Genomic DNA, 56,978 nt, shown 5'->3' with positions numbered 1-56,978 from the left:
TGGAAAACCGCCTGCCCGGTGCTGACGCCAACCCCTATCTGGCGGTGGCGGCATCGCTGGCGGCCGGCTTGTACGGGATTGACCATGCCTGTGAACCCAGCGCCCCGGCGCAGGGCGAATTCAACGCGCCGGATGAGCTGATACTGCCAGGCACTCTGCACGAGGCCATCCACCGGCTCGACCGCAGCGCAGTTGCCCGCGAACTCTTTGGCGCCGAGTTCATCAACGGTTACCTGGCCAGCAAACGCATGGAGCTGGAAAGCTTTATGGACGAGATTACGCCCTGGGAACGGCGCTATCTGGGTAGTCAGGTATAAGCTGTTGTTGATCGCCTGCGACGAGTTCTGTCGCAGGTCTGTGCCAGACTGACCCGCTTTCCCCGCAGACAGGAGCTTTGATGCAGGACGCCGACAGCCTTTCCCCCGGCCTGATGATCATTCACGGCAACCGCCTGGAAACCCTGCGGCAACTGGTGGTGGACTGGACGGGTACGCACCCGCTCGGCCCGCTGGAGAACGAGGTGATACTGGTGCAGAGCAACGGTATCGCCCAGTGGCTGCAGATGGCCCTGGCGGCGGACCCGGAGCAGGGCGGCAGTGGCATCGCCGCCGCGCTGGACGTGCAGTTGCCGGCGCGCTTTCTGTGGGACAGCTACCGCGGCGTGCTGGGCCGTGACGCCGTACCGGAGCAGTCGCCACTCGACAAGCAACCCCTGCTCTGGCGACTGATGCGCCTGCTGCCGGCGCTGCTTGAGCAGCCAGCGTTTGCGCCCTTGAAACGCTTTCTCGCCGACGACAGCGACTGCCGCAAGCGTTATCAACTGGCCGAACGCCTGGCCGATCTGTTTGACCAGTATCAGGTATACCGGGCCGACTGGCTGAATGATTGGGCGGCGGGGCAGGATCGCATCGGGCTGGCCCGTGAAGGCTACCGCCCACTGGCGGAGGAAGAATTATGGCAGCCGGCGCTATGGCGCGCGGTGCTGGCCGATGTGGGCATCGAGCGTTTAAGCGACAGCCGTGCCGGTATTCACCCGCGCTTTGTCGAGCACCTGCTGAACGCCGAGCAGCGCCCCGCGGCGCTGCCACGCCGAGTCATTGTTTTCGGCATATCCTCGTTGCCGGCACAGACGCTGGAGGCGCTAGCGGTGATCGGGCGCTTCAGTCAGGTATTGCTCGGCGTGCTCAACCCATGCCAGTTTCACTGGGGCGACATCGTGGCCGACCAAGACTTGCTGCGGCACCAGTATCGCCGCCAGCAGCGCAAGCCCGGTGCGCCCGTTGAACTCGACGACAGCAGCCTGCATCAGCACGCCCATCCCTTGCTTGCCGCCTGGGGTAAGCAGGGGCGTGACTACATCAATCTGCTGGATCAGCACGATGAGCGGGCGGCCTATGAGGCGCGCTTTGCCGACCTCAACGGCGGCCGCGTTGACCTGTTTGAGGCGCCAACAGAACACAGCCTGCTGGCGCAGTTGCAAAGCGATATTCTGGAACTGCGGCCGTTGGCGGAAACCCGCGCGCACTGGCCGCCCCTGCAGACCGCAGAGGATCATTCGCTGCGCTTTCACATCGCGCACAGCCCGCAGCGTGAAGTCGAGATCCTGCATGATCAGTTGCTGGCTGCCTTTGCCAGCGATGCCACGCTGAAACCGCGCGACATTATTGTCATGGTGCCAGACGTGAACACCTACGCCCCGCACATTCAGGCGGTATTCGGTCAATACAGCGCGGAGGACCCGCGTGCCATCCCCTATACCCTGGCCGATCAGGGCCAGCGCGGCCAAGAGCCGCTGCTGATTGCCCTGGAGCACCTGCTGCGTCTGCCCGATAGTCGCCTGCCGGTGAGCGAGGTATTTGACCTGCTCGACGTGCCGGCACTGCGCAACCGCTTTGCGTTGAACGAAGCGGAGCTGCCCACCTTGCATCGCTGGATCGAGGGTGCCGGCGTACGCTGGGGGCTGGATCAGCAGCGGCGCGAGGCTTTGGGCCTGCCCGCCGGTCTGGAGGCCAACAGCTGGCGCTTCGGCCTGCGCCGCATGTTGCTCGGCTACGCCGGCGGCAGCGCTGGCGCCTGGCAGGAGATAGAACCCTTTGATGAAATCGGTGGCCTGGATGCCGCGCTGATCGGTCCGCTCAGCCAATTGCTGCAGCAACTCGATCGTCACGAGCAGCAACTGCGCGAACCGGCCGCGCCGGTGATCTGGGGTGAGCGCCTACGCCAGTTGCTGGCAGATTTTTTCAGCGCCGACACCGAGCGCGATCAGCTGCTGCTGGCGCAGCTGCAGGAGAGTCTGGCCAACTGGCTGGAGCTGTGTGACCGGGTGGCGCTGGACAGCCCCTTGCCACTCAATGTGGTGGCCGAGGCCTGGCTGGATGGCGCCGGCCAGTCGCAGCTCAGCCAACGTTTTCTCGCCGGCGCGGTGAACGTCTGCACGCTGATGCCGATGCGCGCCATTCCGTTCCGGCATATCTGTCTGCTGGGTATGAACGACGGCGACTACCCGCGTGCGCAGCCACCGCTGGATTTTGATCTGATGGGGCGCGACTACCGGCCGGGCGACCGCTCGCGCCGCGAAGACGACCGCTACCTGCTGCTTGAGGCGCTGCTGTCGGCCCGTGACAGCCTGTATATCAGTTGGGTAGGGCGCAGCATTCGCGACAATAGCGAACGCCCACCCTCGGTATTGATCGGCCAGCTGCGTGACCATCTGGCGGCGGGCTGGCAACTGGCCGATGGCGGTGGTCTGCTCACAGCGCTGACTACCGAACACCCGCTGCAGCCGTTTAGCCGCAGCTACTTCGATGCCGACTCCGAGCTGTTCAGTTATGCCAGCGAATGGCGCGCCCTGCACGACGTTGCGCAGCTAGCGCAGCAGAACGCAGCGCTGCCGGCACAGGCGCTGGAGGCCCCTATCGAGTTGGCTGCGTTGCAGCGCTTTCTGCGGCACCCGGTCGAGCATTTTTTCACTACTCGGCTCAAGGTCTGGCTGCAGGAGCAGCACAGTAGCGCCGAGGATGATGAGCCCTTTGCGCTCGACGGCCTGCAGCGGCACCAGCTCAGTCAGTGGTTGCTCGAGCAGGTGCAGCAGGCCCCGCTCGACGCCGACTGGGACGCGCTGCTGGTGCAGGAGGCTGCGCGGCTGCAACAGCGCGGTGAACTGCCCCTGGCCGGATTTGGTGATTTGCTGCGCGAGCAGTTGCTCACCCCCTTGCAGGATCAGCTGCAGCGGTATCGCCAGCAGGCGTTGCTCTGGGATCAGGTGATGCCCCATCCGCTGGCGTTGGAAGCCAGCGCGCCCGGTATCGCCGTGGTCAGCTGGCTGGCAGCTGTGCGCAGCTCACGCGAGCTGGGTGGGCTGTTGCGGCTGCAACTGATGACCGGCAACGCGCTGGATGGCAAGGGCAAAGCCCCGCGTTGGCGCAAATTGCTCAATGAACTCAGCCTGCATTTGCTGGCGGCTGCCAGCGGCTATCAATTAACCACCTGCCTGGTCAGTGCCGATGCCAATATTCAACTGTTGCCGCTCGAGCAGTCGCGGGCGGTAGCCATTCTGCGTGACTGGCTGCTGGGCTGGCAGCAAGGCCTCTGCCGGCCGTTGCCGGTCGCGGTGGAGACCGCGTTCAGCTTTCTGCTGGAAACCGATGAAGACAAGGCCCTCGACAAAGCGCGCATCACCTACGAAGGCTCAGGCTACGTGCTGGGCGAGCGCGACAAGAGCGTGGCGCTGCAGCGCAGCTATCCCGATTTTGCCAGCCTGCTGGCAACCGAAGAGTTCGCCGGCTGGGCCGAGGCACTGTACCGGCCGCTGCTCAGTGCGCGTGATGATGGCTGGCTGGAGTTCAGTCTGGCTGGGGAGGGCGCGTCATGAGTACGCTTGAGAGCCGTTTGCCGCTGGCCCTGCGCTGCCCCCTGCGTGGCAGCCGGCTGATTGAAGCGAGCGCCGGCACCGGCAAGACCTTTACCATCTCGGCGCTGTATTTACGCCTGGTACTCGGGCATGGCAATGAACACAGCGCCTTCGGCCGTGAACTGCTGCCGCCGGAGATTCTGGTGGTGACCTTTACCGATGCCGCGACCCAGGAGCTGCGCGACCGCATCCGGGCGCGGCTGGTCGAGGCTGCGCAGGCGTTTCGCGGTGAGCTGGCCGACCCGGACCCGCTGCTGGCGCACCTGCTGGCCGATACTGACACGGCGCACTGGCCGAGCTGCGCGCGCAAGCTGGATATCGCCGCGCAGTGGATGGATCAGGCGGCGGTCTCCACGATTCACAGCTGGTGTCAGCGCATGCTGCATGAGCATGCCTTCGACAGTGGCAGTCTGTTTACCCAGACGCTGGAAACCGATCAGCGCGAGCTGTTGGCTGAGGTCGCACGGGATTACTGGCGGTTGCAGTGCTATCGCCTGCACGGCGCGGCACTGAACTGGGTCGATAGTCACTGGCAGCAGCCGGAACTTTTGCTGGGCCGCGCGCGGGTACTACTTGATCACCCGCCGGCTGCAGCAGAGCAGGATTTGCAGGTCTTGATCGATAGCGGTCTGCAGCAGGCGGCGCAGCAACTGGCCGAACTCAAGGCGCCCTGGCGGGGCTGGGTGGATGAGCTGGAAGCGCTGTTGGAGCAGGCGCGCGAAGCCAAGGCGTTCAACGGCACAAAAATGAATCGTGGCCATCTGGCGGGCTGGCTGGACAAGCTGCGCAGTTGGGCGACCGATGCCGATCAGCTCAAGCTGGATATTGGCAAGGGCTTTGAGCGGCTGACGCCAGACGGCTTGGCGGAAATCTGGAAGACCGGCTCACCGCCAACGCATCCGGCGCTGGATGCCATGGTTGGGTTGCCGGCCGAACTGGCGGCCATTCGCGGCCCGGAGCAGGCGGCGCTGCGCCACGCTGCCGCCTGGATAAAACAGCGCTTCGAGTCTGAAAAGCGTCGCCGTGCGCAGATGGGGTTTGACGACATGCTCACCCGTCTGGACGCCGCTCTGCAGGGTGACAACGGCGAGCGGCTGGCGCAGGTGATTCGCCAGCAGTTTCCGGTCGCGTTGATCGACGAGTTCCAGGATACCGATCCGCTGCAGTACCGGATTTTTGATCGTATCTACCGAGTCGAGGAGAACGACCAAGGTACGGCGCTGCTGCTGATCGGCGACCCCAAACAGGCCATCTATGCCTTTCGCGGTGCCGATATTTTCACCTACTTGCGTGCGCGTGCCGCCACCGCCGGGCGACATGAAAACCTGGATACCAACTTTCGCTCCAGCGAGCCCATGGTGGCGGCAGTGAATCGCGTGTTTGCGCACGCCGAGGCGCAGTTCCTCCGGGGCGCCTTTTTGTTCCGCCAGGGAAATGACAACCCGCTGCCGTTTTTGCCGGTCAAGGCGCGTGGGCGCAGCGAGGTGTGGAGTATCGCCGGCCAACCTGCGCCTGCGCTAACGGCTTGGTATCTGCCCAGTGAGGCGCCGTTGAGCGGCGAGGCCTATCGTCAGCAGATGGCCGAACGTTGTGCCAGTGCCATGGCGGACATGCTGCTGGCCGGCCAGCGCGGCGATGCCGGTTTTGCGCATCCCGAGCGCGGTCTGCAACCCGTGCGGCCAGCGGATATGGCGGTGCTGGTGCGTACCGGGCGTGAAGCGCAGGCGATTCGCCAGGCACTGGCTGCCCGCGGCGTGCGCAGCGTCTACTTATCCGACAAGGATTCGGTGCTCAACACCCAGCAGGCGCAAGACTTGCTGCGCTGGTTGTGCGCCTGCGCTGAACCGGGCAACGACCGTCTGCTGCGCGCTGCCCTGGCCAGTACCACCCTGGGCCTAAGCTGGGCTGAGCTGGAGTTGCTCAATCAGGACGAGCGGCTGTGGGAGCAGCGCGTGGATCAGTTCCGCGACTACCGGCGGCGCTGGCAGCGCCAGGGTGTGCTGCCGATGCTGCACAGGCTGCTGCACGACTTCCAGTTGCCGGCGCGGCTGTTACTGCAGAGCGACGGCGAACGCAGCCTGACCAATCTGCTGCATCTGGCTGAACTGCTGCAGCGCGCCGCGCGCGAGTTGGATGGCGAGCAGGCACTGATTCGCCACCTGCGCGAGCTTATTCAGCAGGCCGGTGAGGGCGCTGGCGACGATCAGGTGCTGCGCCTGGAAAGTGACGCCGAGCTGGTCAAGGTGGTGACCATTCACAAATCCAAGGGACTGGAATATCCGCTGGTATTTCTGCCCTTTATCAGCCACAGCCGGCCGGCAAAAAAAGGCGAGCCGGTGCGGGTGCACGATGGTGAGCGCGTGCGGCTGGAGTTGGAGCCTGATGAGGCGACGCTGCGCCAGGCCGACCAAGAGCGCCTGGGCGAAGACCTGCGCCTGCTGTATGTAGCTTTGACCCGCGCCAGGCATGCCTGCTGGCTGGGGTTGGCGGACCTCAAGAGTGGGCAGAGCAAGGCCTCGGTACTGCACCGCAGCGCTATCGCCTATCTGCTGGCCGGTGGCGAACCTTTGCCGGCCAGCGACGCCCTGTCCGACTGGCTGCAGGCCTGGCAACCCGACGGGGCGGTGTTGAGTGCCGCGCCGGCACCTGAGATGGGTCAGCAGCGCTATCAGCCGTTGCTGGCGCAGAGCGCCGAATTGAGTGCGCGCACGCCCACCCACAAGCGTTTTGCTGCCTGGTGGATTGGCTCCTACAGCGCTCTGACCATCAGTCACGACCAACCGCTATTGCCGGTGGATAGCGCTCTTGCCGAGCGCATGACCGACGACGAGCGTCAGTCGCGCTTTGTCCCGCTGCGCAAGGGTGAGCCGCCGAGCATTCACCGCTTCCCCCGCGGTCCGCAGCCGGGCACCTTTCTGCACGGCCTGCTGGAGCTGGCTGCGGCGGAAGGCTTTGCGGCGTTGGCTGCACCTGAAAAGGCGCTGGATTGGCTTTATCCGCGCTGTCAGCGGCGCGGTTGGGGCGAGTGGGCTGGCTGTCTGAGTGAGTGGTTGAGCGATCTGTTGCGGCGCCCGGGTCTGGTACCAGAGACGGGGCTGGCGCTGGCAGCGCTGCAGCCCGGCCAATACCAGAGCGAGATGGAGTTTATGTTCAGTGCGGCCCACGTCGATGTGCAGCAGATCGATCAACTGGTCTGCGCGGATACGCTGGATGGCGTTGCGCGCGCGCCCTTGCAGCGCGACCGGTTGAACGGCCTGTTCAAGGGCTTTATCGACCTGGTGTTCGAGCATGACGGGCGTTACTACGTACTGGATTACAAATCCAACTGGCTGGGGCAGGGGCCGGCGGATTACAGCACTGCCGCCATGGCTGCGGCGATGGCTGAACACCGCTACGACCTGCAATACGTGTTCTACATCCTGGCCCTGCACCGGCAGCTGCGCGCACGCCTGCCGGATTACGACTACGACCAGCACATGGGCGGCGCGCTCTACTGGTTTATGCGTGGGGTAGAGTCCAGCAGTGGCGGGCTCTGGCAGGATCGCCCACCGCGCCGGTTGATAGAAGCGCTGGACCGGCTGTTCGCCGGCCAGCCGCTAACGGAGGTCAGCGCATGATAGAAGATCAGCTCGACCTGCTCGGCCAACCTGCTGCCGAGCCCCCTGCTGAAACGGACGCTGCTCTTTTGAGCGACAGCGCCGCGCTGCTGGAGCTGCTCGGACAATGGCAGGCCAACGGTTGGTTGCGTGCGCTGGATATCGCGCTGGCCGAGTTTCTGCGGGAGCAGGTGGCCGATACCCCGGCCAGCGTGCTGCTGGCCGCCGCGCTGGTAAGTCATCAGCTTGGCCATGGGCACGTCTGCCTGGACTTGCCCGCGACATTGCAGGCGCCGGATTTCGCCCTGTCGTTACCGCCGGAAGGGGAGAGTGCCGGTAGCACCCTGCTGCCGTCGCAGCTGCTGGCGGGTATGCGCTTTGAACAGTGGCAGGCTGAGCTGGCGCGGAGCAAGGTAGTCGATGCACAAGACAGCGCACAGTCGGGTTGCCGCCCGTTGGTGCTCATCGGCCAACGCGTGTATCTGCGCCGTTATTGGCAATATGAGCGGCAGGTGGTGGCTGGCTTGCGCGAGCGCCTGCAGCCCATGCCGGTGGCGGACGATCTATCGCAGCGGCTGCAGGCATTGTTTGCCGACAGTCAGCAGCAACCCGATTGGCAGCGTATTGCCTGCGCGCTGGCTGCACGCGGTCGCTTCAGTATCATTACTGGCGGCCCCGGCACCGGCAAAACCACCACAGTGGTGCGGTTGCTGGCGCTGCTGCAGGCGCCGGCGGTCGAACAGGGCCAGCCGCTGCGAATTCGCCTGGCGGCGCCCACCGGCAAGGCGGCAGCGCGCTTGACCGAATCCATTGGCAAACAGGTCAGCAAACTGCCGGTCGCTGATGCCGTAAAGAAAGAGATTCCCAAAGAGGTTGGCACCCTGCACCGTCTGCTCGGCAGCCTGCCGGACAGCCGGCACTTTCGCCATCACGCGGGCAATCCACTGGCGCTGGATGTGCTGGTGGTGGATGAAGCCTCGATGATTGACCTGGAAATGATGGGCTGCGTGCTGGCGGCGCTGCCGCCTGGCGCGCGACTGATTCTGCTGGGCGACAAGGACCAGCTGGCCTCGGTCGAGGCCGGTGCGGTGCTCGGCGACCTCTGTCGTGACGCGGACTCCGGTTACTACAGCGAGCAAACCCGCGATTGGCTGGAGCAGGTCAGTGGCCAGTCGTTGGCACAGGCTGACTTGCAAACGGGTGATGCGCAACAGCACGCGCTGGCCCAGCAGACCGCTATGCTGCGGCACTCCCACCGCTTTGGTGCGCAAAGCGGCATTGGCGAGCTGGCGCGGGCGGTCAACCGCTGCGCCGCCGAGCCGGCCCGTGAGCTGCTCAGCCGCGGCAACTTCAGTGATATTCGCAGCCAGCGGTTGAGCGGTCCGGGTGACCGGGCATTCGCTGCCCTGGTTCTGGGTAGTGACACCGGCCTGCCCGGTTACGCCGCCTATCTACAGGTGCTGGCGCAGCAGCGACCTGATGCGCAGGTAGCCGCCGCCGACCCGCAGTGGCAGGCCTGGGCAGGTGCCGTACTGCAGAGCTTTGAGCGCTTCCAGTTGCTGTGCGCGGTGCGCCGCGGTGACTGGGGCGTTGAGGGGGTTAATCAGCGGGTCGCGACACTGCTGCAGCGGCGTGGCCTGCTGCGCAGTGATCAGCTCTGGTACGAAGGTCGTCCGGTGCTGGTAACCCGCAACGATTACAGTCTGGGGTTGATGAACGGCGATATCGGCATCGCCCTGCGCATTCGCGAGCCTGCTTTGCTGTCCGGGCAGGCTGAGACCGAAGCCCTGCGGGTGGCCTTTGCGCGCAACGATGGCAGTGGCGACATTCGCTTTGTATTGCCCAGCCGCCTGCCGGAAGTAGAAACCGTATTTGCCATGACGGTACACAAGAGCCAGGGCTCTGAGTTTGAGCACGCCGCGCTGGTGTTACCCGAGGCGCGCAATCCGGTGCTGACCAAGGAGCTGGTCTACACCGCGATCACCCGTGCCAGCCGGCATTTTACCTTGCTGGAAAGCCGCCCCGGGGTGTTCGAGGCGGCGGTGCAGACGCCGGTAAGGCGCATCAGTGGGCTGGATCTGAGTCCAGACGCCGGCTGATGCGGCGCATCACATGCCGTTCATGAAGTCCGCCGGTGGCGTGCGATGTTTCTCGTGCAGCTCGTGCATGGCGCCGGCATAGTCCAGCAGCAGTTGCAGTGACCAATCTGCGCGCGCGCGGATACGTTGATCGTCCTCGCCCCCCGCCTGTTCGCCCATGACCGATTCGACATGCCGAATGATCAGGTGCTCCGGCAGATAGCACAGCCGGCAGTTCTTGTAGCTGGAGCTGCGCAGCTCGGCAATCGGATAAGCGCCGCCCTGCCCGCTGGAAACCGCCACCAGCAATCCTGGCTTGTGCGCCAGTTCGCGGCGGCCGGCGTAGAGGAACAGGTTCTTGACCGCCGGGCAGGCCATGCCGTGCCACTCGGGGCTGATCACCACGACTGCCTGCGCCGCGTGCAACTTCTCGGCCATGCCGGGCCAGGGGTTGTTGTCCGCCTCCGCCGGCCAGAGCGGCAGAGGCTCGGCGGCCAGATCAATGATGTCGCTCTCGGCGCCTAGGGCTTGCAGCCGGGCAGCCAGATAGTGGGCGACCTTGCTGCTCTGGGCGTCTGGGCGGTTGGAACCGGCGATAAGGGTGATGCGTAAACTCATGAAGAAGCCTCTGTGGTTGGCGCGGCGGGCTTTTTTCGGCGCGCCGGCTTGCGCACCAGCGGCCAGAACAGCTCCTGCTGCCAGCTCGCCGGACGGATATTCTCGATACCGTACTCAGTTGGGCGCCGACGGGTAATCTTGGCGGTGCCGAAGAGTATGTCCCAGAAGAATAACAGGTTACCAAAGTTGCCCTTGTAGTTGGTCACGCCGTCGTCGGCATTCAATCCGTGGTGTGCAGAGTGGGTGGCTGGAGTGGAGATGGTGCGTTCAACCAGCCACATCAGCGGTTGCAGGGCCTTGATCTTGTACAGCTTGGCATCCCAGGGCACGCTGCTGTGGGCGCCAAAGATCACACTCAGTTTGATGATCAGGTAGAAGAAGTAGACGTGTGCCAGGCCCATGTAGATCAGCATGCCGGAGAACCAGATCCCGGGCATCAGCAGGTAGTAGAAACTGTTGTTGCGGTAGACGATGCGGATGCTCATGTATTTGGCCGAGTGGTGGGCGCGGTGCAGGTCATACAGCCAGGGCACGCGGTGCGCCAGGCGGTGCCACCAGTACTGAGTCATGTCATCGAGCAGCAGGAACAGGGCAAAGCCGGCAATCCACGGAATGCCTGCGAGGCTGTCTTTCCATTCCGGCAGAAATAGCGCCATCAGCGCCGCGGAGGCAAAGGTAATGGCCGGTACTGTCACGCCCAGCAGCAGAGTCGAACCTATGGTTTCGAGCAACGCATCGCGGCGCTCGCCCTTGGGCTGGAAAAAGCGACCGAGTACCAGTTCCAGGGCGATGAAACCAAAGAAGATGGCGGCGACAACTAGGGTTGGGTTCAGGTTTGTTATTGTTGTTTCCATGCTAACCTCGTTGAGCATTGGCTATTAGTCAGGACATAACAATGAAAAGCCAAATCGGGTCTCTCCAACATGCGCACTGAGGACAAAAACCTAGTCGAAGCGGCCAAAATTCCTGCTCAGCGTTATCACCACGGGCCTGTGGGCCAGGTGCTGCAGCGCTTTCTGAATCAGCAAGGTGCCTTGCAAGACGACTTCAGCCTGATTGAACTGGAACAGCTCTGGCAGCGTGCCGCTCAGCACGACCCAGCCATCGGCCTGCACCTGTTTTCCTTGTTTACCCGGCAGGACTGGCACGTATTGGCCTACATGGGCTTTTTTGCCGCGAATGTACGGCAATCGCTGGATAGTTGGGTGCGCTACGCCGGACTGGCGTCGGCCATGGACCGGGTGCGCTATGTGCAGGATGGCGCGCGGATTGGTGTGCAGATCAGTCTGGATGTGCCGTCGTCACTTGAGCGTTATCTGGTCGAACACTACATGACGATGGCGCTTACCCAGTTGAGGGATGCGTCGGGGCATCACTTCATGCCGTTGCAGGTGAGCTTCCGACACCCGCGACCGGACTATGTGCTGGAGTATTCAAGGCTGTTTGGCGAGCCACTGCGTTTTTCGGCCGACGCCAACGAGTTGTGGTTCGATGAGGCGACCCTCGCGCTGCCCATGCTGGGTCGAAACCAGGCCTTGTTCGAGGTGGTTTGTTGCGAGCTGGATCGCCGGCTATCACAACAAGAGCGTTTTGGTGGGGTTGCAGGCAAGGTGGCTGAGCTGGCTCGCCAGCAGATGCTCCAGGGGCAAACGCCCACGCTGGAGACGTTGGCCGCCAGCCTGCATCAAACGGCGCGCACCTTGCGGCGGCGTTTGCAGGAGCAGGGGCTGACCTTTCGCCAGTTACTGGATACGGTACGCGCCGAGCTGGATAGCTACCTGGACATGCAGGGCCTGAGTCGCGCCGAGATTGCCGAGCAACTGGGTTACGGTGATACAGCGGCGTACCTGCACGCGCGCAAGCGTTGGGCGGTGGAGCTTTAACCTATCCGATCTTGTTCGTCGGGTTACTGTCTGCTTTAACTGCACGGTGACAAAAACCTACGCCAGAAGCCAGGCAGGCCAAAGTCTATGCGAACTCTCCTGGCGGGGATCGGCAGGTATTTGTAGCGGCTTTTGAGCTCAGTCGAACAGACTTTTCGTTGTATCACGCTGCAGTTTTGCAACCGCTTGTACTCCAGCAGCATGCCCTCCCGGGGGATGCTGGCCTTAAGCAACAGCTACATAGGATCTTGCCTTGAAGGGGCGGCTCAACTCAGCCGAAATAGTCCTGCATCCAGTCAAACAGCGTGGTGCTGCTCATGTCCGCCAGTGGCATTTGCTTGAATTCACCGCCAACTTCCTCTTCCCGCGTCACGAACTGGTAGAGCACCACACCCGGCTGCTGGTCATGCAGGATCAGGGTGATGCGGCGCTGGGTGCGCAAGCAGTCCAGGGTGAGCACATCGGCGGGGATGCCGACATCGCGCATGCTCTGACGCACCTCTACCACCGGGTTGATGTGCTGATGCGCCGCTTGAATCTTTGTATGGGCATCGTTGACCAGATCGGAAAGGGTTTTCAACGGATCGGCGGACATGGGTTACTCCGGCGTGAATGGTTGGCAGGGAATGACGGGCAGGTCAACGGCACAGTTTTTTTCTGCGGCCAAGCAGATACGGTGGCGGAGTTTGGATGCACACCTGGAGTTAGGCAAGTCTGCCAAGTGCTGATATTCAAAAAGCACCGTGGCCAAGGCGTTTAACGTTTTTAGCCCATCTCCCGCGCCGCCGTCACCAGAGCTTTAAACAGGCGCCGCTGCCGGCGCATGAACAGCAGAAACTCTGGATGCCACTGCACGCCCATCACAAAGCGCCGCCCGGGTGCTTCGATCGCCTGGGTGATGTTGTCCAGATCGCGTGCACTGATCACCAGCCCTTCGCCCACCTGATCAATCGCCTGATTGTGCAGACTGTTGATCTTGCCGCGCTCAACGCCCAATAGGCGAGCGAGGTGGCTGTCGGGTACCAGGCAGAGGGTTTTCAGTGGCAGCAGGGTACGCCGGTTCGAGGTCAGCTTGCGGCGTGATTTCAAGTCTTGGAACAGGTTGCCGCCGCAGCGCACGTTAAGCAGCTGGGCGCCGCGACAGATGCCCAGCAGGGGGAGCTGCCGAGCCAATGCCTGATCGATCACGGTGGACTCCAGTTGGTCGCGTGCAGCATCGTACTTGGGATGGACTTCGGGCTCGGCGGCGTAGAGCACTGGGTCGATGTCGTGGCCACCGGTAACAACCACGCCCTGATAGTGATGCCCCCGCGCTTCATCGCCTGGCCGCAATTGCAGTGGTTCGCCGCCGTAAAAGCGCACCGCTTGGGCAACCAGAAAGCGCGGGCCCACCGCCCCCTTGGCTGGGCCGGTAATGGCGATAACCGGCTTATTCATGAAGCATCCGGCAGCCAATCGCTGACCAGGCGCTCAGGCCAACTGTCCAGTAGGCGACCAAGGCCCTGCCCCAGATGGGCCTGATAGGCACTGCAGCAACCCTGCAGACGGTCCTGATCATTGGCCAGCTTCTCTACCTCCAGCCAGTCGTTCCAGGCTGGGGTCAGATCCCAGCCGGGTTGATCGATCAGGCAGTCGGGCAGGCGATAGTGAAAGGTCGGACGTGCCTTGATCAGTTCATCCTGGGTGTGGGCCAGCACTCGGTCCTCGTCCAGATGTCGGAATAGCGGCAGCATGTCGAGCGCGCGGTTACGCGTCGGATTGTGCTGCAGGTAGTCGTCGATCAGCGTTGGCAGGTCCGGCCAGTAATCGGGCGCGGTCACCTTGCGCACGTAGGCGCCGGGGAAGGGGTCCACATAGGTGGTCAGTCGCCGCGCAAAATTGATGCGCGCCCGCTCATGAATCCAGTCGTACAGGCACAGGAAGGCTTTCAGATAGGCGGTCAGCGTGCGCGCATCGGTAGCGGGTACCTCGGGGTTGAATTGCATGCCAAAGGCATTGGTCAGGCGGTCAGCGGTGCCCTTGGCGCCGGCATCGCGCAGCAGTGCAATCAGCTCGTTGATCACGCCCAGGCGATCCAGTGGCAGGGGCGGGCTGACCAGTTCGTAAGGCACCAGGGATTCGGCCACCCACATGATGGCGTCTTCGGCGGAGCTTACCAGTTCTGCGGACGCGGGGTCCTGTGGGCGCTCGGCGCGGCCCATTTTCTTCAGCAGGCTGGAGTCGAGTTCAACAATCCAGTCGCCAGCGGGATCACCCGTTAGGGTGCGTTCGTAGCGACTGGTCTGCTCTACGCTGCAGCCACAATGTTCGGCGACCAGGCGGGTCAGGTGGTCGAGTTCGATGCCGTTCATCTCCAGCTCGACCCCGACGCGCCGCTGTGCGCCTTCGCTGGTTCGGGTCAGCGGGGGCAGGGTGAGCGCGCTTGGCTCGGGCGGCATGGTTTTATCTCCCCTTTAATGGATGCTCAATGCAGCCTAACACGCGGCTGTTCTGAGTGCGCAGCGCAACGCGGGTTCGCCGCTGCATGTGCGCGTACTTGGTGTAGAATCCAGCAATAATCTTTTTTACCTTTTTGTCCTTACCCTTTATTGACAGGTAACCATGAGCAAATTATCCGAGTTTCGCGCAGCCGAGCGTCTGCTCGCCGACCAGTTGGCGCAGCTGGAGAAGATGAAGCAGGACGTCGGGCTTAAGGAGGAGCTGGCCTTCAATGACGAGTTGAAGACCTTGATGAAAGAGTACGGCTATGGGGCACGCGAGGTGCTGCAGATTCTTGATGCGGCTCCACGTTGAGTCCGATCATGCTCCTAACCGACAGGCCGTTGTCTCATGGCTGAAGCCCGCAAGACTGGCACTCGCCCGGCGGAGGCGCCCGGCAAACGCGCATTGATGGATGCTGCGGTGCGGCTGGCTGCCAGCAGCCGCTGCATTACCAGCCTGGGCCTGCGTGAGCTGGCGCGTGAGGCGGGCCTCAATCCGAATACCTTCTACCGCCACTTCCGTGACATGGATGATCTGGGCCTGCAGTTGCTGCGCGAAAGCAATCAGACATTGCGTGCGCCCTTGCGCAGCCTGCGTCGCAAGGCGGCGCGACAAAGTATTGCTGACACCACCCTCGATCCCGCAGAGGAAGAGGCGCTGCGCGGTCGACGGGTGGCGAGACAGACGGTCAAACTCTACTTTGAATATGTACTCAAGCACCGTGATCGCGTGGTTATTGCCTTGCGCGAGCTGCACGGTCCGTCTGAATTGCTGCGCGCCGAACTGCGCAAGCAGATGGATGGCTTTGCCGAAGATATGGCCGCCGACGTGCAGGCACTGGGGCTCGCGCCCAAGGACATCAGTCCGGAGCAGATCAAGGTGATTGCCACCTTGCTAAGCCGCAATCTGCTCTATCTGTCGCTGGACTACATCGGCGAACCCGAGCGTCGGGAGGCCATTCTGGAGTTGGCTCACGAGCAGATCACCATGCTCTTTGCTGGCGCTTACCTGCTGCAAAGCAGGGCGAAAATCGACCGGCGATAGGCGGTCAACGTCGGCAAAGCCGCCTGCTCGCAGCGGTAGCGCGATTTCCCTAATGGCGCTCTAGTGGCTATGATGTAGCGCAGCAACACTTGGACACAAGCTGAGCAGGGCATCAATCGCTCGGCGGTAAATGCTGCTATGCCTATACCTGTTGTACACATCATTGGCCCGGTAGGGGCCGTCAACTCTTGCAGTTGTTTCGTTATTGCGGAGCGACCTGCACCCTCTTCGTGGTCGTTTTTGACCGCGTCACTTTGCACATCGGAGCACTTCAAATGGCAATAGAACCATTGAATGATCACGACCCGCTAAAGGAGCTTGCCGATCATGACGGCATTCCGGCTCCCACCGGCGATGCCAACCTGATTGATACGGATTACGTCATCGGGCAGGATAATATTTCCGGCAATTTTTTGTTCAACGTGGATATCCACGGCAAAGTCTTCACTATCTCTTCTCTCGCGGTCGTGCTTTTCGTGGTGCTGACGCTGGCACTGCAAAGTGAAGTGGCACCGCTGTTCACCGAGCTGCGCAACTGGCTGACCGGCAGCCTGGCCTGGTTCTTCCTGGGGGCCGCCAATATTTTTGTATTGCTTTGCCTGTTCCTGATCGTGTCGCCGTTGGGCAAGGTGCGTCTGGGGGGGATGGACGCAAAGCCGGACTACAACTACCTCGGCTGGTTCTCGATGCTGTTTGCGGCGGGTATGGGTATCGGCTTGATGTTCTATGGCGTGTCCGAGCCGATGTCGCACTTTGCATCTTCGCTAGGTGGCGTGACCGTCGGTGAAGACGGCCTGCGTACCGATTGGGCACCCCTGGGCGGCGCAGCCGGCGACGCCGACGCTGCGGCGCGACTGGGCATGGCGGCGACTATTTTCCACTGGGGTCTGCACCCCTGGGCAATCTACGCCGTAGTGGCGCTGGCGCTGGCGCTGTTCTCGTTCAACAAGGGGCTGCCGCTGACCATTCGCTCGATCTTCTACCCGATTCTGGGTGAGCGGGTGTGGGGCTGGCCAGGGCACATCATCGACATTCTGGCGGTCTTTGCCACGCTCTTTGGTCTGGCTACCTCGCTGGGTTTTGGTGCGGAGCAGGCCACTGCCGGTTTGCATTACCTGTTCGGTTTCAGCACCGGCAATGTCACCAAGGTGCTGCTGATCACCGGCATTACCGGTCTGGCACTGCTCTCGGTGATTGCGGGTCTGGACAAGGGTGTGAAGCGCCTGTCCGAGATCAACATGGTGCTGGCCATCGTGTTGCTGGGGTTCATCATCATCGTCGGGCCAACCCTGGCGATTGCCACCGGCTTCTTCGATAACCTGATGGCCTACGCCGCCAACCTGCCAGCGTTGTCCAACCCGATCGGCCGTGAGGATGCCAACTTCACCCAGGGCTGGACTGCCTTCTATTGGGCCTGGTGGATCAGCTGGTCGCCCTTTGTCGGCATGTTTATCGCGCGCGTCAGCCGTGGCCGTACCGTACGAGAGTTTCTGATCGCCGTGCTGCTGGTCCCCTCGCTGGTGTCGGTATTGTGGATGACCGCTTTCGGCGGCACCGCCATTGGCCAGTTTGTCACCGAAGGCTTCACCGGCGTGCAGGATGCCGCGCTGGAGCTGAAGCTCTTCGTCATGCTGGGTGAACTGCCGCTGACTGCGATCACCTCGTTTGTCGGCATCGTGCTGGTGATTGTGTTTTTCGTCACCTCCTCGGACTCCGGTTCGCTGGTAATCGACACCATCACCGCAGGTGGTAAGGTCAACGCACCAGTGCCGCAGCGGGTGTTCTGGGTCATCAGTGAAGGTGTAGTGGCCATCGCGCTCTTGCTTGGTGGCGGTTTGACCGCGCTGCAGGCGATGTCGGTGTCCACCGGGTTGCCCTTTACCATAGTGCTGCTGGTGGGCTGTATTGCCATCGTCAAAGGCTTGATGAGTGAGCCGCGCACGTAACCGTACGCGTTGTGAAAAAGCCGGGCCCTGTGGCCCGGCTTTTTTGTTTCCGGTTATGCTCGCGGTTCAGGCGCGGGTAGGATACGACCAGCCTCATATTGTTTGACGGTCTTTGCGCGTCGCCATGGTGCGAGCGAAGTCTGTATTTCACTGGAATGGTGCAAAAGTGGCAAAACTAGACATGCGAACGGAGCGCTCCAAGCAGAGCCGCCAGGAAATCATGCGCAAGATTCTGGATGCAGCAATCGCCGAATTCAGCCAGCACGGTTTTCAGGGTGCTTCGACCCAGGCCATCGCCGAGCGCGCGCAACTCAAGAAGTCGCAACTGCATTATTACATCGAGGACAAGGAAGCCCTGTACTCGCAGGTTTTGGGTATGGTTTTGGACAGTTGGCGCAGCTTCTTCGTGTTCGACAGCGACGCTGAGCAGTCGCCGCGCGAGGCGCTGAGCGACTTTGTGCGCGTCAAACTGGACTACGCGCTGGAGAATCCGGAGCTGTCACGCATTTTTACAATGGAGGTGCTCAGCGGCGGGGCGCGGCTGGAGAACTACTGGCCGGGCGCCATGGAGGCGACCCACGCCAAGGTTGCCAAGATCAACAGCTGGGTCGCGGAGGGCGCGCTGCGTCCGCTTGATGGCCGTCTGCTGATCATGCACATCTGGGCACTGACCCAGTATTACTCTGACTACACACTGCAGGCCGAGATGCTGCTCGAGTCGGCGCTGACGGCGCCCGATGTGCGGCAGAAAGTAGAGCAAGAATTGATTCAGTTCGTCCTCTCGGGCGCTGGCGTGCGCGCCTGATTTTTATCCTCCCACGACCTTGACCTAGAGCTGATGTCCGGCGAGAGCCGGTCTCTGGCATGTGTTATGCATTTAGTTTGACCAAGTGTACAGTCTACTTGGTCAATATATGTTTTCAGCCCAGTTCAACCCACTGCGCATTAGTGCTCTCGACATGCTTACGCCGGATGTCATGCGCCTGCGCCTGCAGCATCCGCAAGGCAAGCTGCTACCGCCATTCGAGGCCGGTGCGCACATTCAGATTCAGATCAACGAGCAGCATTGCCGCGCCTACTCGCTGTGCAGTAATCCCGCGGACTTGAGCCATTACGACGTTGCGGTCAAGCGTGAGGCGCTGGGCCGTGGCGGTTCGCAGGCGTTACACGCGTTGGCCCGCCCCGGCGTCGAGCTCCCGGCCAGTGCGCCGCGCAACCTGTTTTCACTGGCGCCGAATGCTGAGCATCACCTGCTGGTTGGAGGCGGCGTTGGCCTGACGCCGCTGATGGCGATGGCGCATCAGCTAGCGACGCAGGGGCTGCCGTTCAGCTTTGTGGTGGCGGTGTCCAGCGCGGGCAGCTCACCCTTCTGTGCACAGTTGGCTGCGTCCGGCTGGCCGGTCGAGCTGGTGCGTAACCCGCGCGAGGCGCTGGACATGGCACGCCTGCTCGCCGCGTTGCCAGCACAGACCCACGTTTATTGCTGTGGACCGGACGGGTTGATGAGCCGAGTGCGTGAGCAGTGCGCTGCATTGCCCGCCGAGCAGTGGCACGAAGAAGCCTTTGCGGGCAGCGAGACCCCGGTGCAGGCGGGCTTTGCACTGCATTTGAGTGAGAGCCGGATGGATATCGACGTCCCTGTCGGCAGCTCGATCCTTGCGGCGCTGCGTCAGGCCGGTGTCGCGCCGGAGACCAACTGTGAGCAGGGCATCTGCGGCAGTTGCGTGGTGGCCTGGAGCGATGGCGATCCGCTGCACGGCGACCAGTGTCTGGATGACGAAGACCGCAGCGAATACATCGCGGTTTGCTGCGGCAGTTGCCGATCACCACGCCTGACGCTGGCGCTTTGAACCCTTTGCGTTTCAGGAGTGAATGATGAGCAATGATGTAACCAATGGCGCGCCACTGGCGCGTTACGCCGCCGCCAAGCGGGTGGGCGACTTCATTTTTTTGTCGGGCGTGATCGCAGTGGAACCGGCGCGCCGACTGATTGTGCGCGGCTTTGAAGACATTCCGGGCGAGATCGCCGACCGTCTGGGCCGCACCGGCGAGTTCTCCAGCGACATCAAGCAGGGGCCGATCCTGGCGCAAAGCTGGTATGTGCTGGAGGCGATCCGCCAGATCATCGAGCGCGAGGGCGGCCAGATGAGCGATGTGTTCAAGCTGGTGCAGTACTTCCGCAATCTCGACCACTTCCCGGCGTACAGCGCTGTGCGCCGCACCTTCTTCCCCTGTGAGCCACCGGTCTCTACGGTCGTTGAGGTCAGCGCCATGTTGCCGACCGACGACATCCTGATCGAAGTGGAAGCCACCGCCTATCTGCCGCTGGGCGGCACCAAGGAGTCATGATGCTGCACGGTTATACCCCCGCAGAACGCTTTCTGCCGTACCTGAGCTGGACCGACATCGACGCGCTGCCCGACAAGGCCAACACCGTCATCGTGTTGCCGGTCGGCGCTATCGAACAGCATGGGCCGCACATGCCCTGCGCGGTGGATTCGATTGTTGCGGCCGGGGTGGTTGGCAAGGCGCTGGAGCGGCTACCAGCCGGGATTCCGGCGTACGCGCTGCCTGTGATCACCTACGGCAAGTCGGATGAGCATATCCATTTCCCCGGCACCGTGACGCTGACCGGGGAGCTGCTGCTGCACACCATTCAGGAAGTCGGCGAGTCGGTTTATCGCGCTGGGTTTCGCAAGCTGATCATGGTTAATGCCCATGGCGGCCAGTACCAGCCGCTGGAGATGGCCGCGCGCGAGCTGCGTCTGCGTCACGGCGACTTCATGGTCATTCCGCGCTCGGCCTGGAGTGTGAAGTTTGACAGCAGTTTCATGCCCGAACAGGAGCGCCAGCTGGGCATGCACGCTGGCCATGGCGAAACCGCGCTGCTTATGCAGCTGGCGCCCGAGACCCTGCGCATGGAGCGTGCCGAGGCCCATTACCCGCCGCCATTTCCCTGTCCGACACTTTCTAGCACGCGCCCCGCGGCCGCCTGGACTGCTCGCGACTTCGGACCATCCGGCGTTATCGGTGATCCGACCGGCGCGACCTCGGAGCAGGGCGCACAGCTGCTGGAGCAACTTAGCAGTCAGTGGGCGCAGGCGATCACCGAAGTGCATCAAGCGCGCTGGGTTGAGCGCGAGGTAACCACCTGGGGCCGCAGTCAGTACAGCGGCCACATCGAGTCACGTAACTGAGTTTCTTCAGGTTCATATCGTTCAAGCGACAGGAGATGAGATATGCAAGCAGCAGCAAGCACGCGGCAACGGGTAAAACGGATGGCATCACTGACAGCGCTGCTGACCGCAGCCGGCTGCGCCAGTGTGCAGGCGGCGACGCCGTTTACCTTCATCACCAACTGGTATGCCCAGGCGGAGCACGGCGGCTTTTATCAGGCGCTGGCCGATGGGCTTTACGCAGAAAAGGGGCTGGATGTCACCATTCGCATGGGCGGACCGCAGGTTAACTCTGCGCAGCTGCTCGCCGCCGGAAAGGCCCAGTGCATCATCAAGGATGACATCGGAACCGTCATGGCGCGGCAGCAGCGTATTCCGCTGACCATGGTCGGCAGCAGTTTTCAGTACGACCCGACGGTGATCATTACTCATAAAGACGTTAATTCACTGGCCGAGCTGGAAGGCCGCAAGGTGCTGATCTCATCCAGCGCGCACTCATCCTGGTGGCCGTGGGCTAAACGTCAGTTCGGATTTACCGACGCGATGAGTCGCCCCTACACCTTCAACGTGCAGCCCTTCATTGCCGACAACTCGCTGGCTCAGCAGGGTTACATGAGCTCGGAGCCCTTTGCGCTGCAACGCGAAGGCGTCGAGTTCAACGTCTTCTCGCTTGGGCAACAGGGCTACCCGCCCTACGGTAACTCTATTGCCTGCAGCGACGAGCTGATCAAGCAGCATCCGGAGCAGGTTCAAGCGTTTCTGGACGCCTCGCGTGAGGGCTGGAAGCGTTACATCACTGACCCCAGTGCCGGTAATGCACGAATTCAGCAGGAAAACACCGAGATGAGCACCGAGCAGCTGGCCTTTGCGCTGGAACGGCTGCACAGCAGCGGCATGGTGGCCGGCGGCGACGCGGCGACCCAGGGCATCGGCGTGATTACCGACGAGCGCATGCAGGCGACCTGGAACATGCTGGTGGAAAACCAGTTGGTGGATACCGACAAGGTGGCGCTGCAAGACGTCTACACCACCGAGTTCGTCAAACAGAACCCGGTTATGCCCTAATCCAATAGCGCGCGCTGGAATCTTTCCGGCGTGCGCCGGTGCAACAGGATGGAAAAGAAATGACTTCAAGTGATGCGCTGAGCGCCCTGCAGGCAAGGCTCCCGGAGCTGGACTGGATCACCTCAAAGGTACACATCAAACGGCTGTCCCGTGACTTCTACTGGTTCAGTCCGATGCTGGTGCCGCAATTAGCTGACAAGTTGGCTGATCTGGTGGTCAAGCCACGCAACGAGAAGGAGCTGACGGCGCTGGTCGGTGTCTGTGTGGATCTGGGGATTGCCATGACCGTGCGCGGTGGCGGTACCGGCAATTATGGTCAGGCGGTGCCGCTGGAAGGTGGCGTTGTCATCGACATGACCGCCTGCACCGAGCTGCAGTGGCTCTGCGAAGGGCTGGTTCGAGTTCAGGCCGGGATGAAGATCGGTGAGTTGGAGCAGCGGGTACGCGAGCAACGCTGGGAGTTGCGTTGCATGCCATCGACCTACCGAGCTGCAAGCATCGGCGGTCTGTTTGCCGGTGGTTTCGGTGGTATCGGCTCAATCAACTACGGGCCGATTTCCACTTCTGGCACGGTACAGGCGATTCGTGTCCTCACCATTGAAACAACCCCGCGCGTGCTGGAGCTGAGTGGCGATGAGCTACTTACCTATCACCATACCTACGGCACCAACGGCATTTTGCTTGATCTGGAACTGGCGCTGGCGCCGGCGCGGAACTGGGATGAGTACCTGTTAGACTTTTCCAGCATTGAGGCAGCCTATGGCTTCTGTCGCACGCTGCTGGACGCGGCCGGAATCGAGAAGCGTGAGCTGTCGCTGTATGACAGTCAGGCGGCATCGTACTTCCGCGATATCCCGTTTACCCAGCCAGCCGGGCACTTCCTGGTGATGACGCTGGTGGCGCCGCACAACCGCCAACCGCTGGCGCAGCTGCTGGCCGAGCATGGCGGCGCGCAGCTTTGGACGCAGACCTTTGCCGAGGCGCAGGCGAGCGGTTTGACGTTGATGGAGCACTGCTGGAACCACTCGACGCTGCAGGCTCTGAAGCACGACAAGGGCTTTACCAACCTGCAGACCAATTACGCGACGGATCGGGTGTTGGAGCAATTGGCCGAGCTGAAGGCGGCGTTGGGTGATGAGGTGCTGACGCATCTGGAGTTTATCCGTCTGGGTAACACCCAGCCGCTGATCACCGGCCTGCCAATGGTGCGCTACAGCTCGGATGAGCGTCTCAATGAGGTCATGGCGCTGCACGAGTCGCTCGGCATCAAGATCAACAACAGCCACACCTTCATGCTCGAAGATGGCAAGCACGGCGGTTCGTTGAGTCCGGCGATTCTCGCCAGCAAGGCGGCCAATGATCCGCACTCGTTGCTCAACCCGGGCAAGATACGCACGACTATCACCTGAAACTGAGGTTATGTTTCAGCTCACCGTAGTAGCCACGGTTGGCGAACTCCAGGGCTTGGCTGGCAGGCTTAACTGTTCGGCAGCCCCTACATGGCAATGTCCTGGTTGGCCATGCGCAGCATATGGTTGTTCAAGTACCGGTATAGATCGCACTGCTTCTGCTGGTGTTCGGCCAGGCGATCAATACCCTCCATGCCTCATGGTGGCTGGCGAACGAGATGAGGGTGGGTAAGTCAGATGCAAGAGAGGGGAAAGCAGCGCGGGATTGGTGCGGTCTGACGCACCACTCTTTCATTGCCACACATCGCTGACGGCGGTTTGCAGGCTGTAGTGCGTCAGCACCTGTGCCTGCAGCAGTTCGGCGGTGGCAATGGCGTCGGTCAGGGCGTGGTGGGCCTGGTAGTGGGGCAGGTGGTAACGCTGGCGGCTGTCATCCAGGCGGATCGACTGGCTGCGTTTGCCGAGCAACCGCTGAAACCAGTTGGGTTCGCCGCTGCCACGGTGCAGGCGGGCTTCCAGCGCCATAGTGTCGATCACCGGGAACTGCAGGCCCTCGCCCAGATGCCGGCGACAGACCTGATCAAGAAAGCCGCGCTCGATGGCCTGGTAATGCACCACTACCACTTTTCCGGCCATGGCCTGCAACAGGTTTTCGATGATGCTGGCGATCCGCGGTGCTTCCTGAATGTCGGAGTGGGTGATGCGGTGAAAGGTGATGGATTCTTCGCTCAGCTCACTGCTCGGTTTGACCACCTGATACTGCGCCTGTCGACACTGGATACGGCGCAGGTTGAACGGAACCAGGCCGAGGCTGACGATGGCGTCACGCTGCGGATTCAGGCCGGTAGTTTCGATGTCCAGGGCCAGCAGTGGCGCGTCTTCCAGCGGGCAGTCGGCCGCTGGGCAGCCAGCCGCATAGAAAGCTTTCAGCGCGGGGTGCTGCGCTTGTTCAGTCAGTCTGGCGAATTGTCGCTGCCAGTCTGGTGGAGCGCTGGCTGGTTGCGGCGCGCCTGGCGTGAAACGAATCATAGTGGCCGCGTGACCGGCAGGTGAGGGTAGCGAAAACGCAGGAATTTCTGCGCGTTGCTGAGCACCTGAAAGGCATCCTTGAGAGCCTGGCGCTCGGCGGCCGAGATGTTCTCCGGCTCCACGTCGTTGTCGGGCTCGTCGGCCTCTTCGATGGCCAGTGCCTGATGACGGATCCGCACCAGCGACAGAAACTCCAGCGCATAGCGCAGCCGCTCCAGGGCCTCGGGGGGCATCAACTTGGTCGCGGCGATGGCGTCGAGGCGCTCGAAGGAGTTCTGCGCGCGCGAGCCGCAGGCCAGTGCGTGCACGCGAATGAGGTCGGTCAGCGGCGCGGTGCCGCGGCGTTTCAGGTTGATCACGTTCTTGTGCTCGCCGTCCTTCTCCATCACAAAGGTGCGGAAGAACCCCAGCGGCGGCGTGCGGTTCAGGGCGTTGCGTGCCAGGGCGCCGAGGAAGGCTTCGCTGCGGCTGGCCTGTTCGGCCAGCAGCTCCTGCAGCTCTTCGACCAGTGCCGACTCGCCGTACACGCTGTCCAGGTCGAAGAAGATGCAGCTGTTGAGCAGCGCTTCTGGTTTGGGGTTGGCAATCCAGTCGCTGAAGTACTTGCGCCACACCTTGAGCGGTTGGCGCCACTTGGGGTTGGTGGCCATGATGCCGCCCTTGCAGTAGGTATAACCGCAGGCGGCGAGACCGTCGCTGACAAAGGTGGCGAGCTTGAGGAAGTAGTCATCGTGCTGTTTGGGATCAAAGCTGTCATCCAGCACCAGGGCGTTGTCCTGGTCGGTTACCACCAGCTGTTCATCCCGGGCCATGGAGCCCAGCGCCATGAAGGAGTAGGGCACCGGCGCCGGCCCCAGCTGATCTTCGGCCAGCTCGATCAGGCGTTGGGTAAAGCTGCGGCCGATACCCGACATGGCGCTGCCGATCATGTGGGCACTGGCCTCATCGCGTGCCATGCGCACGAAGGTGGCGCGCACATCGGGCAACAGGCTCTGCAGCTCAGCGACCGATTGCCGGTTGTAAATGCTGCTGACCAGATACAGGCTGCTCTGCGACTCGTACTTGATGATGTCGCTGAGGTTGATCAACCCGATTGGCCGGCGCCGCTGCACCACCGGCAGATGGTGAATGTTGTTGCGCAGCATGCTGAGCATGGCCTCGAACACGGTATCGTCACCCTGCACTGTGATCGGGTTGGGCGACATGATCTCGGCCACCGGTGTTTCCAGCGGCAGCCCCTCGGCCAGCACTCGGGTACGAAAGTCGCGGTCGGTCATGATGCCGACCATCACGGCGTGTTGCGGGTCGGCTACCGGCACCCGTTCAGGGTCGGGCCAGGCCAGCTGCGGATCGACGACCACCAGGGAGGACACGCCCTGCTCGGTCATGACCCTGGCGGCCTGCTGCACGTTGGTGTTCAGGCTGACGGTCACCGGCAGCCGCGAGATCAGCTTGCGCACCTTGATCTTCATCAGCTCGCTGGCGCGGCCGTTATCCACGGCGGCCTTGAGGCGCGATTGGCCCTCGGCCTCGACGAAGTCGGCAAAGGTTTCGTGCTGTTCACAGAGCTGATCAAAGAGCACGCCAGGGATGTAGTAGAGCAGGGTATCTTCGATGGCGCGCGCAGGAAAACGCACCCGGTTGTGCCGCAGCAGACCGAAGTGGCCGAAGATGCCACCCTCGGTCAGGCGGTTGTAAAGGTCACCATTGCGCCTAAATATCTCCACCGCGCCGCTGCGCACGTAGTGCAGCTCGTGGATTTCCTGGTTGAAGGCCAGAATGTCAGTACCGGCCTTGAAGTAGGCAATTTCCACCTGGCGGGCGATATCGTTGAGTACCTCTTCGGGCAACTCATCGAAGGGGGGGAAGCGGCTCAGGTGGTCGCGAATCTCGATCAGCTCAATCTGCATGCGGAATCCAGCCTTGGGTGTATGAGCAGAGTGTAATGGCTATAGCGCTTGCGGTCAGGTCTGTGCCGGGGTTTGTGCCTGCAGCAATGCCAGCTCGGTGCGCAGAAACTCGCGAAATACACGCACCCTGGCTGGCGCTTCGGCGCCGCCGAGGCTGATGGCGTACAGGCTGCCACGGCTGATATGCCACTCGGGCAGCACCGGTAGCAGCGCGCCACTGGCCAAACTTCGGGCGGCGACCAGATCTGGCAACGTGCCGATGCCAGCGCCGGCCAGCAACAGGCGTTGAGCGCTGGCGTAATCGCTGGTGCGGATACTGGGTTGCAGCAGGATCTCGCTGGTTTTACCCCGCTTGTCGGTCAGGCCCAGGCTGGTGGTGCCGACCAGTTCCCGGCAGGTCACCAGCGGATGCAATGCCAGCTCGGTTGGATGCTGCGGAGCAGTGCCCTGCCGCAGATAAGCGTTGCCCGCATACAGGCCAAGGGTAAAGCCGCAGAGGATGGACGCGCGGTAGTTCATGCTGGGCAGATTGCCGGGGGTGGCGCGCAGCGCGAGGTCAACCCGGTTGGCGGCAAGATCGAGCGGCGCGTCGGTCAGCAGCAGCTCGACACTGATCTGCGGATGCAACGCGCGGAACTGCACCAGCATCGGCGGCAGCACATCAATGCCCAGGTCCATGGGCGCAGTGATGCGCAGATGGCCTTGCGGTACCGAGCTGGATTGCCGAGCATCGTTGGTGGCCTCGGCCAACAACGACAGCGCATCGCGGGCCTTCAGGTAGAACGCGGTGCCTTCCTCGGTGGCGCTGACCGCGCGGGAGGTGCGGGCCAGCAGTGCGGCGCCCAAGCGGGCCTCTAGGCGAGACAACCGGCGGCTGACGCTACCCTTGGTTTCCTGCAGCTGGCGGGCGGCCGCCGAGATGCTGCCGAATTCCATCACCGCGCAAAAGGCCTGCAGGTCGTCCAGCGAGCCGCTCAGGGTTTCTGTTCTGTCAACCATGAGTTCCAATCCTGCTGTCTTATGTGTTTTCGGAAACGATTATAGGATGTCTTCCAACCACGGGATAACCCGTTTTCATCATCAGTTCTACAGGAGCACCACCATGAGCAGCACTATCGACAGCAGCACCGCTACCCCCGGCCCCGCGTTCATTGCACGACTGGCACCGCTGGGTTATCCCCTGATTCGCATTACTGCCGGTCTGATGCTGATGCCGCACGGTGCGCAAAAGCTGTTTGGCTGGTTTGGCGGCTACGGCCTGCAGGGCACCGGTCAGTTCTTCGGGGAGACCCTGGGCATGCAGCCGGGTGTGCTCTTCGCTCTGCTGGCCGGGCTGGTGGAGTTTTTTGGCGGTCTGGCACTGGTACTGGGCCTGCTGACCCGTCCGGCCGCGCTGGCCATCACCTTCATGCTGGGTGTTGCGCTCACGGTGCATGTTGCCAACGGCTTCTTCTGGACCAACGGCGGGGTGGAGTATCCCTTGTTCTGGGCTCTGACCGCCTTCGGCATTTTCCTGCGCGGCGGCGATCGCTTCTCGCTGGATGCCCGCCTGCGTTTGCCCATCTGAACTCAGCCTCTCTTCCCAAGTAGCGCGGCAGCAACGCCGCGCTCGGCTTTCTGATCAAGGAGTCGCGTATGGCCAGCGAGCTGCTGCCCACCGTCTTTTTACCCCACGGCGCCGGTCCCTGCTTTTTCATGCCCTGGCAGCCAGCGGATACCTGGGATGCTACGGCGCACTGGTTGCGTGAGCTGCTGCCTACGCTGGGTATTCGCCCACAAGCGCTGCTGGTGATTTCCGCGCACTGGGAAGAATCGGTGTTTACCCTCAACACCCAGGCCGCGCCCGGCCTGCTGTACGACTATTACGGCTTTCCGCCGCATACCTACGAGCTGCAGTGGCCGGCACCGGGCGCGCCGGAACTGGCCGGGCCGGTGGCGCAGCTGATCGAGCAGGCCGGTTTCGCAACCGCTATCGAGCAGCAGCGCGGCTTCGATCACGGCGTATTCGTTCCGTTGAAACTGGTATGCCCGCAGGCCGATATTCCGGTGCTGCAGCTGTCGCTGCGGGCCGATATGGATGCTGCTGCTCACTTGGCGTTGGGGCAGGCGCTGGCACCGCTGCGGGAGCAGGGGGTATTGATAATTGGCAGCGGCATGAGCTTCCACAACATTCCGTTGATGCGCGCCAATCTCGCGCTGCCGACACCCGTCGTCACGGCGTTCGATCAGTGGCTGACCGAGACGGTCGGCTTGCCGCCGAGTGAGCGCAATCAGGCTTTGCAAGACTGGACAGAGGCCCCTGGTGCGCGTTTGGCTCATCCAGATGCCGAGCACCTGCTGCCGCTGCATGTGGTGGCGGGCGCTGCAGGCAGTGACCGAGGTGCTACTGCCTTCCACACGGTAGCCATGGGCGTCCCGTTGGCGGGGTATGTGTTTGGTGGGAGGGAGTGAACGGGGTCCCTCCTGGCCTCACATCCGCGGCAGCTTGAGCAAAGCAGCCAACTCCCAGCCGCAACTGCTGGGTGGGCGTCGTGAGTGGGCGTTGGCGGGGACGGCGGCAGAGGTGATGCCAGCGCTGGTTGCGCAGCTCAAGGCGCCGGAGTGAACAGCGCGATCATCGGCAGCCGCGTGCTGCGGCCGCCGATCACAGAGTCAGACGTAGGCTTGCTGACCAAACCCGCGGGGTAGGCGTTGTGGCCCGCTGAGGGCAGCCAGACGCTGGCTCCAGGCAGTGCGCCAGGCACTGGCGCCTTGGGCAGCATCGGTTTTGCGAGCGGCGCGGCGCGCGGCGTTGCGCTGATCTTTGCGGGCCTGCTTGTACACCTCGGTATTACGGCAGTTGCGGCATTTGACCTTGTTCAGCAGGGTGCTGCTGGTCAGGTCGCCTTCGCGGCCACAGGCAAGCTGACCGTCGTGCATGAAATGCGTCACCATGGGTGTTTCTCCTTGTTATTGACAGCGAAGCCGGCAGTACCCGTCGGTTTACAGCGAGGTTTTTTTCTGCGGCGCTGTTATTTCAGACCTGCTCATGCCGGTAAGGTTCTGAATCGCGTGAAGGGTGGCTTGCGCGCAATAAAAAGCCGACCTGAAAAGGTCGGCTTGTTTGCCAACGTTCGGCGGCGTGCCGTCGCTAGGGCGCTGTGCTCTTACTCGGCCGCTGGCTCAAGTTCCTGATAGTAACCCACGGCAACCAGGTAATTGCCAACCTTGCGGATCAGGGTTTCCTTTTCTTCCAGGTGACCGGTAACGGGGTTTGGCCATTCATAGGTGACAGAGCTGTCGCCAGCATTGGTGGCATCGATCAGCTTTTGCCCAACCTGAATACCGGCGGGGTTTTTCATTTCGGGGAAGTGGATGCCGATCAGGCGACGGTTGTAACCATGGGCCACCATGGTCTGGCTGGTCAGGTCGCCAACAAACACATAGAGGTCGTCGCGGTTGAATTCGGGATCAAGCTGGTTGATGCGTTCTATGGCCTGCTGCGGGTTAGCCGCTACCGCGGCGGCGGCATCATCCAGCAGCTTTTCGGCAGCCTGCGGGCTGGAGCGCTGGACGAAGTAGCCAACGGCAAAGGACTTGTCATCATAGAGCTGGTAGTAGACGCGCTTGGGCTCCACCTTGCCGTCGCGCCAGTTCATCCAGCGGTATTCATCGCTGTGAATCTCGTCGGAGTCGGGTTGTTTCAGGGCCGCGGCCAGGTGCTCTTTCAGCTCATCGTCCAGCAACGGAGAAACGTCACGTCCTATCAGGGCGGCCGAGGGGCCGCCGGCAGCCAGCATGCGGCCATCGCGATCCAGCACGTAGACGTAGAGATCCCCGTCGGTGAACTCACCCTGACGGCTGAACTTGGCGAACGCGGTTTCGCCTTCTTCCTTGTACATGTCCACCGCCTTGTTCAGCAATGCGGTGGCGCGGGCAGCTTCATCTTCGTAGCCGGGGGCTGTCGGGGAATCTGCCATGCTGGCAGTGGACAACAGCGACAGCAAGGCTGTCGCGGCGAGCAGGATCGGGGTGAACAATTTCATGTGCATTCCTCTGCGGGATTTGTAACGTCTGGACGGGTACCGCGTGGGCACCCCTTTTCCAGCTTAGGAGTATACCCATTCCTGTCTAGACCTGCGCTGCTCCGCGCGCATTGGTCGCGGGGCTCAGTAGCAGATACGCGGCATCACGACTTCATGTTTGCGCGGCAGGTGGTTGATTGAGTGGCGCAGCAATGGGCTTCATCACCAATGCAGGGGCAATGCGCTGCAACAGTTGGGTCAGGTTTCCCTCAAGGGGTGGTTTACAGGCACCGCCAAGGTCATGGTCTTGCTTGCCGGGGCGCCTCCGTAGATCAGCTGAACTGGCAGGGTATGGGAATGATGTCAGCGCGGACTGGTATGAGAGTTAACCGTGCGAGAAGTGAATGGTGCGAAAGTCGCCTCTCGCCTGGGGTAGAGCGCATGCCAAAGAGAGGGCTAGCCCTGGGGCATAAATCGGTTGCAGCAATCCGGAACGAATCTTGCTTAAATTGCTAGCAATAAATCAATGGTTAGCTAGAAGAGAGAGGTCTGGATGCTGGCGCAATCTCATGCAGGGGTGATCTGCACCCCGCACCCCGAAGCCACGGCCGCGGGTATGCGTATGCTGGACGCAGGCGGGACGGCGATCGACGCCATGCTGGCAGCCAGTGCCGTATTGGCGGCGGTCTATCCGCACATGACCGGATTGGGTGGTGATGCCCTGTGGATGATCCATGATCGCCGCGTGCGCACCATTGTGGGGATCGGGCAGGCCGGCCAGCGGCTGCCGGACGGCGGCGGCATCGGTCTGCGCGGACCGAGTGCGGTGGCGACTACCGCCGGCGCGCTGGCCAGCTGGCAGGTGGCGCAGGATATCAGCCGTCGCGAATGGGGCTCACGGATGGGCTGGCAGGATGTGCTTGACGAGGCCGCTCAGCTGGCACGCGAGGGTGTGGTGGTGTCGGAGTCGCAGCTATTCTGGCAGGCGCAGCGCGGGGCAATGATTGAAACCCTGCCCGACCTCAAGGCGCTTTGTCAGGTCGATGGCCGCTGGCTGCAGGCGGGCGACCGTTTGCGCCAGTCACGGTTGGCGACCACGCTGGAACACCTGGCGCGCCATGGCGTGCAGGACTTTTATCAGGGCGAACTAGCTACTGCCTTCGCCGAGGCCTTTGCGCGCCTGGGTTGCGGCTTGCAGCGGCAAGACCTGGCGGCTACCCGCGCCGAGGAACAGGCGCCACTGTCGATCCGCTACCGCCAGGGCACGCTCTACAACGTGGCGCCGCCCTGTCAGGGCCTGTATACCCTGCAGGCGATGGCGGCCTTGCAACACAAGGCGGTGGCAGCCGCAGGCAATGGCAGCGCGCGTTATTACCACTTTCTGGTTGAGGCGATCAAACAGGCGCTGCTGCGGCGCAACGGCGAGCTTTGTGATCCCGTTGGCGCCGGCTGGGATTATGCCGCCAGCCTGTCGGAGGGCTGTGCTCGAGACTACGCCGCCTTGATTGACGACCAGCAGGCCGCGCCCTGGAGTGAACCCGGCCGGCCCGCGGATACCATCTGGATGGCCGCAACCGATGCCGAGGGGCGCAGCGCCTGTCTGATTCAGAGCCTGTTCCATGACTTTGGCTCAGGCTGCGTACTGAGTGACACCGGCGTGCTCTGGCAGAACCGCGCGGCGGGTTTCAATCCGGAGCCTGATCACCCCAACGCCTGGGCGCCGGGCAAGCGACCAGCGCACACGCTTAATCCGTCGGCGTATCTGGCGGATAACGGGCGGCGGCTGTTCTTTGGTACTCAGGGGGGCGATGGTCAGCCGCAGACGCAGATGGTGTTGGCCACCCAACTGGTGGACTTTGCGCAGCCCATCGACAAGGCGCTGCGCACGCCGCGCTTCCTCTTGGGGCGCAGCTTCTTTGACAGCACCGACAACCTTAAATTGGAGGCCGATATCGACCCGGCGGTGAGTGCTAGGCTGGCCGCGATGGGGCATGAGGTCGAGACGATTCCGGTACTCAGCCCCTACACCGGGCAGGCGGGCGCCATTGCCATTGAAACCGACGGCCGGCGTTTTGCCATGCATGACCCACGCGGACAAGGGAATGCGCTGGGCCAGAGTGGCCGCAGCGGCGGTTGAACCGCCGCTGGCGCGGGGTGATAATGCGCCACTGCTAGCCATCGTCCCTGAGTGTCGCCGGGGGCGTGATCAACGAGAGAGTCATGGTCGCCAAACCGCAAACCGCTAAACAGGCTGAAGTGCAGCGCATTTTCGATGCGCTATCCAAGGCCATTGCCCAGCATCGCCTGCGGCCTGGCACCCGCCTGGTCGAGGCGCAGATCGTCGAGGCGCTCAAGGCCAATCGCAATCACGTACAGACGGCGTTGCAGCGGCTTGCGCTGCAACGCATTGTCACCATCGAGCCGAATCGGGGTGCCCTGGTATCGCAACCCAGTGCGAGCGAAGCGCGGGATGTGTTTGTTGCTCGGCGCGCCATTGAGCGGGCGATTGTGGAAAGCATCAGCCCTGAGGTCATGCGCAAGCATCAGCGCCGGGTCCGCGATCACGTTTGCAACGAGCGCAAGGCCACCGGATCGGACGATCGGCGCGACATCGTGCGCGAGCTGAGCGAGTTTCACCTGATGTTGGGCGAGCTGAGCGGCAATCAAGTGCTGAGTGAAATCCTCGCCAACCTGATGGTACGCAGCTCGCTGATTGTCGCGCTGTATCAGCGCAACGATGTGCCCTCCTGCGCCTCAGACGAGCATGAAGAGATTCTCACCGCGCTGGAGCAGGGTGATCGCGGGCGTGCAGTGCAGGTGATGATCGAGCACCTCGATGAGCTGGAGAGGCAGCTGGATCTCGACGAGGTGTCCGAGCCGGAAGTCGACCTACGCCAGGCGTTGGCCGACCTTTGATAATGGCTTCAGCAGGTGCGGTTGCTCGCGTTCGAAAGTCTGGCGCCCGGCCTTGAATCCCATCAGCGGCGCCTTGATCTGCGCCACCACGGCCGCGGCCGAGGGTGCATCAAAGACTACAAAATCCGCCCTGCAACCTGGCGCCAGACCGTAGTCCCTCAGCCGTAGCAGGCGCGCCGATTCCGTCGACACCCAGGCCAGACAACGCAGCAATTCGGCCTCGGTGCCCAACTGACTGACATTGGCAAACAGGTTGGCCTGGCGTACCAGCGAGGCGTCGCCGTAGGGCGTGAAGGGATTGTCGATATTGTTGGTCGAGAGTGAGCAGGTCACCCCGCACTGATCCAGTTGCGCCAGCGGCGCCAGACCGCGTGGCTTGTTGTGAAACTGCTCGCGCCCGGTCAGAAACAGGTCGGTACTCGGCAGACAGGTGACGTTTACCCCGGCCTGCGCCAGTTGGGCTGCCTTGGTCAGTAGTGCGTCGCGCGGCAAGGCGGACAACTTGGTGACGTGGCCCACGGTGACCCGGCCCTGCCAGCCGCACTCTTTGGTGCAGCTGATCACCTTGTCGATGCTCATGTGCTGTGGATTCAGGTCAAAATCCAGATGAAAATCCAGATCGCAATTGTGCTCCTGCGCGAGGGCGAACAGCCGTTCTATCTGCCCGTCGGGGTCGCTGTCGGTATAGGGGCAGCCGCCCAGCAGATCGGCGCCCTGTTGCAATGCGCTGACCAGCAGCATCTCGGTGCCGGGGTTGTTGAGCATGCCCTCCTGCGGGAACACGCAAATCTGCAGGCTGATGGCCCAGGCGTAGTCCTCGCGCAACCGTAGAATGGCGTGCAGACCGGTGAGGCCAATCTGCGGGTCGATTTCCACATGGGTGCGCATGTGGGTGGTGCCTTGCAGGATGGCCTGCTCCAGCACTTGTGCGCCGCGCTGGTAGACGTCATCTTCGCTAAAGGCAGCCTTGGCCTGGCGGGTCTGCTCCACCGCTTCGGCGAGGGTGCCGTGCTGCAGCTGGCAGCGGCTCATGATGCAGGCCTTGTCCAGGTGGATGTGGGTTTCCAGTAGGCCCGGCAACACCAATCGGCCCTGCAGATCGAGGTTGGCGGGAGTCCGGCCAGCACTGAAGTGGCTTACAAAATAACCTTCCTCGATACAGAGTTCGACGGGTTGCGGCTGATCCGGCAGACGTGCATTGACTAGTCTCAAAGCGCTCATGCGACCGCCCCTTTGCCCTGACCTTCACGCTGCCCTTCACCTAGATACGCCGCTTCCAGCTCGCGGTCGCCGCGCAGTGCTTCGGCGCTGCCGGATTTGACGATGCGGCCGGTTTCCAGCACATAGGCGCGGTCGGCGACCTGCAGCGCGAGGTTGGCCATCTGGTCGACCAGCAGCAGGGTGACGCCTTCATCACGCAGCGCGGCAAGGGCGTCATAGAGTTCGCCGATCATCGCTGGCGACAGGCCCAGCGAAGGTTCATCGAGCAGCAGGATTTTCGGCTTGGCCATCAGTCCGCGTCCCACGGCGACCATCTGCTGTTCACCGCCGGACAGCAGCCCGGCCTGGCTGTCGATGCGATCACGTAAACGCGGGAAGCGGCGGAGTATGGCTTCGATCTCGGCGTCCTCGTCGACCTTGTCGGTGCGCGAATAGGCGCCCAGCAGCAGGTTGTCGCGCACCGTCAGTTGCGGGAACATCTGCCGACCTTCGGGCACCAGCGCCAGGCCGCGCGCGGCAATCTGGCTGGCGTCCAGATGCTGAATGCTCTCGTTATCGAGCAGAATCGAGCCGGAGGTCGCCGGGTGCAGGCCGGCCAGGCTCTGCAGGATGCTCGACTTACCCGCACCGTTAGCCCCCAGAATGGCGATAAGCTCGCCAGGGTTGACCACCAGATTGACCTTGTCGACCACTGGCGCGGCGCCGTAATCGAGCACCAGATCCTTGATGTACAGGCGCGCATCGCGCGAGCCGCGCCAGGCCTGCGCGCGCGGCGTGGCCTGGTAACTGGTGCCGCCGAGGTAGGCTGCCACTACGCGCGGGTCCTGACGCACTGTGTCGGGTGTGCCCCAGGCAATGGGCTGACCGGCGTCGAGCACCAGAATACGCTCGGACACCGCCATCACCAGGGTCATGTCGTGTTCCACCAGAATCACCGCGATGCCGTAGTCGGCCAGTGTGCGAAACAGGGCAGCGAGTTGCTGGGTGTCCTGCTGGCTGAGTCCGGCGGCGGGCTCGTCGAGCAATAGCACGCGCGGTTTGGAGGCCAGCGCGCGGGCAATCTCGACCAAGCGGCGATCCACGTGCGGCAGCTCGTCAGCCAGGGTGTTGATGGGGCCACGGTAGCCCACCAGTGCCAGCAGTTGCAGTGCCAGATCGCGTTGCTGGTGGCTGGCACCCTTGATGATATTGCCCAACTGGCCCTGCTGCATGCCCGCCAGCAGGTTGTCGAGTACGCTGAGCTCGCCAAAGAGTTGTGTGGTCTGATAGGTGCGGGCGATACCGGCGCGCGCCAATCTCCAGGCCGGCAGTCCGGCGACCTCGTCGTTCAGCTTGATGCTGCCGCTGTTGGGCGCGTAGAAGCCGCTGATCATGTTCAACACGGTGGTCTTGCCAGCGCCGTTGGGGCCAATGATGCTGGTGATGCTGCCGGGTCGGGCGCTGAAGCTGACATCCTTTGCCGCCTGCACACCGCCAAAGCGAATGCTGATGTCGCTCACCTCAAGGCCATTGCTGGCCTGGGCACCGGCAAAGAACGCCTTCAGTTGGGCCAGGTCCGCCTGCGCAGGCGCGGGGTGTTTTACTGGCTTCAACCACAGCCGTGCGGCGCTACCCAGCAGACCGCGCGGGGCGACCCAGAGTACGCCCAGCAGCAGGCCGGAGAAGATCAGCAGGCGGTATTCGGCCGCGCCTGACAGCGCCTCGGGCAGCAGCACGATCAGCAGCGCGCCAAGGACCGGACCCAGCACAGTGCCGGCGCCGCCGACGATCACCGCCAGCACGAACAGAATCGATTGAGTGAACGGAAAGGACGCCGGGTTGATGAACATCATCAGCGGTGAGACCAGTGCACCGGCCATGCCGGTCAGCAGCGCAGACAAGGCGAAGGCGAGGGTTTTGGTCTGTACCGGATTGAAGCCCAGCGAGCGCGCGGCGATCTCGGAGGCCTTGACTGCGCGCATGGCGCGGCCCCAGCCACTGCTGCGCAGCAACTGAAAAAACAGCAAGGCGGCCATCATCAGTGCGCTGGTCAGCAGCGCCAGCAGCACGGCCGGGTCCAGGTTGCCCAAGGCCGGCATGGGAATCCCCATCAGGCCGTTGGCGCCGCCGGTCAGGCTGCGCCATTCCACCAGACCGTGATGCACCACCAGCGCGAAGGCAATGGTGATCATCGCCAGGTAAGGCCCGCTTACCCGCAGTGCCGGAATGGCCAGCAGGCCCCCGGCGATGGCACAGACCAGTCCGGCTGCCGGCAAGGCCAGCCAGAGCGAGAGGCCCTGCAGCGTCAGCAGCGCCGAGACGTAGGCGCCAATGGCGTAGAAGGCAATGTGGCCGAAGGAGATCTGCCCGCTCAGGCCGATCAGAATGTTCAGCCCTACGCCGACCACCACGGCCAGGGCGAAAAAGCTGAAAACCAGCAGTGAGTAGCTGTCCAACGTAAAGGCCATGATCAGGCTGGCCACGCCCAGGGCGAGTTGCCCCAGAATCAACAGGGTCTTGGCGTGTGCATTCATACCTTCACCAGTGTCTTGCTGCCGAACAGGCCGTTGGGGCGCAACGCGAGCGCCAGAATGACCAGTGCGAACGTGAATATTTGGGTAAAGGCCGAGCCGAAGTAGATGGTGACCAGCGCCTCGACCAGACCAAACAGCAAACCAGCGAGAAACACCCCGCTGGCGCTGGAGATACCGCCAAGGATTGCCACGGCGAATGCCTTGAGGCCAAACAGCGTGCCCATCTCGGCGCTGACGTTGAACAGCGGGGCGATCAGCATGCCGGCAATCGCCGCAAACACCGCCGAGACGGCGAAGGCAATCGCCACCACGCGGTTGACGCGGATGCCCATCAGCATGGCGGCCTGGGGGTTTTGCACGCAGGCTTCCAGCACCTTGCCGAGCCGGGTGTAGCGGCGTACCAGCAGAAGTGCGAGGGCAATTGCAGCGCCGATCACCGGGATCAGCATCTGCAATACGGAAATATTGGCGCCCAACAGGGTGACGCCGGTGTTGGTCAGTTCAGAGGTGAACTGACGGGGTTCCTTGCCGAAGGTAAACATGGCCAGGTTATCGACCAGAATACCGGCGGCCACGGTCGCCATCAGCCAGGCGTCAGAGCCACGCGAGCTGAATGGGCGCACCAGAAAGCGCTCGACCGCCAGGCCGTAAACGGCGCAGAGGGTCAGGGTCATGGGTACCGCCAGCCAGATCGGCCAGCCCCAGGTGATATGGAAGCTGTAACCCAGTACGGCGCCCACCATCATGGCGCTGCCCTGGGCAAAGTTCACCGTGCGCGAGACCACGTAGGTAATGTGAAAGCCCAGCGCGAGCAGGGCATACATACTGCCCAGCCCGAGACCGCTGATAAGGGCGGCGGTAATCATGTTGATGCTCCTTCAGGGCGGCGCCGTGTTGCCGACGCCGCGGTATAGCCAGATGTTGCGGTGTGCTCAGGGCTTGACCGGAACGATGCTGCCGTCGACAAAGTGCGTGAAGATGTAGTCTTTTGGTCCCAGGGCGTCGTGCTGGGTAGGGGTGAAGGCCGGTTTGTAGTCCTTGATCAAGCCCTTGTATTCATCAATCGCGTAGAAGCCATCGCGCACGGCGGTGCCTTCTGTTGAGCCGGCTTTTTCAATTGCCAGCGCGGCCAGATGCATTGCGTCGTAGGCGTTGGCGATGCCGACTGCCGGGGTGATGTCAGCAAGGGTTTTGATTTCGGGGTACTTGGCTTTCAGTGACGCCAGTACCTGATCGCCCTTGGCACTGTTGTTGTCGGTGAATACGTAGGTCTGGATGAAGTGCACGCGGCTGGCGTTGGGGCCGGCCAGTTCACTGAAACGACCACCGGCCGGACCCCAGTGGGAGACGACTGGTACATCCCATTCCATGCGATCCAGCGACTTGACCACCTGCGCCGACGGGCCAACGTTGCCGACCATCAGCAGGGTATCGGCGCCGGCGTTTTTCAACCGGGTGAGCTGCGGGATCACATCCAGGTCGCTGCTTTCAATGCGCTCGATGCCGGCCCATTCCATATCGCGCGACTCCAGCGCATGGCGAAAGCCCTTCTCGTTGGACTCGCCCCAGGGGTTGTTGATCAGCAGCATGCCCGGCTTGCTCATGCCGTACTCATCGATGCCGTATTGCACCAGGGCTTCATCGACGATCTCGTCCATGGCCGACACGCGGAACACGTAGTTGTCCTTGGCTCCGTTCTGAGTAATTGAGGTGCCGGCAGCCCAAGGGCCCATGAACGGCACTTTCATCTGATTGACCAGCGGCACTATGGCCAGCGACACCGGGGTGTCCAGACCGCCAAACAGCACCGCGACTTTCTCGCGTTGCACCAGCTCGCGGGCTGCCAGCATGCCCTTGGCCGGATTACTCTCATCGTCGCGGCGGATCAGTTCGACCGGCTGGCCAAGGATGCCGCCGGCGGCGTTGATCTCGTCGATGGCGATGGTCAGGCCGCGGGTGAGGGCTTCACCGGATTTCGCTGATTGGCCGGACAGCGCCGCAACCAGACCGATCTTGATGGTGTCGGCGGCCTGCACCGGGGTCAGCACCATGAAGCTCAAAGCGGTGACCACAGCGGCCTGTGGCCAGAGTCGGCGCAACGGGGTAAGAACCTTTTTCATGTTGTTTCTCCTTGATGGCTAGCATTTGTACGATATTTGCTAGCAAAATGGAGGCCATGCTTTAAAACCGGAGTTAAACCGCGTTTGCTCCGGCTTTTCGCCATTTTTGCGCACCCTGGTGGTGCGCTGCGCACCGAATTCAGGCAGTGGCAGCAACGCCCTGCGTTCAATAAACAGTGAGTAATCAAGAGACAGACAATGAGCATTGAAAATCAGGCGGTACAGATTGTTAGCGATTTTCTGGCGGCGTCCATGGCGCCAGACCCGGTCAAGGCCGCTACCTTCATGAGCAGCGATGTACGCATCACCTTCACTGGTGGCCGCGTGATGCCCTCAGCGACCGAGATCACCGCGTTCAACGCCGCGCGCTACAACTGGGTAAAGAAAGAACTGGGCCAGTTCGACTGGACCGAGCACGCCGACCACACGGTGGTGTACTCCAACGGCACGCTGTACGGCGAATGGCCCGATGGCCGCAGCTTCAGCGGCAACCGTTACCTGGATCGGTTTGAGGTACGCGACGGCAAGATCACCCGCATGGATGTGTGGAACGACAGCGCCGAATGGATTCTGGTCCCCGAGATCGCCAAACCCTGAAGGTCAACGCGGCGGCAGCGCCGCAGTGAGTTGCCCGGGTTGTTCGCCGAAAGCGCTGGGCGTTAGCCCCATGTGCCGGCGAAAGGCGGCGATGAAAGCCGAAGTGGAGTCGTAGCCGCAGGCCAGCGCCACGTCGGTCACCCGTTCGCCCTGTTGCAGCAAGGGCAGGGCGCTGAGCAGTCGCAGGCGCTGGCGCCAGGCGCGAAAGCTCAGCCCGGTGTGCTGCACGAATAGCCGGGTGAGTGTCTTCTCCGCCAGCTGCAGCTGTTGAGCCCAGTCACTCAGGGTGGTTGGCAGGTCCGGGCTTTGGTACAGCGCCTCGCATAAGGGTTGCAGGCGCGGCTCCGCTGGCCAGGGCAGAAACAGCCCGGTATCGGCAGCGGCCTGCAGTTGGTCGAGCAGTACCGCCACCAGACGACCATCGGCGCTGTGCTCGTCGTACTCGGCGGGCAGGCTGCCGAAGTGGTTGATCAATTCACGGGTCAGCGGGTTGATCTCCAGTACCTTGCAGTGCTCTGCCACCCAGGGAATGGCGCTACGCTCGATATACAGGCTGCGCATCTCGGTGGCCGGTGAGCTGATCACGGCGTGCGGCAAATCCGGCGGAACCAGGATGGCCCGCTGCGGCGGGGCAAGAAAGCGGCCGCGCGCCGTGTGCACCGACAGCACGCCGCGAATGGCGTACGACAGTTGCGCCCAGGGGTGGCTGTGCCACTCGGTGGCGGCACTGCGCGGCAGCGACTCCACTCGCGCATAGAGCGGGCGGGGCAGGCCGGCCAGCTCGGGAACGCTGCGGTGAATGGGAGAGGTTTGTCCGTTTCTCGACATTGTGTGTTCAGATCGCGTTAGTCGGTCGTAATGGCACACAGTAAACTGCTGCCTTGCTGGTAACAAGCCAGTCGCCGCAAGCCGCAGTGATAGGTAACTCCTGATAACAAGCAGCACCGATAAATAGAGAGTAGAGCATGGCCAGACCGCGTTTCCTTCCCGATAACATGACCCTTTGCCTGATCGCCGTGGTGATCGCCGCCAGCCTGTTCCCGGTCAGCGGTCAGGCCGCGGTGGCCTTCGATGGTCTGACCAATGCGGCTATCGCTCTGCTGTTTTTCATGCATGGTGCCAAGCTGTCGCGCGAGGCGATCATCTCCGGCATGACGCACTGGCGCCTGCACCTGCTGGTGTTTGCCTGCACTTTCATCCTCTTCCCGTTACTTGGGCTGGCGCTGAAACCCGTGCTGGTGCCGCTGGTAGGGGATGAGCTCTATCTGGGCATCCTGTTCCTCTGTGCGTTGCCGGCCACGGTGCAGTCGGCGATTGCCTTCACCTCGCTGGCGCGCGGCAATGTTGCGGCGGCGGTGTGTAGCGCGGCGACCTCCAGCCTGTTGGGTATCTTTGTCACGCCGTTGCTGGTACTGCTGATGATCGGTGCCCAGGCCGGCGAGTCCAACACGCTGGATGCCATCGGCAAGATCGTAGTGCAGTTGCTGGTGCCTTTCATTGCTGGCCAGATTGCCCGGCGCTGGATTGGCGACTGGGTTGCCCGTAACAAGGGCTGGCTCAAGTCGGTGGATCAGGGCTCGATTCTGCTGGTGGTCTTTGGTGCCTTCAGTCACGCCGTGGTAGAGGGCATCTGGCAGCAGGTACCGCTGTTCCAGCTGGCTGGTCTGGTGGTGGCCTGTTGTCTGCTGCTGGCGCTGGTGCTGTTTATTGTCAGCTTCTTGGCCCGTCGCGCCGGCTTCAATACCGAAGACCATATCACCATTCTGTTTGCCGGTTCGAAGAAGAGTCTGGCCACCGGCGTGCCCATGGCGCAGGTACTCTTCGCCGGGGGCGCCATAGGCGCGCTTATCCTGCCGTTGATGCTGTTTCACCAGATTCAGTTGATGGTGTGTGCGGTGCTGGCCGAGCGCTACGCGCGGCGGCCGGAGATCGAGGCGCCGGTAGCGGAGGTTTGAAGCGCGGCTTCAGGTGGCAGCCCCCAGTCCGTTATCGGCTTGGGGGCAGATGTATCTCGCGGCTCAGCTGACTACCCGATAACAGGGCACATAGTCTGCGCCACCCGGCAGCTTCATCCGGTGCTGGCTGACAAACGCCTGCAGCAGCCGGTCAAGCGGCTGCATGACTTCGGCGTCGCCGTGGATTTCATAGGGGCCGAATTGTTCAATGCGGCGGATGCCCTGGTCCTTCACGTTGCCGGCAACGATACCCGAGAAGGCGCGGCGCAGGTTGGCGGCCAGCTCATGGGGCGGCAGGCTGCGGCTCAGTTGCAGGCTGGCCATGTTTTCGTGCGTGGGATCGAAGGGGCGCTGGAAGCCTTCTTCAATACGCAGCAGCCAGTTGAAATGGAAGGCGTCGTTGCGCTCGCGGCGAAAGTGCTCCACTTCGCCCAGGGCGCTGGTCATCTGCCGGGCAACTTCCGCCGGGTTATCGATGATGATCTGGTAATGCTGCTGCGCAGCCTCGCCCAGGGTGGCGCCAACAAATTCATGCAACTGCTGCAAATAGGCCTTGGCGCTGGCAGGCCCGGTGAGAATCACAGGGAAGGGCAGCTCGGCGTTGGCAGGGTGCATCAGAATGCCCAGCAGATAGAGAAATTCCTCTGCCGTACCGGCGCCGCCGGGGAAGATGATGATCCCGTGGCCCACGCGCACAAAGGCTTCCAGACGTTTTTCGATGTCAGGCAGAATCACTAGCTCGTTGACGATCGGGTTGGGCGCTTCGGCAGCAATGATGCCGGGTTCGGTCAGGCCCAGGTAACGGCCACCGCGGTTGCGCTGCTTGGCGTGGGCAATGGTCGCGCCCTTCATCGGGCCCTTCATCACGCCCGGTCCGCAACCGGTGCAGATGTCGAGACTGCGCAGGCCCAGTTCATGGCCGACTTTCTTGGTGTATTTGTACTCTTCGGTGCTGATCGAGTGGCCGCCCCAGCACACCACCATCTTTGGCTCCACCGCTGGGCGCAGAGTGCGCGCGTTGCGCAGCAGGTGAAAGACGTAATCGGTAATGCCTTCCGAGCTGCTCAGGTCGATGCGCTGACTTTCCAGCTCGCTTTCGGTGTAGACGATATCGCGCAACGCGCTGAACAGCATCTCGCGGGTACTGGCAATCATCTGGCCGTCAACGAAGGCATCGGCCGGTGCATTGACCAGTTCCAGGCGCACGCCGCGATCCTGCTGATGAATATAGACGTCAAAGTCCTGATAGGCCTCAAGAATCGTCTTGGCGTTATCGACGTGGGCGCCGGTATTCAGAATGGCCAGAGCGCATTGGCGAAACAGGCTGTAGGTACTGCCGGAGCCGGCGGCGCTGAGCTGTTGTACTTCACGTTGTGACAGGGTTTCCAGGCTGCCCTTGGGGCTGACTGAGGCATTGATAACCTTCTTTGCTGGCATGCGATATTCCTGAAGCGGGGAGATAGCGACCGCCAACACCTGGCGGACAAACTTATAGTGATGCGTAGCAAGAGGATTGTCCACGCAGGGCTCGGCTGAGCGCCGTCCGCGGTGGCCTTCGTCGCTGCTGTCGGTGGAGTCTGCGGGTGCTGGCGGCAGGTGGTGCGCTAGAGCGCTCGGTATGTGGGCGGGGTCAGTACTCAGCCTCCGAGCGCTATGCGGGTAATATCAACTTAATCTTGGCTGTCGTCGGTTGCGGTCCAGGGCTTGCCATCCAGTGGCTTAACGCGCCCCAGCTCGGCTTCATCCAGCCCGTCACCGGCGCCGATCTCATCTGCATCGACATTGCTCAGCTCCTGATCGGCTGGCGTGTTATTCGCTCTTGCCTCCTGCGGCGAACGCGCGCCATCCTCCGGCATCAGGGTTTCCGGCGTGGCGTCGTCCATCGTGGGGCCTTCACCCGGCTGAGAGGCTTCGGTCAGACCGCCTTTCGCTGCGTGGTCAATCGCTTCCTGCCCGGTGGGCACCTTGCCGACGGGGCCCATAGGTTGATCATCCGGGGGTGAGACTTCGTTGCTGTCTTCGGATATCGACATACGCTCGTTGGTGCGCTCGGGGTCACGTTTCTCGTCACGTGCTTTCATGGTTTGGCCTCCTGTGCATGTACTGCAGTGGACGGCCTGAGACGCGAAAAATTCCTGCGACTTTACATTGCCGCTACCGACTGCACTGGCGACTTGTGTGTTAGTACCGATCTGCTGGACTTCGTTTTTGCTACGGTTGGAGAGCGAGACAGGGAGCGCTTTTTTATTCATAAAAAGAATATAAAAATAATAAAATAGTATTTATTTGAATAAGCATTCTGTGGCTATGATCTGCCGGTCGACACACGGTGTGTCGACCGGAACTGCAGGAGTCAGCCATGACCGCAACCAACAACGTCAACGCGGCTGCGGATGATCAGCAGGTTATCGCCATTATTACTGAGGCATTGCGCAGTATTCAGTTCGGTGCGCTGGAGATAACCCTGCATAACGGTCAGGTGGTACAGATTGAACGCAAGGAAAAGGTGCGTTTTCAGCCGCCAGCCAGATCGTCCTGAGCCAATAAATCAATCAACCCGGCCACGGGAACAACAGACTTTTACAACACCCTATCACCACCGACTGGACCGCCAGAGGTAGCTGACGAAGTTTCAACTCAGGAGCACCTTATGCACCAGTCCAGTGTCTTTGCAAAACGTCGTTTCTCTTCTCTGCATCAGGCCTGCCGAATGTGTCGCTCAGACGCGTGAACACGGCAGCCCCCCTTACTGATCGCACCTTTGCTTAGAGAGAGAAAGCACCATGAACATTTCCTTGCGCCACACCCTGATTGGTGGCCTGGCTACGCTGTTTGTCGCTTCGGCGTCAGCTGCTCAGATTGAACTGTTGAACGTATCCTACGACCCGACCCGCGAGTTCTATCGCGAATACAACGCCGCCTTCAGCCAGCACTGGCTTGATCTGAAGGGCGATGAAGTGAAAGTACGCCAATCCCACGGCGGTTCCGGTTCGCAGGCGCGTGCGGTAATCGACGGCCTGGATGCCGATGTGGTGACCCTGGCCCTGGCCTATGACGTTGATGCGCTGCGCCAGCAGGCCCAGCTGATTCCTGAAAACTGGCAAAGCCGCTTACCGGACAACAGCTCGCCCTATACCTCGACCATCGTCCTTTTGGTGCGCAAGGGCAACCCGAAGAACATTCGCGACTGGGACGACCTGGTCCGTGACGATGTGGCGGTTATCACGCCCAACCCCAAAACCTCCGGCGGCGCGCGCTGGAACTACCTGGCGGCCTGGGGTTACGCGTTGAAAAAGTTTGCTGGCGATGAAGACAAGACCTACCAGTTCATCAGCAAAGTCTTCCAGAACGTGCCGGTGCTCGATTCGGGCGCGCGTGGCGCTACCAATACCTTTGTGCAACGCGGGTTGGGCGATGTGCTCATTGCCTGGGAAAACGAAGCCATCCTTTCGGTAGAGCAATTGGGCAAGGGTGAGTTCGAGATAGTCGTGCCTTCGGTGAGCATTCTGGCGGAGCCACCGGTGACAGTGGTCGACAAGAACGTGGACCGCAAAGGCACCCGTGAGGTCGCCGAGGCTTATCTGCAATACCTGTACAGCGATGAGGCGCAGCGGCTGGCGGGCAAGCATTACTACCGCCCCGCCAACCCGACAATAGGCGAGGAGTTTGCCGCCAGCTTCCCGCGGGTGCAGCTGTTCCGGATCGACGATGTGTTCGGCGGTTGGCAAAAGGCGCAGGACACGCACTTCAACGATGGCGGCAAGTTCGACAGCATTCTGGAAGCAATCTCCCGACGCTGAACACGCGGCTCCCTACCAGCCCGGGCGCGGATCGCCCGGGATTCCCCTTGAGGTGTTCTATGCCCCTGACGAGAAGGCGCCGCGTTATCCCCGGCTTCGGGTTGACGATGGGTTTTACCCTGTTTTATTTGAGTTTCATCTTGCTGATTCCGGTTGGCGGCTTGCTGCTGTACACATCGATGATGAGTTGGGAGGACTTTTGGCAGGCTGTCAGCCATCCGCAGGTGGTGGCCTCGTACAAGTTGTCGTTCGGCGCTTCGCTGATCGGCGCCACTATCAACCTGGTGTTTGGCGCACTGGTGGCCTGGGTACTGGTGCGTTACCGCTTTGCGGGTAAAAAGCTGATTGATGCGCTGGTGGATCTGCCGTTTGCGCTGCCAACGGCGGTAGCGGGTATCGCGCTGGTGACGCTGTACGCCGGCTCCGGCTGGGTTGGGCAGTATCTGCAGATCGCCGGTATCAAGGTGGCCTACACCCAACTGGGTGTGGTGGTGGCGCTGACCTATATTGGCCTGCCCTTTGTCGTGCGCACGGTACAGCCGGTACTGGAAGATCTTGAAGCCGAGCGTGAGGAGGCGTCGGCCAGCCTGGGCGCGAGCCGCTTTACCACCATCAGGCGGGTCATTTTGCCCTCGCTGCTGCCGGCCTTGATGACCGGTTACGCGCTGGCCTTCGCCCGCGCGGTGGGTGAGTACGGCTCGGTGGTCTTCATCTCCGGCAACATGCCCTACCGCACCGAAATTACCCCCTTGCTGATCGTCTCCAAGGCCGAGCAGTTCGACTACCACGGCGCTGCGGCTATCGGCACCGTGATGTTGCTGGCGGCGTTCGCGCTGCTGTTGCTGATTAACGGTCTGCAGTGGTGGACCTCAAGGCGTGGCCTATGACCAGGAGAATCCCATGACAACGACAACCGTAAGTCTTGGCGGCCAGCGGTACCAAGCCAACCCGGAATTATCGGCGCGCTGGCGCCGGGCGACCGAAGAGCCGGCCTGGGTGCGCTGGACCCTGATAACCATTGCGCTGACCTTCCTTGGGCTGTTTCTGGTACTGCCGCTGCTGGTGGTGCTGTACGGCGCATTTGAGCAGGGCCTGAGCGTCTGGTTCGCGGCCATCAACGAGCCCGATGCCCTGGCGGCCATCCGCCTTTCGTTGCTGGTGGTGGTGATAGTGGTGCCGATCAATGTGCTGTTCGGCGTGGCCGCGGCCTGGGCCATCGCAAAGCACGAGTTTCGCGGCAAGCCGATTCTGATCTCGCTGATCGACATGCCTTTTGCCATCTCACCGGTGGTGGTGGGGCTGATCTTCGTCATTCTGTTCGGCTCGCAAGGTTGGCTTGGTCCTTGGCTGGCGGCCCATGACATCCGCATCATTTTTGCGGTGCCCGGCATCGTCATCGTGATTGCTTTCGGCACCATGCCCTTCATCGCCCGCGAGCTGATCCCCCTGATGCAGCAACAGGGTAAGGAAGAAGAGGAGGCATCGCTGACGCTGGGCGCCAACGGCTGGAAGACCTTCTGGTACGTGACGCTACCCAACATCAAATGGGGGCTGATTTACGGGGTCATTCTGTGCAACGCCCGCGCGCTCGGCGAGTTTGGCGCCGTGGCGGTGGTCTCCGGGCGGATTCGTGGCGAGACCAACACCATGCCGCTGCACATTGAAGTGCTCTACAACGAATACCTGTTTACCGCCGCCTTTGCCGTGTCGTCGTTACTGACCGGGCTGGCGCTGGTAACAATCGCGATCAAGAGTTTTGTCGAATGGCTGGATGAACGCAGCCGCGCATCTACCGCCATCAGCCATGAAGGGGCAGTGTCATGAGTATTGAAATTGATCAGGTGAACAAGCGCTTCGGCGATTTTGTGGCCGTGGATAATGTCAGCCTCAGCTTGAATGACGGCGAGCTGACCGCGCTGCTGGGGCCGTCTGGCTCGGGCAAGACTACCTTGCTGCGCATTATTGCCGGGCTGGAGCAGCCGGACTCGGGGCGCATTCGCTTTCACGGCCAGGACACCACCGATCTGCACGTCAGTGATCGCGGTGTGGGCTTCGTATTCCAGCACTACGCCCTGTTCAAGCACATGAGCGTGTACGAAAACGTCGCCTATGGCCTGAGCGTAAAGCCCCGCAGCCAGCGCCCGAGCAAGGCCGAGATTCGTAAGCGGGTGATGCACCTGCTGGAGATGGTGCAGCTGGACTGGACCGCTGACCGCCTGCCCTCGCAGTTGTCTGGCGGTCAGCGTCAGCGCATTGCTTTGGCCCGCGCGCTGGCGGTGGAGCCGCAGGTGTTGCTGCTGGATGAGCCCTTCGGTGCACTGGATGCCAAGGTGCGCGCCGAGTTGCGCAGTTGGCTGCGACGTCTGCATGACGAGATTCACGTCACCAGTGTGTTTGTCACCCACGACCAGGAAGAGGCGCTGGAGGTGGCTGATCGTGTGGTGGTCATGAATCACGGCGCCGTAGAGCAGGATGGCCAGCCGGAAGCGGTCTACGACCACCCGGCCAACCCCTTTGTGTACGGCTTTCTGGGGCAGGTAAATCGCTTCAATGCGCAGGTGCAGGGCGGTGTTGCCCGCATTGGTACGCTGCAACTGCCGGCAGCGGAGTTTGCCGGTCAGACGAGCCGCCGGGCAACCGCCTATGTCCGTCCGCACGATATTGACGTGTTGGCCGCACCGCAGCACGGGACGCTGCGCGCGCAGATCGAGCAGGTGCTGATTGTGGGGCCGCATGCGCGGCTGGCGTTGCGCACGGCAGATGCCGACGAGGCGGTGAACGTCGAGCTGTCGCGCGCCCGCTTTCGCGAATTGGGCCTGCAGCAGGGCGCAGATGCCTGGCTGAAGCCCTTGCAGTCTAGGGTCTTTCTGAACGATGACCAGTTAGCAGACCAACCGGGTTAAGCGCATGCCGGTCCGCGACGCGAGGGTGGGAAAGTAACGCCGGACAGGGGCTGGCGTTAGCTTTTGCCCGCAACGCAGCGGACCTTTGCCGGTGCCGGCAGGCCCGCGTGGTGAGCAAAGGGGAGTTGATATTTTTATATTATGACCGTAATTTAAATGTCGGTCTGTTGTTGCGCTCGGGGCTTAGGCCCAAGTGCCCGCTGTCAGCAGCCTGAAAAATCACTGCGTGCTGACGCGGTACCTATCTGTTACAGGAGTTGCTATGACCTCTTCATTTGCCAAGCCCAGCACCAACGAGACCCGCGCGGCCGCGCTGGCCGCCTTTGAGGCATCGGTTGAACATCACTACGCCGACAACCAGGGTGTACGCATCCATTACGCCGCGGCCGGTGCCGGCCCCTTGCTGGTTTTTCTGCATGGATTTCCGGATCACTGGCTCGGCTGGTGGCAGGTGATGGAAGCGCTGCGTGCGGGCTATCGCGTGGTGGCGCTCGATATGCGTGGCTACAACCTGAGTGATCAACCCGCCGAGCCCCAGGCTTACGCGGTAGGTGAATTGGTAAAGGACGTGCAGGCGGTGGTTGCTCATGAAGCTGCCGAGCGCGCGACTATCATCGGCCATGACTGGGGCGGTTTCGTCGCCTGGCATGTGGCCATGGATGCGCCAGAGATAGTCGCGGGTCTGGTGGTGCTGAATATGCCGCACCCTTGGGCCATTTCGCGGGAGCTGGCCAGCAACCCGGCGCAGCAAAAAGCCAGTGAGTATGTGCAGGTATTCAGTCATCCCCAGGCGCATCTGCAGTTCCCGCGGGAGCGCCTCGCAGCCTGGGTGACGGATGCGTCTTTCAAGCCGCGACAGGAGCAGGCGATGGCCAACTCGTCGCTCAACGGCATGCTCAATTATTACCGTGTGAACTGGCCGGCACCGCCCTGCGCGCAGCACGCCGCGCCGCCGCCCCAGGTGCAGGCACCCACCTTGCTGATGCATGGGTTGCAGGATCCGTACGCATTACCGGCCGGCCTGAATGACGTGTGGCAGTGGATCGACAACACGCTGGATATATTCACCCTGCCCAAAGCCGCGCACTTTATTCAGCACGACCAAGCACCGGACGTGACGGCGCGCTTGCGAGAATGGTTGGCCAGGGGTAGTTAACCGATTGGGGTAGGGCAGGTGAGAGAAGTGAAGGGGGGCTCCGGGCCAGCGTCCCTTTATCTTGCTGGTCTCACACGGCACCGGACAATGACTTGGCACTCCCCCGCATCGGCGAGATCCGCGTCGCCGAGGATATACAGCGCGCTGATCTCGTACCCTTGCCGCAGGCTTACAACACCGGCGACCGAGAACCTATTCATGCAACCTTTGTGGGCGTCTCAGCGATACCGGCACGGTGCGGTTGTTTGGGTTTTTTTGGTGGAGCATCACCGGATGTTAGTGTGCGATAGATGCTGAGGGTGAGGGCTGCTTTCGGCCCAGAGTGTGTAAAAACACTTTCCGTATGTTGGAGGCCTAAGCACAGCGCTCTTGGGCGAGGCGATTTCCCGAACATTTGCCAAGGTCAGCCCCGGTAGCGCGTCAGATCGTGTATGAAGCGCTTTTGCACCTCTTTGGGGCAGTAAAAGCTGGGTTTTTACGCCGCCATCGCCTTCAACAAGCCTTCGGTGCCGATGATTTTCATCACCCGCTTCAAGTTATAGGCGAGCACATTCAAGCTCATTTCTGCGCTCACCCCGTTCAGTTTTCGAGTCAGGAAGTGCGTTGCCCCCATCCATTGTTTGAGCGTCCCGAAGGGATGCTCAACAGTCCGTTTTCGAACCTTCATCATCTCCGGTGCTTGGTTCAGCTGGCGTTGCACTTCCTCCAGCACAGCTTCATGTTCCCAGCGCCTTACCCGACGATTTGTGCTTGGCGTGCACTGGGTTTTCAGGGTGCAACTCTGGCATTTTGAACTCCAGTAACAGTGCATATTCATGCCTTTTTCAACGCTGGAAAATCGCCAGATCAGGGCCTCTCCCGCCGGGCACGTGTATTCGTTCCTGGTTGCGTCATACACGAAGGCATCTTTGTTGAATCGGCCATCAGCTTTGGCGCTTGAAGTCATCGGCTTCGGTACGTAGGCGGTGACGTTTGCGTCGTAACAAGCCAGGATTTCTTCGCCTTTGAAATAGCCTCGGTCGGCAACTACCGACAGCGTTTCTACGCCGATGGCTTCACGAGCCTGCTTCGCCATTGAACTGAGTTGGTCACGGTCAGAACCTCGGTTGGTGACCTCGTGAGCAACGATCAAATGGTGCTGCGTGTCGACAGCCGTCTGTACGTTGTAGCCAACGATCCCGCTGCCGCGCGTCATCATCGAACGGCATCCGGGTCGGTCAGCGAAACCTGTTTATCTGGCGATTCGTTGAGCTGAGACTCAATCCCCTGAAGCTCTTTCATCTGTGCTTTGAGCTTGGCGATTTTATCTTCCAAGCTCACCGTATCTGGTTTAGAGGCGCTAGATATCTGGCGATCAGCCGCATCGAGTGAGGTCAAATAACGGCTGATGCTCGCCTCGATTTCTCCCATGCGCCGCTTCAGCTTCGCACTAGTGAAGTTCCGGTCGCGGTTGTTAACCGCCTTGAATTTACTGCCGTCGATGGCAACCAGGTTTTCGCTAAACAGCCCCAACTGTTGGCAGAGCAAAACGAACTGACGGCAGACGCCGCGAATAGCTTTGCTGTTGTCTTTTCGGAAGTTGGCGATGGTCTTGAAGTCGGGCTTCACGCTCCAGACGACGGCTGGATTGAATTCGGTTCAGGTAGCCGTAGATATAGATCTTCAGCAGGATCGCAGGGTGATAAGCAGGTCTGCCGGTTTCGGCTGGAATGACACCACCGAAACCCAGTGTGGCTAGGTCGAGCTCATCGACGAAGACATCGACCACGCGCACTGGATTGGTATCGCTGACGTAGTCGTCGAGGCTTTCGGGAAGCAAGGTGCTTTGACCTCGGTGTTCACCCTGGATAAACCGTTTCATGGGATTCCCTTGCAATGAAATTCTCAGAAACTATAGCAAGGGTTTGTCCTGGCGTTTTTACACACTCTGGGCCAGAAGCGGTCATAGAGCGTCTACAAAATCAGGGCGTATTCATTTTGAGCTAACTCGACGTGTGCAACCCTGCAATAACCTGAACAAGCCAATCTCTGGATGCACTGCCCGAAGCTCTTCTATGCCATCCCACAACCACATTGAAATTTAGGGAGGACATGTCTAGGTCAATCACTTGGAAGCCGCCGGTGGCAGCAATGGCCGAGGGTACAAAAGCCACCGTATCATTCACGTGCATAAACGCATGCAGAGACGTGTAGCAGGGCAAAGTCGCAATCACTGTGCGGCTGACACCCCGGGCACTAAGGAAATCATCAACTCGACTCCCCAGATTGCCTACTCCACTGGCGAAATCCACATGAGGATGTAAGGACACATCTGCAAGCACCTGTATCTGCCGAGGCAGCAGCGAACCTTGCCGAGCGACGCAGCAGTAGTGGTCGCTTCTCAGTCTATTCCGCACTAATCCAGGATCAACGTAGTCAGAAAAACCAATCACTAGGTCAGCCTCTCCTTGCGCCAACGTCTTGACATGCTGATCGGGATTGAAGTCAATGACTTCAAGCTTCACCCCGGGTGCGCGTTCGCGCATGAGCAGCGAAAGCGATGGGATGATAGACAGTTGCGCATATTCATTTGCGATCACCCTGAATGCGTACTCACTCGTTGCTGGATCGAATGGGAATGAATTGAAGATGCCGTCGATCTCTTCGACTATTTTCTCGAATTTAGCTGCGAGGTCGTACGCATAGTCGGTCGGCTGCAGGCCTGCGCTCTGGCGCAGGAACAGCTCATTGGGAAACACTTCACGCATGCGCTTGAGGTAGTTGCTAACCGCCTGTTGTGATATCTCAAGCCGCTCGGCAACGCGAGAAACGTTTTTCTCGCGCACGAGATGCAGTAAAACCCGCATGTGCCTGATATCGATTTTCTCAATCATTTTGGTTGTATCTCATACAAGTCGGCGGTTATTTTCATTGTATCAGTGAGCACCTAGAGTATCGCCTCCTTAAGATTTAACGAGGCATTGCTATGAAAACCGTAATTTTGATTGGTGCCCAAGGGCACATGGGCCAAGCCGCTATGACCGGCCTCAAGAAACACAACGTCATCACCGCCAGCCGCTCTGGCACAGGCTGCGACCACACGGTGGATATCACCAGCAAGGCGTCGATCAAGGCTCTATTCGAAAAGGTTGGGCCGTTCGATGCTGTCGTTAATACAGTTGGCTACTGCGAATACGCTAACTTCAGCGAAATGACCGATGAGCAATGGGACACAACTATCCAAAGCAAGATGGTCGGCCAGATCAATCTGGTAAATGTGGGCCTGAACTACATCAACGATGGCGGTTCGTTTACGTTGATTTCGGGCATTCTCAATGTCAAACCTATTCCTATGGCAATTGCTGACGCCACCACCAGCGGCGCCATCGACACCTTCGTACAGTGCGTAGCGCACGAGCTTCCACGTCAGATTCGCATCAACGTGGTCAACCCTACAGTTCTGGAAGAGGCATGGGACGTATATGGGGAAATGATGCCAGGCTTCCAGCCTGTCCCTGGCGCGCTGGTAGGCAAAGCCTTTGAGCGCTCGGTTGATGGCTTCATCACCGGAAAGGTTATATTCGTCGACGCCTGAAGAAGAGCCCATCTGCACTGAAAGTAAGTCACTGGAATTTAAGAGGGCGCCGACCTGAAAGTTAATCAGGTCGGATGCCTCTCAAGTTACATGCATCTACATTACATTATTAATTTAATTAAAAGGCTCAGCCTTTATGAGCTTGCGCTGTTTTCATGCGCGCCCAGTAAATCATCAATTAAACTAGTGAGATATATATCATGAAGATCATAAATGGTTTTATTGTCGGCCTTTTGCTTGTCGCTGGCTACACACAGGTACATGCCGAAGACGGTCATGATCGCTCTATGAAGAGGCATGAACAATTTAGAGCTAAACAAAAAATTATTCACGCAAATGAAGTCGAAAAGAAGGAGTTGAAGTCTGAGGCTGTCAGCCATGATAAAGCCAATTGCAAAAGATCTAGCGCAAGCTAGTATCAGCTCTGGAGGTGCACTCATCTGAGATTTTTAAATATCCTTTGAAGAGAGCAACGTAAGTGTTAGCCAGGCGTTGCCTGGTGCTCAAAATTATGACTAAAGGTGTTCATGGCAGGGAGTAGTAGCCAAATGAATCTTCCATTTTTCCAGGTTGATGTTTTTGGAGGGGCTCCATTTAAAGGAAATCCAGTTGCAGTTATCCTGGAAGGGGACAAGCTCACGAGCTCACAGATGCTTGAAATAGCTAACTGGACAAATTTATCCGAAACGACTTTTGTATGCGCCCCAACGACCAGTAACGCTGATTACCGACTGAGGATATTTACCACGCAAGGTGAATTACCCTTTGCAGGACACCCAACTATCGGAAGCGCCACAGCATTGCTAGCTTATGGGCTGACTCCCAAGACACCTGGGATGCTTGTTCAGGAGTGTGATCAGGGACTGGTACCGCTTCACTTACTCGGCAACAGGATCTTCTTTGAATTGCCAACGCCTAGTTTTGCGCCGCTAGGTGAGCACAGGCTACTGGACATTCTAGCGGCCATTGGCGTCCATCGTGAGTCCGTATGCAATGCTGCAATTATCGATGTCGGTGCTGTCTGGATCACTTTGCAACTTCGCTCTGCGCAAGATGTTCTAGATCTAAAGCCGAACATTAATTGCCTCGCGCAAGCAACTACAAACTGCACGGGACTTACTGTCTTCGGCCTGTATGCAGATGGTGATTCTGCATTGGTTGAGGTGCGCTCATTTGTGCCAGGCGACGCCGTCCCAGAAGATCCGGTATGCGGCAGTGGTAATGGCTGCGTCGCCGCAATGCTTCAGCGCAGCGGCATAGCACCATCGCGATATAGTGCATCGCAAGGAAATAAAGTCGGGCGCGATGGCAGGATTGAAGTGGAGTTTAGTTCTGACGGTACGATATTGATCGGTGGAGTATCTGCAATTCGGGTGCAAGGTTCAATTTCACTTACCCCATGACTCGGGTGGGCTAACTCGTGTCATATCCTGAATCTCCCCGACGTCATCGAGACAGTTAAGCGTCCGCAATGGATCGTTTTCTGCCTGACGCGACTGGCTGCTAGTGGCCGAAAGCGGTCTCAATAGACGCTTACTACTTTTCCATCATCAGCGCACCATTCGGCCAAGCCATCACGAATGCGCTGCCTTGGCCGGCGGGTTGGCAAGCCACGTCGCCACCATGGGCTTCGGCGATGGCCTTGACCACGGCCAGCCCGAGGCCGCTGCCGCCGCTTTTGCGTGAGCGGGAGGGGTCGCCGCGGCGGAAGGCTTCGAAGATGGCCTCGGCCAGGGTGCTGTCGATGCCGGGGCCATCGTCTTCCACTGTCAATTGGCAGAGGCCGTTTGCTTGCCGGAGGCTTACCCGCAGGTCGCCGGGGTTGGCGTGCTGCAGCGCATTTTCCAGCAGCCCCATGAGCGCCTGCCTAATGCGCACCGGGTCGCACTCCACCAGCAGGTTCGCATCCAGGTCGCTGTGCAGCTGAAACCCTTTCTCGGTCAGCGGGGCGGTATACGCTTGAAGCACCGGGGTGAGTTCCTCCGCCAGCCTCACCGACACCCGCTGAATATCCAGATGGCCATTTTCATTCAGGCTTAGCACGCGCAGGTCTTCGATCAGTCGACTCAGCCCTTCTACCTGACGCAGCAAGCCATCAAAAATCTCGCCACTGGGTGTAAATACACCTTCGGCCAGCCCCTGCAGGCGTCCACGCAGAATGGTGACTGGCGTGCGCAGCTCATGGGCGATGGCCGCGCTCCAGAATGCGCGCTCGCGGGTCATCTGTTGCAGGCGCTCGGCCATGGTATTGAAGTCGCGCACCAGTTGCGCCGTCTCGCCCATGGTTTGGTCGTCAAGCGAGGCGCGGGCATCGAGTTTGCCTTGGGCGACTTCGCGCAGGCTGTGCGCTACCGAGTTGAGTGGAGTGATCAAGCGGCGAGACAGGCGGACGGCGACGAACACGGCCATGCTCAGGGCGGCAATGATGGTGCAGCCAATCCAGATCATCTCCACCTGCGAGGGCACAAAGGTTTCAGAGATGCTGCCCGGCAGATAGGTGACGGCGATGGCGTAAAACACGTACGAGCCGAACACGGCTATCACGATGATGCCGAGCGCCATAACGGCGAGGGACTGGATGATCTGCCGACGCAGGCCGGGTGCCGGCTTCATGGCTCGTTACCAAAGCGATAGCCCACGCCCCAGACACTCGCGGGTACGCCCTGAATGCCGAGCGCTTCGAGCTTTTTGCGCAGCTTGCTGATGTGGCTGTCTACGGTGCGCTCCTGGGAGTCTCCCTCGGGCAGGCAGTTGATCAGCAGCTCTGCGCGACTGAACGCCCGTTTGGGGGTGCGCATCAGGCAGGCGAGCAGCTTGAACTCGGTCAGAGTCAGCTCCAGCGCGTGCTGCTGGCCATCACGCTGCACGCTCGCCTCGTGGTTTTCCAGGTCGACCTGAAACGCACCGACACGCAGCATTTGCGTGGCGACGGGTGCCCGTGAGCGGGTGCGCCGCAACACGGCCTCCACCCGCGCCACGACTTCTGCCGGGTTGAAGGGTTTGCCTACATAGTCATCCGCGCCCAGCCGCAGGCCCATGAGCTTGTCGATGTCCTGGTCGAGTGCGGTGAGCATGATGACGGGCGTGTCGGAACTGGAGCGGATTTCGCTGAGGACTTTCCAGCCGTCTGCACGCGGCATCTGGACATCCAGTAATACCAGGTCGGGCTTGAGTGCGCGGTGCATGGCCAGCGCTTCATGACCGTCTGTTGCGTGCTGGGTGCGTAGCCCGCTGCGCTGCAGGTAAGCCGCGAGGATGTCGGCGATCTCGGCTTCGTCTTCTGCAATCAATACCAGTGCTGGCGGCAGGGCATCAGGGCGTACGCTCTCGATCAGATCAGACATGGTCAGGCTCGCAAGCAAAGAGGCGAAAGTATATCGCTCCCTCCACACCATCTCCACACAGCCTCGAATCATTCGCAACAGAGCAGCATCAGAATGCACCTGGGTCAGCCTCGGATGCTATCTGCTCGGGGCTCAAGTATTCAGTGAAGGGGGATGGTTATGGGGATCAAACGGCGGCGTCTTGGTTGTCTGCTGGTAGGGCTCGCCGCAGTGTGGCTCGTTGGTTGCGACACGCCAACGCAAGAGGAGCAGGCGCCGGAGCCGGTCAAGGTCTCGGTGATGACCCTGGAGCCACAGGTGATATCGGTCAGCGAGGTGCTGCCGGCCCGCGTCGCGGCCGTGCGCAGTGCTGAGATTCGAGCGCAGATCAGCGGCATTGTTCAGCGCCGGCTGTTTGAGCAGGGCGCGGAAATTGACGCGGGCACGACGCTGTTCCAGATCAACCCAGCTCCCTTCAAAGCAGAAGTCGACAGTGCTGCGGCCGCCTTGCAGCGCGCCGAAGCGGTACTTGCTCGTGCCAGTCTGCAGACCCGGCGCCTTGCGCCCTTGATGGAAGCCGAGGCGATCAGCCGTCAGCTGTATGACGATGCGGTGGCACAGCGCGATCAGGCCGCCGCCGATGTGGCGCAGGCCAAAGCCACCTTGAGTCGGCGCAAGCTTGATCTGGCGTTCGCCAGTGTCGAGGCGCCGATTGCCGGGCGTATCGATCAGGCGCTGGTCAGTGAGGGGG

50 protein-coding genes and 1 pseudogene (2 of these 51 cut by a window edge) are annotated in these 56,978 nt (G+C 61.2%); 30 read left to right on the top strand and 21 right to left on the bottom strand.

What is annotated here, in order from left to right:
• From V7747_RS15300 to recD, 4 genes are all read left to right on the top strand, one after another.
• On the top strand, nt 1-317 hold the end of the coding sequence (locus V7747_RS15300) for a glutamine synthetase family protein (protein WP_335616876.1). 1,033 nt of this gene lie to the left of the window's left edge; 317 of the gene's 1,350 nt are visible here — the last part of the coding sequence; its start codon lies beyond the left edge, outside the window; its stop codon occupies nt 315-317.
• Nucleotides 318-397: 80 nt separating this feature from the next.
• Complete coding sequence (recC, locus tag V7747_RS15295; protein WP_335616875.1) at nt 398-3,871, top strand: exodeoxyribonuclease V subunit gamma; 3,474 nt, start codon at nt 398-400, stop codon at nt 3,869-3,871.
• Nucleotides 3,868-7,527: an exodeoxyribonuclease V subunit beta gene (recB, locus tag V7747_RS15290; protein ID WP_335616874.1), complete on the top strand. Its 3,660-nt coding sequence runs from the start codon at nt 3,868-3,870 to the stop codon at nt 7,525-7,527. Before recC ends, recB begins: the two co-directional genes overlap by 4 nt.
• Nucleotides 7,524-9,605, top strand: coding sequence for an exodeoxyribonuclease V subunit alpha (gene recD, locus V7747_RS15285; RefSeq protein ID WP_335616873.1), 2,082 nt, complete (start codon nt 7,524-7,526; stop codon nt 9,603-9,605). The genes recB and recD overlap by 4 nt, the downstream gene beginning before the upstream one ends.
• A gap of 9 nt (nt 9,606-9,614) precedes the next feature.
• Here recD and V7747_RS15280 read toward each other — a convergent pair whose 3' ends face one another.
• Both V7747_RS15280 and V7747_RS15275 read right to left on the bottom strand, forming a co-directional pair.
• Nucleotides 9,615-10,202: an NADPH-dependent FMN reductase gene (locus V7747_RS15280; protein ID WP_335616872.1), complete on the bottom strand. Its 588-nt coding sequence runs from the start codon at nt 10,200-10,202 to the stop codon at nt 9,615-9,617.
• Complete coding sequence (locus V7747_RS15275; RefSeq protein WP_335616871.1) at nt 10,199-11,056, bottom strand: sterol desaturase family protein; 858 nt, start codon at nt 11,054-11,056, stop codon at nt 10,199-10,201. Before V7747_RS15275 ends, V7747_RS15280 begins: the two co-directional genes overlap by 4 nt.
• Before the next feature lie 69 nt (nt 11,057-11,125).
• Between V7747_RS15275 and V7747_RS15270 the strand changes: the two genes are divergently transcribed.
• Nucleotides 11,126-12,085 carry an AraC family transcriptional regulator ligand-binding domain-containing protein gene (locus V7747_RS15270; protein WP_335616870.1) on the top strand — a complete coding sequence of 320 codons (960 nt, stop codon included), beginning with the start codon at nt 11,126-11,128 and terminating at the stop codon, nt 12,083-12,085.
• A gap of 271 nt (nt 12,086-12,356) precedes the next feature.
• Here the strand turns inward: V7747_RS15270 and V7747_RS15265 are convergent, their stop codons facing one another.
• The 3 genes from V7747_RS15265 to V7747_RS15255 all read right to left on the bottom strand — a co-directional run bounded on the left by V7747_RS15265 (nt 12,357) and on the right by V7747_RS15255 (nt 14,523).
• Nucleotides 12,357-12,680, bottom strand: a complete 324-nt coding sequence (locus V7747_RS15265) for a hypothetical protein (protein WP_335616869.1) — start codon at nt 12,678-12,680, stop codon at nt 12,357-12,359.
• Nucleotides 12,681-12,850: 170 nt separating this feature from the next.
• Nucleotides 12,851-13,522, bottom strand: coding sequence for a gamma-glutamyl-gamma-aminobutyrate hydrolase family protein (locus V7747_RS15260; RefSeq protein ID WP_335616868.1), 672 nt, complete (start codon nt 13,520-13,522; stop codon nt 12,851-12,853).
• Complete coding sequence (locus tag V7747_RS15255) at nt 13,519-14,523, bottom strand: amidoligase family protein (protein ID WP_335616867.1); 1,005 nt, start codon at nt 14,521-14,523, stop codon at nt 13,519-13,521. The genes V7747_RS15260 and V7747_RS15255 overlap by 4 nt, the downstream gene beginning before the upstream one ends.
• 163 nt (nt 14,524-14,686) lie before the next feature.
• Between V7747_RS15255 and V7747_RS15250 the strand changes: the two genes are divergently transcribed.
• The 9 genes from V7747_RS15250 to V7747_RS15210 all read left to right on the top strand — a co-directional run bounded on the left by V7747_RS15250 (nt 14,687) and on the right by V7747_RS15210 (nt 23,206).
• Complete coding sequence (locus V7747_RS15250; protein WP_335616866.1) at nt 14,687-14,878, top strand: hypothetical protein; 192 nt, start codon at nt 14,687-14,689, stop codon at nt 14,876-14,878.
• Between the two features lie 36 nt (nt 14,879-14,914).
• Nucleotides 14,915-15,610: a TetR family transcriptional regulator gene (locus V7747_RS15245; RefSeq protein ID WP_335616865.1), complete on the top strand. Its 696-nt coding sequence runs from the start codon at nt 14,915-14,917 to the stop codon at nt 15,608-15,610.
• A 275-nt stretch (nt 15,611-15,885) separates the two neighbouring features.
• Nucleotides 15,886-17,556 (top strand): BCCT family transporter, encoded by a 1,671-nt coding sequence (locus V7747_RS15240; RefSeq protein WP_335616864.1) that lies wholly within the window; start codon nt 15,886-15,888, stop codon nt 17,554-17,556.
• A gap of 181 nt (nt 17,557-17,737) precedes the next feature.
• Nucleotides 17,738-18,361 carry a TetR family transcriptional regulator C-terminal domain-containing protein gene (locus V7747_RS15235; protein WP_335616863.1) on the top strand — a complete coding sequence of 208 codons (624 nt, stop codon included), beginning with the start codon at nt 17,738-17,740 and terminating at the stop codon, nt 18,359-18,361.
• A 109-nt stretch (nt 18,362-18,470) separates the two neighbouring features.
• Nucleotides 18,471-19,406: a PDR/VanB family oxidoreductase gene (locus V7747_RS15230; protein WP_335616862.1), complete on the top strand. Its 936-nt coding sequence runs from the start codon at nt 18,471-18,473 to the stop codon at nt 19,404-19,406.
• A 25-nt stretch (nt 19,407-19,431) separates the two neighbouring features.
• On the top strand, nt 19,432-19,905 hold the full coding sequence (locus V7747_RS15225) for a RidA family protein (RefSeq protein ID WP_335616861.1): 474 nt from the start codon (nt 19,432-19,434) through the stop codon (nt 19,903-19,905).
• A complete protein-coding gene (locus V7747_RS15220) occupies nt 19,905-20,753 on the top strand; it encodes a creatininase family protein (protein WP_335616860.1) in 849 nt (282 codons plus the stop codon). The genes V7747_RS15225 and V7747_RS15220 overlap by 1 nt, the downstream gene beginning before the upstream one ends.
• Before the next feature lie 42 nt (nt 20,754-20,795).
• Nucleotides 20,796-21,797, top strand: a complete 1,002-nt coding sequence (locus V7747_RS15215; RefSeq protein WP_335616859.1) for an ABC transporter substrate-binding protein — start codon at nt 20,796-20,798, stop codon at nt 21,795-21,797.
• 59 nt (nt 21,798-21,856) lie between these two features.
• Nucleotides 21,857-23,206, top strand: a complete 1,350-nt coding sequence (locus V7747_RS15210; protein ID WP_335616858.1) for an FAD-binding oxidoreductase — start codon at nt 21,857-21,859, stop codon at nt 23,204-23,206.
• A gap of 291 nt (nt 23,207-23,497) precedes the next feature.
• Here V7747_RS15210 and V7747_RS15205 read toward each other — a convergent pair whose 3' ends face one another.
• From V7747_RS15205 to V7747_RS15195, 3 genes are read right to left on the bottom strand one after another with little or no spacing between them, the layout of a single operon-like run.
• Complete coding sequence (locus tag V7747_RS15205) at nt 23,498-24,235, bottom strand: 3'-5' exonuclease (protein ID WP_335616857.1); 738 nt, start codon at nt 24,233-24,235, stop codon at nt 23,498-23,500.
• Nucleotides 24,232-26,145: a DUF294 nucleotidyltransferase-like domain-containing protein gene (locus tag V7747_RS15200; protein ID WP_335616856.1), complete on the bottom strand. Its 1,914-nt coding sequence runs from the start codon at nt 26,143-26,145 to the stop codon at nt 24,232-24,234. The genes V7747_RS15205 and V7747_RS15200 overlap by 4 nt, the downstream gene beginning before the upstream one ends.
• Before the next feature lie 54 nt (nt 26,146-26,199).
• Entirely contained in the window at nt 26,200-27,144 is a 945-nt protein-coding gene (locus tag V7747_RS15195) for a LysR family transcriptional regulator (RefSeq protein WP_335616855.1), read from the bottom strand.
• Between the two features lie 103 nt (nt 27,145-27,247).
• Between V7747_RS15195 and V7747_RS15190 the strand changes: the two genes are divergently transcribed.
• A complete protein-coding gene (locus tag V7747_RS15190; protein WP_335616854.1) occupies nt 27,248-27,712 on the top strand; it encodes a DoxX family protein in 465 nt (154 codons plus the stop codon).
• A gap of 68 nt (nt 27,713-27,780) precedes the next feature.
• Entirely contained in the window at nt 27,781-28,596 is an 816-nt protein-coding gene (locus tag V7747_RS15185) for a DODA-type extradiol aromatic ring-opening family dioxygenase (RefSeq protein WP_335616853.1), read from the top strand.
• Between the two features lie 201 nt (nt 28,597-28,797).
• Here the strand turns inward: V7747_RS15185 and V7747_RS15180 are convergent, their stop codons facing one another.
• A complete protein-coding gene (locus V7747_RS15180; RefSeq protein ID WP_335616852.1) occupies nt 28,798-29,079 on the bottom strand; it encodes a hypothetical protein in 282 nt (93 codons plus the stop codon).
• A 212-nt stretch (nt 29,080-29,291) separates the two neighbouring features.
• Nucleotides 29,292-30,170, bottom strand: coding sequence for a cache domain-containing protein (locus V7747_RS15175; protein ID WP_335616851.1), 879 nt, complete (start codon nt 30,168-30,170; stop codon nt 29,292-29,294).
• 532 nt (nt 30,171-30,702) lie between these two features.
• On the opposite strand from V7747_RS15175, the gene V7747_RS15170 reads away from it, so the two are divergent.
• Together V7747_RS15170 and V7747_RS15165 are read left to right on the top strand one after the other, a co-directional pair.
• Nucleotides 30,703-32,286: a gamma-glutamyltransferase family protein gene (locus V7747_RS15170; RefSeq protein WP_335616850.1), complete on the top strand. Its 1,584-nt coding sequence runs from the start codon at nt 30,703-30,705 to the stop codon at nt 32,284-32,286.
• Between the two features lie 83 nt (nt 32,287-32,369).
• Nucleotides 32,370-33,065: a GntR family transcriptional regulator gene (locus V7747_RS15165; protein WP_335616849.1), complete on the top strand. Its 696-nt coding sequence runs from the start codon at nt 32,370-32,372 to the stop codon at nt 33,063-33,065.
• Here V7747_RS15165 and V7747_RS15160 read toward each other — a convergent pair.
• From V7747_RS15160 to V7747_RS15140, 4 genes are all read right to left on the bottom strand, one after another.
• Entirely contained in the window at nt 33,039-34,286 is a 1,248-nt protein-coding gene (locus V7747_RS15160; RefSeq protein ID WP_335616848.1) for an amidohydrolase family protein, read from the bottom strand. The two genes, V7747_RS15165 and V7747_RS15160, sit on opposite strands and share 27 nt — an antisense overlap.
• Complete coding sequence (locus V7747_RS18620; RefSeq protein ID WP_442909277.1) at nt 34,283-36,799, bottom strand: branched-chain amino acid ABC transporter ATP-binding protein/permease; 2,517 nt, start codon at nt 36,797-36,799, stop codon at nt 34,283-34,285. The genes V7747_RS15160 and V7747_RS18620 overlap by 4 nt, the downstream gene beginning before the upstream one ends.
• The gene (locus tag V7747_RS15145) at nt 36,796-37,665 is read right to left on the bottom strand and encodes a branched-chain amino acid ABC transporter permease (RefSeq protein WP_335616847.1); all 870 of its coding nucleotides are present in this window, start codon (nt 37,663-37,665) and stop codon (nt 36,796-36,798) included. The genes V7747_RS18620 and V7747_RS15145 overlap by 4 nt, the downstream gene beginning before the upstream one ends.
• A 66-nt stretch (nt 37,666-37,731) precedes the next feature.
• Nucleotides 37,732-38,919 carry an ABC transporter substrate-binding protein gene (locus V7747_RS15140; RefSeq protein WP_335616846.1) on the bottom strand — a complete coding sequence of 396 codons (1,188 nt, stop codon included), beginning with the start codon at nt 38,917-38,919 and terminating at the stop codon, nt 37,732-37,734.
• Nucleotides 38,920-39,117: 198 nt separating this feature from the next.
• On the opposite strand from V7747_RS15140, the gene V7747_RS15135 reads away from it, so the two are divergent.
• Nucleotides 39,118-39,516: a nuclear transport factor 2 family protein gene (locus tag V7747_RS15135; RefSeq protein ID WP_335616845.1), complete on the top strand. Its 399-nt coding sequence runs from the start codon at nt 39,118-39,120 to the stop codon at nt 39,514-39,516.
• Between the two features lie 3 nt (nt 39,517-39,519).
• Here the strand turns inward: V7747_RS15135 and V7747_RS15130 are convergent, their stop codons facing one another.
• Nucleotides 39,520-40,344, bottom strand: a complete 825-nt coding sequence (locus V7747_RS15130; protein ID WP_335616844.1) for an AraC family transcriptional regulator — start codon at nt 40,342-40,344, stop codon at nt 39,520-39,522.
• Nucleotides 40,345-40,481: 137 nt separating this feature from the next.
• On the opposite strand from V7747_RS15130, the gene V7747_RS15125 reads away from it, so the two are divergent.
• Complete coding sequence (locus V7747_RS15125) at nt 40,482-41,471, top strand: bile acid:sodium symporter family protein (protein WP_335616843.1); 990 nt, start codon at nt 40,482-40,484, stop codon at nt 41,469-41,471.
• Between the two features lie 63 nt (nt 41,472-41,534).
• Here the strand turns inward: V7747_RS15125 and ppnN are convergent, their stop codons facing one another.
• Together ppnN and V7747_RS18615 are read right to left on the bottom strand one after the other, a co-directional pair.
• Nucleotides 41,535-42,908, bottom strand: coding sequence for a nucleotide 5'-monophosphate nucleosidase PpnN (gene ppnN / locus V7747_RS15120; protein WP_335616842.1), 1,374 nt, complete (start codon nt 42,906-42,908; stop codon nt 41,535-41,537).
• Nucleotides 42,909-43,141: 233 nt separating this feature from the next.
• Complete coding sequence (locus V7747_RS18615; protein WP_442909276.1) at nt 43,142-43,552, bottom strand: serine kinase/phosphatase; 411 nt, start codon at nt 43,550-43,552, stop codon at nt 43,142-43,144.
• A gap of 278 nt (nt 43,553-43,830) precedes the next feature.
• On the opposite strand from V7747_RS18615, the gene V7747_RS15110 reads away from it, so the two are divergent.
• From V7747_RS15110 to V7747_RS15085, 6 genes are all read left to right on the top strand, one after another.
• Nucleotides 43,831-44,010 carry a DUF2292 domain-containing protein gene (locus V7747_RS15110; protein WP_335616841.1) on the top strand — a complete coding sequence of 60 codons (180 nt, stop codon included), beginning with the start codon at nt 43,831-43,833 and terminating at the stop codon, nt 44,008-44,010.
• A gap of 250 nt (nt 44,011-44,260) precedes the next feature.
• Nucleotides 44,261-45,271: a sulfate ABC transporter substrate-binding protein gene (locus tag V7747_RS15105; RefSeq protein WP_335616888.1), complete on the top strand. Its 1,011-nt coding sequence runs from the start codon at nt 44,261-44,263 to the stop codon at nt 45,269-45,271.
• A gap of 65 nt (nt 45,272-45,336) precedes the next feature.
• The gene (gene cysT / locus V7747_RS15100) at nt 45,337-46,158 is read left to right on the top strand and encodes a sulfate ABC transporter permease subunit CysT (RefSeq protein ID WP_335616887.1); all 822 of its coding nucleotides are present in this window, start codon (nt 45,337-45,339) and stop codon (nt 46,156-46,158) included.
• Between the two features lie 13 nt (nt 46,159-46,171).
• Nucleotides 46,172-47,095, top strand: a complete 924-nt coding sequence (gene cysW, locus V7747_RS15095) for a sulfate ABC transporter permease subunit CysW (RefSeq protein WP_335616840.1) — start codon at nt 46,172-46,174, stop codon at nt 47,093-47,095.
• Complete coding sequence (locus V7747_RS15090) at nt 47,092-48,174, top strand: sulfate/molybdate ABC transporter ATP-binding protein (protein ID WP_335616839.1); 1,083 nt, start codon at nt 47,092-47,094, stop codon at nt 48,172-48,174. Before cysW ends, V7747_RS15090 begins: the two co-directional genes overlap by 4 nt.
• Nucleotides 48,175-48,436: 262 nt before the next feature.
• Nucleotides 48,437-49,330: an alpha/beta fold hydrolase gene (locus V7747_RS15085; protein ID WP_335616838.1), complete on the top strand. Its 894-nt coding sequence runs from the start codon at nt 48,437-48,439 to the stop codon at nt 49,328-49,330.
• Between the two features lie 475 nt (nt 49,331-49,805).
• Here the strand turns inward: V7747_RS15085 and V7747_RS15080 are convergent.
• Both V7747_RS15080 and V7747_RS15075 read right to left on the bottom strand, forming a co-directional pair.
• Nucleotides 49,806-51,191: pseudogene (locus V7747_RS15080) on the bottom strand (IS1182 family transposase).
• Nucleotides 51,192-51,312: 121 nt separating this feature from the next.
• Entirely contained in the window at nt 51,313-52,203 is an 891-nt protein-coding gene (locus V7747_RS15075; protein ID WP_335616837.1) for a LysR family transcriptional regulator, read from the bottom strand.
• Between the two features lie 92 nt (nt 52,204-52,295).
• Here V7747_RS15075 and V7747_RS15070 point away from each other — a divergent pair, with 92 nt between their 5' ends.
• From V7747_RS15070 to V7747_RS15060, 3 genes are all read left to right on the top strand, one after another.
• Nucleotides 52,296-52,904 (top strand): short chain dehydrogenase, encoded by a 609-nt coding sequence (locus tag V7747_RS15070; RefSeq protein ID WP_305255077.1) that lies wholly within the window; start codon nt 52,296-52,298, stop codon nt 52,902-52,904.
• A gap of 200 nt (nt 52,905-53,104) precedes the next feature.
• The gene (locus tag V7747_RS15065; protein ID WP_335616836.1) at nt 53,105-53,320 is read left to right on the top strand and encodes a hypothetical protein; all 216 of its coding nucleotides are present in this window, start codon (nt 53,105-53,107) and stop codon (nt 53,318-53,320) included.
• Nucleotides 53,321-53,452: 132 nt separating this feature from the next.
• Entirely contained in the window at nt 53,453-54,307 is an 855-nt protein-coding gene (locus V7747_RS15060; RefSeq protein WP_335616835.1) for a PhzF family phenazine biosynthesis protein, read from the top strand.
• Nucleotides 54,308-54,440: 133 nt separating this feature from the next.
• On the opposite strand, the gene V7747_RS15055 is transcribed toward V7747_RS15060, so the two are convergent.
• Together V7747_RS15055 and V7747_RS15050 are read right to left on the bottom strand one after the other, a co-directional pair.
• Nucleotides 54,441-55,517 carry a HAMP domain-containing sensor histidine kinase gene (locus tag V7747_RS15055; RefSeq protein WP_335616834.1) on the bottom strand — a complete coding sequence of 359 codons (1,077 nt, stop codon included), beginning with the start codon at nt 55,515-55,517 and terminating at the stop codon, nt 54,441-54,443.
• The gene (locus V7747_RS15050) at nt 55,514-56,248 is read right to left on the bottom strand and encodes a response regulator (RefSeq protein ID WP_335616833.1); all 735 of its coding nucleotides are present in this window, start codon (nt 56,246-56,248) and stop codon (nt 55,514-55,516) included. Before V7747_RS15050 ends, V7747_RS15055 begins: the two co-directional genes overlap by 4 nt.
• A 159-nt stretch (nt 56,249-56,407) precedes the next feature.
• Here V7747_RS15050 and V7747_RS15045 point away from each other — a divergent pair, with 159 nt between their 5' ends.
• On the top strand, nt 56,408-56,978 hold the start of the coding sequence (locus tag V7747_RS15045) for an efflux RND transporter periplasmic adaptor subunit (RefSeq protein ID WP_335616832.1). Its footprint extends 584 nt past the window's final position; 571 of the gene's 1,155 nt are visible here — the first part of the coding sequence; it begins with the start codon at nt 56,408-56,410; its stop codon lies off the right edge, out of view.

The sequence above is a fragment of the Halopseudomonas sp. genome (assembly GCF_036960865.1).
GTDB lineage: Bacteria > Pseudomonadota > Gammaproteobacteria > Pseudomonadales > Pseudomonadaceae > Halopseudomonas.
This window is presented reverse-complemented; position numbering and strand designations above follow the sequence as displayed.

Coding starts and splice junctions, on each gene's coding strand:
- V7747_RS15090 (WP_335616839.1), top strand. CDS start 47,092: ATGAGTATTGAAATTGATCAGGTGAACAAGCGCTTCGGCGATTTTGTG.
- V7747_RS15190 (WP_335616854.1), top strand. CDS start 27,248: ATGAGCAGCACTATCGACAGCAGCACCGCTACCCCCGGCCCCGCGTTC.
- V7747_RS15205 (WP_335616857.1), bottom strand. CDS start 24,235: ATGATTCGTTTCACGCCAGGCGCGCCGCAACCAGCCAGCGCTCCACCA.
- V7747_RS15200 (WP_335616856.1), bottom strand. CDS start 26,145: ATGCAGATTGAGCTGATCGAGATTCGCGACCACCTGAGCCGCTTCCCC.
- V7747_RS15280 (WP_335616872.1), bottom strand. CDS start 10,202: ATGAGTTTACGCATCACCCTTATCGCCGGTTCCAACCGCCCAGACGCC.
- V7747_RS15195 (WP_335616855.1), bottom strand. CDS start 27,144: ATGGTTGACAGAACAGAAACCCTGAGCGGCTCGCTGGACGACCTGCAG.
- V7747_RS15165 (WP_335616849.1), top strand. CDS start 32,370: ATGGTCGCCAAACCGCAAACCGCTAAACAGGCTGAAGTGCAGCGCATT.
- V7747_RS15055 (WP_335616834.1), bottom strand. CDS start 55,517: ATGAAGCCGGCACCCGGCCTGCGTCGGCAGATCATCCAGTCCCTCGCC.
- V7747_RS15145 (WP_335616847.1), bottom strand. CDS start 37,665: ATGATTACCGCCGCCCTTATCAGCGGTCTCGGGCTGGGCAGTATGTAT.
- V7747_RS15070 (WP_305255077.1), top strand. CDS start 52,296: ATGAAAACCGTAATTTTGATTGGTGCCCAAGGGCACATGGGCCAAGCC.
- V7747_RS15065 (WP_335616836.1), top strand. CDS start 53,105: ATGAAGATCATAAATGGTTTTATTGTCGGCCTTTTGCTTGTCGCTGGC.
- V7747_RS15060 (WP_335616835.1), top strand. CDS start 53,453: ATGAATCTTCCATTTTTCCAGGTTGATGTTTTTGGAGGGGCTCCATTT.
- V7747_RS15265 (WP_335616869.1), bottom strand. CDS start 12,680: ATGTCCGCCGATCCGTTGAAAACCCTTTCCGATCTGGTCAACGATGCC.
- V7747_RS15245 (WP_335616865.1), top strand. CDS start 14,915: ATGGCTGAAGCCCGCAAGACTGGCACTCGCCCGGCGGAGGCGCCCGGC.
- V7747_RS15225 (WP_335616861.1), top strand. CDS start 19,432: ATGAGCAATGATGTAACCAATGGCGCGCCACTGGCGCGTTACGCCGCC.
- V7747_RS15170 (WP_335616850.1), top strand. CDS start 30,703: ATGCTGGCGCAATCTCATGCAGGGGTGATCTGCACCCCGCACCCCGAA.
- V7747_RS15215 (WP_335616859.1), top strand. CDS start 20,796: ATGCAAGCAGCAGCAAGCACGCGGCAACGGGTAAAACGGATGGCATCA.
- V7747_RS15185 (WP_335616853.1), top strand. CDS start 27,781: ATGGCCAGCGAGCTGCTGCCCACCGTCTTTTTACCCCACGGCGCCGGT.
- ppnN (WP_335616842.1), bottom strand. CDS start 42,908: ATGCCAGCAAAGAAGGTTATCAATGCCTCAGTCAGCCCCAAGGGCAGC.
- V7747_RS15125 (WP_335616843.1), top strand. CDS start 40,482: ATGGCCAGACCGCGTTTCCTTCCCGATAACATGACCCTTTGCCTGATC.
- V7747_RS15255 (WP_335616867.1), bottom strand. CDS start 14,523: ATGCCGCCCGAGCCAAGCGCGCTCACCCTGCCCCCGCTGACCCGAACC.
- recD (WP_335616873.1), top strand. CDS start 7,524: ATGATAGAAGATCAGCTCGACCTGCTCGGCCAACCTGCTGCCGAGCCC.
- recB (WP_335616874.1), top strand. CDS start 3,868: ATGAGTACGCTTGAGAGCCGTTTGCCGCTGGCCCTGCGCTGCCCCCTG.
- V7747_RS18620 (WP_442909277.1), bottom strand. CDS start 36,799: ATGAATGCACACGCCAAGACCCTGTTGATTCTGGGGCAACTCGCCCTG.
- V7747_RS15175 (WP_335616851.1), bottom strand. CDS start 30,170: ATGAAATTGTTCACCCCGATCCTGCTCGCCGCGACAGCCTTGCTGTCG.
- V7747_RS15270 (WP_335616870.1), top strand. CDS start 11,126: ATGCGCACTGAGGACAAAAACCTAGTCGAAGCGGCCAAAATTCCTGCT.
- V7747_RS15235 (WP_335616863.1), top strand. CDS start 17,738: ATGCGAACGGAGCGCTCCAAGCAGAGCCGCCAGGAAATCATGCGCAAG.
- V7747_RS15250 (WP_335616866.1), top strand. CDS start 14,687: ATGAGCAAATTATCCGAGTTTCGCGCAGCCGAGCGTCTGCTCGCCGAC.
- cysW (WP_335616840.1), top strand. CDS start 46,172: ATGACAACGACAACCGTAAGTCTTGGCGGCCAGCGGTACCAAGCCAAC.
- V7747_RS15230 (WP_335616862.1), top strand. CDS start 18,471: ATGTTTTCAGCCCAGTTCAACCCACTGCGCATTAGTGCTCTCGACATG.
- recC (WP_335616875.1), top strand. CDS start 398: ATGCAGGACGCCGACAGCCTTTCCCCCGGCCTGATGATCATTCACGGC.
- V7747_RS15160 (WP_335616848.1), bottom strand. CDS start 34,286: ATGAGCGCTTTGAGACTAGTCAATGCACGTCTGCCGGATCAGCCGCAA.
- V7747_RS15260 (WP_335616868.1), bottom strand. CDS start 13,522: ATGAATAAGCCGGTTATCGCCATTACCGGCCCAGCCAAGGGGGCGGTG.
- V7747_RS15180 (WP_335616852.1), bottom strand. CDS start 29,079: ATGGTGACGCATTTCATGCACGACGGTCAGCTTGCCTGTGGCCGCGAA.
- V7747_RS15135 (WP_335616845.1), top strand. CDS start 39,118: ATGAGCATTGAAAATCAGGCGGTACAGATTGTTAGCGATTTTCTGGCG.
- V7747_RS15075 (WP_335616837.1), bottom strand. CDS start 52,203: ATGATTGAGAAAATCGATATCAGGCACATGCGGGTTTTACTGCATCTC.
- V7747_RS15140 (WP_335616846.1), bottom strand. CDS start 38,919: ATGAAAAAGGTTCTTACCCCGTTGCGCCGACTCTGGCCACAGGCCGCT.
- V7747_RS15085 (WP_335616838.1), top strand. CDS start 48,437: ATGACCTCTTCATTTGCCAAGCCCAGCACCAACGAGACCCGCGCGGCC.
- V7747_RS18615 (WP_442909276.1), bottom strand. CDS start 43,552: ATGAAAGCACGTGACGAGAAACGTGACCCCGAGCGCACCAACGAGCGT.
- V7747_RS15050 (WP_335616833.1), bottom strand. CDS start 56,248: ATGTCTGATCTGATCGAGAGCGTACGCCCTGATGCCCTGCCGCCAGCA.
- V7747_RS15210 (WP_335616858.1), top strand. CDS start 21,857: ATGACTTCAAGTGATGCGCTGAGCGCCCTGCAGGCAAGGCTCCCGGAG.
- V7747_RS15275 (WP_335616871.1), bottom strand. CDS start 11,056: ATGGAAACAACAATAACAAACCTGAACCCAACCCTAGTTGTCGCCGCC.
- V7747_RS15130 (WP_335616844.1), bottom strand. CDS start 40,344: ATGTCGAGAAACGGACAAACCTCTCCCATTCACCGCAGCGTTCCCGAG.
- V7747_RS15110 (WP_335616841.1), top strand. CDS start 43,831: ATGACCGCAACCAACAACGTCAACGCGGCTGCGGATGATCAGCAGGTT.
- V7747_RS15240 (WP_335616864.1), top strand. CDS start 15,886: ATGGCAATAGAACCATTGAATGATCACGACCCGCTAAAGGAGCTTGCC.
- V7747_RS15220 (WP_335616860.1), top strand. CDS start 19,905: ATGCTGCACGGTTATACCCCCGCAGAACGCTTTCTGCCGTACCTGAGC.